A 57,399-nucleotide genomic window follows, 5' to 3' on the forward strand; every position below is an offset into this window, starting at 1 on the left:
TCAGACATCGCCATGCGCGGTACCTTGCCGATGCGTAGCAGCGTGGCGATCACTTCCGGCCACAGATCCTCGCGCGCGGCGGCGTGAATGATGGCCTCGCGTCGCTCGACGTCCAGATAGTCGATCACCTGGTCGAGCTGGTCGCTGTTCTCGACGAAGAAGCTGATCGCCAGCAGATCCGCCTCGCGGGTGATGGCGTCGGTGGCCGCGAACAGGGTGTCGCGCGGCAGCACGTCCACGAACCGGCCCATGGTGATCATCTCGCCGCGCTCGAGCAGCAGACGGGTGATGGCCACTGCGCGATCGACCGGAAAACCGGCGATGATCGGCTTGGCGCGAACCGGGTCGATGTGCAGGCAGGTATCGGCAAGAAACGTGTCGGAAAGCCGCTCGGAAAGCTCGATCGCCTTCTTCGGGGGCATTTCTCCGGCAATGCGGCCGGACAGCGTGGGGCCGAGTACGCGTTCGGAAATGCGTGCACTGATGCCCAGCGGCAGCATCGACGACAGGCGGGCGAAGCCGCTGAAGGTGGCGCGGAATTTTTCGAAAAGCGCCTCGGTGATGCCTTCGCGCAGGGTACGCAGGCGCTCGGCTTCGAGATAGCTCAGATGTTCGAGCGACTCGACGTCGGTTTCGAGGATTCGGGCGAGCTTGACGAGCTCGGCGCGGGTTGCCGGATTTCTCATCCCAAAAACAGCTTCTGTACGCGTTTGCGAAATGGCCCCGGCACCATGCTGATGGCTTCGTCCAGCGCCTTCTCGAGCATCGCCCGCTGGCTGCGGGCGGCCTGTTTCATCAATACCTGCAGGTGCTCGCGCTCGTCCGGTGGCAGACCGTCGATCACGGCCTGGGTGCGCGAGTCGAGCGGCAGGCGGTCTTCGTCAACGCTCATCGTTTCGGTCTCTCGCGCCGTGCGCCGGCGCCATGCGCGGACGTCGCGGCGTCCGAATAAACCCGTGCTGCACAGATGCTACATCAAGCGCGGTATGCGCGCAGATCCGGCTGAGGCCCGCGTGGCGAAGCCTGTCATGACAGGTCTGCGACGGGCTTATTCGCGGCCTGTTTGAGAAAATCGAGGGCCTTGCGCTTTGCTTTGACACGCAGGGCCCTTAAACTTAATCATGTTGCACTGCACGATGATCCGCACGCCGGGATCGTCACAACGCGTATCTCGAGGAGTAACAATGAGTGATTATCTAGTCCGTGCCGCGTCGAACCCGACGATCCGAAACGTGATCAAGTCCATCGGCCTGCCGACGCCGCAGCAGCTGGCGCGCGCCGAGGGGCCCTACCAGGCGCGTTTTCTCGACGGCGAGAAGATTCTTACCGGCGCCACGGCCAATGCCGCGGCCATTGCCGGTATCGCCACCACGCTTGAGGGCGCTGGCGCCACCGTGGAAAGCGCCAACACGCCCAAGCCCGGCGACGAGGACAAGTACGATGCGCTCGTGTTCGATGCCACCCAGATGGCGGATGTGGCCGAGCTGAAGGCGCTCTACGATTTCTTCCATCCGGTCGCCCGCAAGCTCAACAGGAATGCGCGCATCGTCGTGCTCGCCAGCCAGCCGGAGGCAATGGAAACCGTTGCCGCCGCGACCGCCGCGCGTGCTGTCGAAGGCTTCGTGCGTTCGCTGGCGAAGGAAATCGGGCAGCTGGGATCGACGGCCAACATGCTCTATGTGGAGCCGGGTGCCGAGGACCGGGTGGATGCGCCGCTGCGCTTTTTCCTGTCCGACTACAGCACTTTCGTCGACGGCCAGCCGTTGACCGTGACCAAGTCCGGCCTTATGCCGGAGGCCGTCCCCGACACGCAGCCGCTGCAGGACAAGGTCGCCCTGGTGACCGGCGGCGCGCGCGGTATCGGTGCGGCCACCGCACAGCGCCTGGCCCGCGAGGGCGCGACTGTCGTGTGCCTGGATATTCCGCAGGATCAGGAAACACTGGAGGAGACGGTCGCCGGGTTTGGTGGTACCGCGCTGCCGCTGGACATTACCGCCGAGGATGCGCCGCGCCAGATCGCCGATTTCTTCAAGGACAAGTTCGGCGGCGTCGATATCGTCGTCCACAACGCCGGCGTCACGCGGGACAAGACGATCGCCAATATGCCCGAGCACTACTGGGACATGGTCCAGAGCATCAACCTGCAGGCCATCCTCAACGTGGACGAAGTGCTCTCGAACGAGAACATCATCAACGAACATGGCCGCATCATCTGTCTGTGTTCGATCGGCGGTATTGCCGGTAACCGCGGGCAGACGAACTACGGTGCCACCAAGGCCGGCCTGATCGGCTTCGTCGAACGTCGCGGGGCGACCGATCGTGACCGCGGCGTGACCGTCAACGCTATCGCGCCCGGTTTCATCGAAACCCGCATGACCGCCGAAATGCCCTTCGGGGTTCGCGAGGGCGGTCGGCGTCTGTCGTCGCTGTCGCAGGGCGGCGAGCCGCGAGACGTGGCCGAGGCGATCACTTTTCTGGCCACGCCCGGTGCCGGTGGTATTAGCGGCAACGTGCTGCGTGTCTGCGGCCAGAGTCTAATCGGCGCCTGATCGCGCCTGCTGCCCGTCAAAAAAGCCGGTCGGAGCGATCCGACCGGCTTTTTTATGTCGGTATCCGAGAGCTGATGTCAGCGGCCGGCGCCGTGTTCGTCCAGCCAGCGCGCCACCCGCGGCCAGATCTCGCTCTGGGCTGCCTTGCTGATGACGATGCCGGGGTGATCGAAGTCGACCGAGTAGCCGCTGTCGCGCCCGGCGGTGACAAGGGTCACGTCCTGGCTCGAGAAATGGCCGACAAAGCGTTCGCAGCCGCGGCTGGGGTCCACGCGGTCGGCCGCGCCGGAGATCGCGAGCACCGGCGCGGTGATGTTCGCCAGGGATTCGCGCAGCGTGGGCTCGCGGCGTCCGCGTGCGACCCAGTCGGTGGCGTCGTGGATCGCGGCCCGGGTTTCGTTTTCCGGCCCCAGGCCGGCCGCGCGGGCCGGAAAATGCCCCACGACGCGCGCCAGCGCACGCGTGAGCAGTTGCCCTGGCCAGTCGAGCATTCGCTTGTCGACCTCGAACTGGCTGGCGAACAGCACCAGCCCGGCGATGCGTGCTGCCGCGATATGGTCCGCCGCCGCGCGCGCCGCCATCACGCCGCCGAAGGAGTGGCCGATCCAGAATGCCGGCATCGCGAACTGCTGTTCGATCGTTTGTGCGATTGCCGGCAGATCGAATTGCAGATGCTCGGCAAGCCCGGTTCGGGCGTTACAGGGCGGCGAATCCGAAAGCCCGCGCCGTTGTGCGATGGCGGCGGGGTAGCCGCGCCGGGCAAGATAGGCCGCCAGCCCGATCCGCTTGTCGGAGAGCCAGAAACGCCGGCCGGTGAACATGCCCGGCAGCATCACGAGGGGCGCACGTGTCGCGATGTCCGGTGCACGGACAAGGGTCAGCTGGCAGCAGCCGCCGTCAGCCGCATCAATGCGCGTGTCTTCGATGGAAAGCGCGGAATCAGCCACGCATGACTCGCCATGCGATGGCGGCCACGGACAGCGTGACGACCAGGGTGAGCGCACGGCGCAGCTGCAGGAAGCCGCGCGTCTGCCAGCCCTGGCGCGCGCCGTGCTCGTCGATGAGCCAGGCGAACAGCAGGGCGACGACGAGCAGCAGGCCGCGCCAGGGCGCCGCCGTGAGCAGGGCGGCCCAGGCAAGGATCGCCGGCAGGACGGCCAGCGTCATGTCGCGTGCCGACGCCTGGCCGCGGGCCAACATGCGGCCCCACTGGACGCCGCCGATGAACGCCACGATGGTCGCCAGATAAGGCAGCAGCCAGCGCATGGCCGTGCGCGCATCCAGCGAACTGCCGGCATGGGCATAGTAGACGCCGGCTGCAAAAGGCAGCAGGGCCATCAGGCCCAGTACCACGGCCACGGTCAGGGCAGAGCGTTTTCGAGGCATGGATTCGAATGCGTCGGGATTGAAAATGGAAGGCGATCTTACACAGACGTCGCCTGCCGGTTCACGATGCGCCGGCCCCTGCAAAATGGGTGACCAGCGAGCGCACCAGCGGTTTCATGAAATAGTTGCTCTCGGGCATGAGCGTGACCTCGATGCCCTGCGATTGCAGCCGCTCGGCCACCAGTGGCCCGACGGCCGCGACACATAGCGACTGCATGGCTTGTGTGAGGGCGTCGGCGCGCCCTGAAGCACGGGCGACCTTGTACAGCCGCTTGACCTGCGGCGAGCTCGTGAACGCCACCGCGTCGAGCGTGCCGCCGACGATACGGTCGATGAAATCGGCCACCTGGGGCTCTTCGGCCTCGTCGGCGTAGACATAGGGCGCGACCGGCAAGGCGACGGCCTGCTTGTCGGCAAGAAAGGCCATGAGCTTTTCGTTGGGGTCGGTGCCATAGAGCTGAACGCCGACCCGGTGACCGACGAGATCGATAGCCTGCAACGCCTCGATCACGCCGTCCGTGGTGGGCTGGGTGGCCGGCACATCGCTGCGCAATTGCAGCGCGCGCAGTTCGCGTACCGGCTTCGGCCCGCGGGTGATGGTGCGTGCCTCGCCCAGACGCTGGGCGAATTGCGCCATGCGGTCGCCACCGGCGCGTTCGCAGAAACCGCGCAGACGACGCAAGCCTTCGCCGGTCAGCCAGATCATGTCATCTAGACCTTGTTCGACCACGTCGTCGAGCCACTGCTCCACGTGTGGTGTATCCGGCGTGTCGCGGATGTCGACCAGCGGGCAGCGCAGCACCTCGGCGCCGCGGCGTTCGAGCATGTCGGCAAACAGGTCGAGCTGGCGGGACTCCGGCACGCCGATACGGCAGCCGGCTAGGGGTGTGGCATCGCGGGTTTCGCTCATGACTATTGGCCTGTCGCGCGGTATAAATTCGGTGTTGTCCAGTGTAGCGATGCGGCGGGGCGCGCGTGCAGTTGCGCACATTTGCTGCATCGCGGCACACTGCCATCGGATATTGTCACGGTCGGGAAACAGATCATGGCCCTTGCAGTCGGCATCAGCATTGCATTCGCGCTCGCACTGGCGGTCGCTGTCTATCTGCTCTGGCGGGCCTATCGCCGGCTGGACGCGCTGGATGCGCAACTGGCCCAGCTCGCCCATGATCTGGAAACCGCGAACGAGGAACTCGCCGCCGTGCTGACCGAGGTCAGCGGCAGTCGCATCATCGTCGAGGTCATCAACCCGATGACGCTGGCCCGCGCGCGTTCGCGCTGGGGCGCGGCGCTGGTGGGTGTCGCGCCCCGGCTGATTCGCCGGCGTGTGTACGAGATCGTGGCTCGCGAGATGAAGGAACAGCTCGCGCAGCAGGGCGTCGAGGCGCATCTCGATATCTTTCACCCCACCGGCTCATGATTGTCGTCGCCACCGTAACCGTGGGGTTCATCGCCGTGATCATCGCGGCGATTCGCCTGAACATCGCGATCGGCGATTCACGCGAGCGCCTGCGGGTGTTGGTCGGCGGCTACGGCGATGCCGGCCTGCTGATCGAGGCACGACAACGTTTTCGCCGGCGCCAGCAGAGCGTGGAGCAGGCCGTGGATACCGGCACGGTCGGTATCCAGGCGGCCCACCGCACCATATCCGGCCTGTTCGGCCAGGAACGGGCCAAGGGCGAGGGCGTGTACGACAGTCTGCGTGCGTTCAATCGCGGTATGGGGCGGGCGCTATCGGGCTGGTTTGCGCCCGGGCCGAAAAAGCACAGCGAAAGCCTCGATGAATGGCGCGAACGAAATGTCTCGCCGAACGCAGACGATGAGCGCGACTGACCGAGCGGCGCCGGCCTGCGCCTGCGGTTCAATCTTCGGGCGGCCTCGGCCGTTATCGTTGTCATGAACGCCTTGCTCGCACGTTACGGCTCTGTGATCGCCCTCGGCCTGCTGCTCGCGGCCGGCTCGTCGGCCGCGGCCGAGGCCCGGGACCATCGCGTAGAACGCCACGGCCACCGGGACAGGCCGCCGGTTTTCGATATTGACCCCGGCCGCGGTGGCTATGCCGGCTTTCCGGAGATCCAGGTGTTCGCCGATCCCGCGAGCGAGCACTGGCCGGCGAACTATCTGCCCGACAGTCATCGTCTTGACGGTTACGACGGTCAGTCGGACCGAATCACCGATTGCCGCGGCCCCTCGGGCCGCACGCTGTCCACGCGTGAACAGCCCTGCCCGACGGGCCAGAAACCCGCCACGCCGGCCCGCCGCTGGTCCACATCGCCTTGATTCGAGGCGCGATGCCGGATTTATGGCATCGGGTGTCAAAAAAATGGCGACGCGGCCGTTAAAGGATTAAAGTAATCGCGGCCAGGCGCCGATAGGCAACGCAATCGCGCTCGCAAGTGGCGGGCGATGGCCTTCAGGTGACGCATGTCTTCAATCACTTCTTCGCTGGGAATCGGCTCCGGTCTGGATCTGAGCTCGCTGCTCGACGGTCTGCAGTCCGCCGAACAGCAGCGCCTCGTGCCGCTGCAGACCCGTGCCAGCAGCTACAACACCAAGCTGTCTGCCTACGGCACGCTGCAGAGCACGCTGGCCGGTTTTCAGACGGCAGCGGAAAAGCTGGGCGATGCGGCGCTGTTCAGCGGCGTGAAGACCGCGAGCAGCAGCGAAGCCTTCAAGGCCAGCGCGGGCAACAACGCCGAACCGGGCAGCTACAGCCTCGAGGTATTCGAGCTGGCGCGCGCCCAGTCGCTGGTGACCGCCGGCCAGGCCAGTACGAGGGACACCATCGGCAACGGCGGCACGATCACCCTGTCGGTCGGCGATGCCGACGGTAACGTCTCCGAGAGCGTGGATATCGATATCGCTGCGCAAGACAGCAGCCTGTCCGGCATTCGCGACGCAATCAACGCCGCCGATATCGGCGTCAGCGCCTCGATCGTCAACGACGGCAGCGACACGCCGTACCGGCTGGTGCTCTCGTCCAACGCGACGGGGACCAATTCGCAGATCACGCTGTCGGTTGCCGAAGACAACGAAGGTGCTGGTGGCGGCCTGTTAGGCGGCGGCGATGCGCCCACCCCGCTCGCAGATCTGCTCGACTACGACAGCAGTACCGGCGAAGGGCAGATGACCCAGACCGTGGCTGCCCGGAACGCCCGCATCGCGGTCAACGGCATCGATATCCAGAGCCAGAGCAATACCGTCGAGGATGCAATCCAGGGCGTGACGCTGACGCTGTCGGGCACCACCGCCGAGCCGCAGACCCTGACGGCGACGCGCGATACCGATTCGGTCAAGGCGGCGCTTGAAGGTTTCGTCGCCGCCTACAACCGGGTGCATGCGCTGTCCGAGAAGCTCACCGCGTTCGACGGCGAGGACAAGGCTAACGGCATCCTGCTGGGCGATTCCACGGCCCGAGCCGTGGAAACCCGCGTACGCAGCGCGCTCAATACGCCGATCGCGGGCGGCATGTTCTCCGGTCTCGCCGAAATCGGGGTCTCGCTGCAGCGTGACGGCACGATGGAAATCGACGACGAGGCCCTCGACGACGCGCTTGCAAACAATCTCGGCGGCATCGGCGCGCTGCTGGCCAGCGAGGGCGGTGCGGTCGTCGGGCGCGCTGTCGCCGCAATGCAGGAGATCAACGAGTCCAGCCGCAAGATCAGCGAGATCGTCGGCCTGATCGACGACATCGCCTTCCAGACCAACCTGCTCGCTTTGAATGCCTCGGTCGAAGCCGCGCGGGCCGGCGAGCAGGGGCGCGGCTTTGCGGTCGTGGCCTCGGAAGTACGCAACCTGGCAAGCCGCAGTGCGGCCGCCGCGAAGGACATCAAGGCGCTGGTCGAGGACAGTGCGGCCAAGGTGGCCGGCGGCTCGGAACAGGTCGCGCTGTCTGGCAAGACGCTCGATGCGATCGTCGAGAACGTGCACAAGGTCGGCGACATCATTGCCGAAATTGCCGCCGCCAGCAGCGAGCAGTCCAGCGGTATCGAGCAGGTCAATCTGGCCGTGTCGCAGATGGACAGCATGACCCAGCAGAACGCCTCGCTGGTCGAGGAGTCGGCCGCGGCGAGCCGTTCGCTTGAGGAGCAGGCGCTCGCGCTCAAGCGTCAGGTCGCGTTCTTTCAGCTCGATGGCGACGGCGGGGCTGCCGCGAACCCGGCCCCGGTGGTTGCAGCCCAGCCCGAAAGCGCGTCGGGGCGGGCGGCCGCGCCGGCCACGACACAGGTGGCGGCACGCAACGAAGAAATGTTCATCGACGACAAGGAATGGGCCACGTTCTGATCTGAACGAGGACGTATCGATAGACGAGCCCCGCCACGCGCGGGGCTTTGTTTATTGCGGCCGCCCAGCGAACGCCACGATCGGCGCGAGCGCGCCACCTTGCATCGCGTGCCAGCTAGTCGTGCGTCGGCGCGTGCCAGACCAGGGGCATGCACACCAGATTGAATGCCAGCAGCACCACCAGTCCGGCATCGATCGTGCCGCTCATGTCGGTGGCCGCGCCGGCACCCAGCGGCACGAGGAATGCGAGCACATAGCCGATCGCGAACATGCCGGCGGCGAGCCGCCCGGCGGAATCGGGCGTGCGCACCAGCGCGGGCAATGTGGTCAGCGCGACCAGCTGGAACGCGGAGGCGGCGCTCACCATCACCGCGATACCAATGAGAACGCCGCCGGTGGCCAAAAGCAGACCGGCGACACCCACCACATGGACGACGATCATAAGCGCCAGCAGGCGCGGCAGACGCAACACGCGACGGGCTGCGATCATCATCACTACAGATGCGCCGATCTGGGCGAGGTTGAAACAGAACAGCGTGGTGTCGAGCGCATCGGCCATGCCGCGGCGCGCGAGTAGCGAGCCCATATAGGCGTTCAGCCCGAAGAACGTCGCGGCCGATGCGCCGAGCGCCGCGCCGTACTGCCACATATGTCGGTCGCGCCAGTCGGGCATCTTGCGCAGCTTGTGCGGCGGCGTGCGTTCGCCTTGCAGACGGGGTCCGAACAGCCAGGGCGCCAGCAGCAGCGCCGGTACGGTGAATACCAGCAACGCCGTGCGCCAGCTGTCGTCGACCGCAGGCAGCAGCACCGGCAGCGTGAGCCCGGCGCCGATGAACTCGCCGAGCATCATGCCGTTGATATAGACCGTGGAGCCGAGCGCAACGAAGCCGGGACACCAGCGACCCACAAGCGCCGGCAGGGCCGGCTGCATGGCCGCGATGCCGAGGCCCATCAGCGCGGTCAGCGCCAGAAGCGCGCCAAGGTTCGGCGCCACGCCGCGCAACAGCGAGGCGACCGCGGTGAGCAGCAAAGCGGCGACGAGCGTCGCGCGCGCGCCGAAGCGGCCGATCAGCCAGGCGGCCGGCAGCGCGCCGAGGCCGAGCATGAACACCGGTAACGTGGTGAGCGTGCCGAGGGCTGTCTGTGCGAAGCCCAGTTCCGCGCGGATGCGCTCGCCCAGCGGTGCCGCGATCATGATCGGCGCACGCATATATACCCCGGTGAGCCAGAGCAGGATCAGGACCCCGGCGCGTGCCAGGTACGAACGGGTTGCGAGCATGGCGAGGACCGGTGTTCGAAGAGCGGCGCGATTGTAGTGATTTGTGGCGGCGTGGGGTGCGGGCGTTGCGAAATAGTCGATTTTCCTTGCTTTTCACACCCGTGCACACGGCGCTGTGCTAGCGTCTGGACGCATGAATCGCAAAACCAAGATTGTCGCTACGCTGGGTCCGGCGTCGGATTCCCCGGACGTGCTTTCGCGTCTGCTGTCGGCCGGGGTGAATGTCGTGCGGATCAACTTTTCGCACGGAAGTGCCGAGGATCACCGCGAGCGTGTCGCCCGGGTGCGCGCGGCGGCCAGCGAGCTGGGCCTGCCCGTGGCCGTGCTGGCGGACCTGCAGGGGCCGAAGATTCGTATCGAGTCGTTCGCCGACGGGGCCGTCGAACTCGAAGCGGGCCAGCGTTTTACGCTCGATACCCAGCTCGCCGCCGACGCAGGCACGCGCGAGCAGGTCGCCATCCACTACGAACCGTTGCTCGCGGATGTGGCGCCCGGCGCCCAGCTACTGATCAACGACGGCGCGATCTCGCTCGCCGTGGACGAGGTCGACGACCACCGCATCGTCTGTACCGTGGAGGTCGGCGGCACGCTGTCCGGTCGCAAGGGCGTGAATCTGCGTGGCGGCGGGCTGTCCGCCGGCGGCCTGACGGAAAAGGATTTCGGCGATATTCGCGTGGCGGCCGAACTCGAAGCCGATTATCTGGCCGTGTCGTTCGTGCGCAGCGCCGCCGACATGCACGAGGCCCGACGCCTGCTGGAAGAGGCCGGCGGCAAGGCGCGGCTGTGCGCCAAGATCGAACGCGCCGAAGCGATCACTGCGCTGGATAAGATCATTCAAGCCAGCGATGCGGTCATGGTTGCGCGCGGCGACCTCGGCGTGGAGATCGGCGACCCGGAACTGCCGGGCGTGCAGAAGCGCATCATCGCGCAGGCCCGGGAGATGAACCGCCTCGTGATCACGGCGACCCAGATGATGGAGTCGATGATCGAAAACCCGATCCCGACCCGGGCGGAAGTTCTGGACGTCGCCAACGCAACGCTCGACGGTACCGATGCGGTGATGCTCTCGGCAGAGACCGCCGTGGGCCGGTATCCGGTCCAGACCGTGGCGGCCATGGGCCGAATCTGTATCGGCGCCGAACGCGAGGCCACCGCGGATCGCCCGATCAGCGGCCTGGCTGCGCATTTCGAACGCACCGACGAGGCGATCGCCATGGCGACGATGTACACCGCGCGCCACATGCACGCGGACGCCATCATTGCGCTCACCGAGTCCGGCACCACGGCGCTGCTGATGTCGCGCCAGGACACGCATATTCCCATTTTCGCGCTCACTCAGTATCCGACGTCCGAGCGTTACCTCGCGCTATGCCGCAACGTGTTCCCTGTGGCGTTTTCGCCTTCTGAGCTCAACGGCGTCGTGCCGGTCGACGAGGCCGTGGCCTGTCTGAAAACGCGCGGCGATCTCGAAAAAGGCGATCGCGTGCTGCTCACGAAGGGCGATTTCACCGGCCCCGGCGGCACCAATGCGATGAAGATAATCACGGTGGATTAGGCACTTCCGGTGATTGTTTGCTGACCGGTCGGTCAGTGCGCGCAACTCACTGACAAGCAAGTGTTAGTGGAGATCGTTAAAATGAGTGCACTGCTTTTATTTCGGTTTCCATGGCTTTCGAAGATGTCCTGACGATACGTGCGGGTCGTGCCGCATATGCTGCACTGCAAGATGGGGGGCTCGATCCGCGCCGTGTCGGCGCCATGGCGGGCGCGGCGGGCGGCCCGAAGTGGCTGATCCTGTCCGCGCTCGATCGCTACCTGTTCAGCGACTGGCTCAGGCGCGACGAGGCCGCGCAGCCGATCGAACTGGTGGGGTCGTCGATTGGCGCCTGGCGTTTCGCGGCAGCCTGTCATCCCACCGATCCGGGCGGTGCCATCGCGCGACTCGAGCAGGCCTATCTGGCCCAGCGCTATAGCGAAGGGGCGGGGCGCAACGAAATCAGCGGCACCATCCGCGGCATCCTCGATGCTTTTCTCAGCGATGAGGTGCTCGACGGTGTGCTCACCCACCCACGCTACCGCCTGCATGCCGTGACCGTGCGCTCGCGGGCGCTCACGCGCAGCGAAACCCGCGGCATGCTTGCCGCCGGTTCGGCGGTGAGCGCGCTCGGCAACGCGATGTCCCGGCGCACCCTGGGCTGGTTCTTCGAGCCGGTGGTGTTCTCGCGCAGCCAGGGCCAGGTGCGCTGGGCCGACGACGGCCTGAACCGCCGGATCGTCGGCCTCACCGCGGCCAACGTCCGCGACGCGGTCTATGCCAGTGGCAACGTGCCGCTCGTGATGCGCGGCGTGGTCGATCCGCCCGGCGCGCCGCGCGGTATCTACCGTGACGGCGGCATCGTCGACTATCATATCGACCAGCCACTGACTGCTGCCGACAGTGCGTCGCCGCTCGTACTCATGCCGCATTTCGACGACCGCATCGTGCCCGGCTGGTTCGACAAGAGCCTGCGCTGGCGCCGCCCGCGCCACGCCGAGAACACTCTGATGATCGGCCCCGGGCCGGCGCTGCGCGCCCATCTGGTAGACGGCCGCGTGCCGGATCGCAAGGATTTCTATCGCTATGCCGGCCATGACGAGGCGCGACTCGCGGCCTGGCAACAGGCGATCGATGCCGGCAAGCGCATGCGCGATGCCTTTATCGAATTCGCGGATTCCGCCGACCCCGTGCAGTACGTCCGGCCGCTGTGATGCGCGGCGCGCCTAAACCGATCGTGCTGGCATCGTCCTCGCCCCAACGGGCGCGGCTGCTGGCCCAGCTCGCCATCGTGCACGAGACCGCCCCCGCCGATATCGACGAGACGCCGCGGCCGGGCGAGCCTGCCGAGGCGCTCGCCGAGCGCCTGGCGCGCGGCAAGGCCGATGCCATCGCGCCGGGGCGCCCGGACGCGCTCGTTATCGGCTCGGATACGGTCGTCGCGCTGGGCGATCGGCTTTATGGCAAGCCGGTCGACGATGCGGACGCCGACCGCATGCTGGCTTCATTGTCCGGGCAAACGCATCGGGTCGTCAGCGGCGTGGCGATCGCGTTTAACGGGCGAACGGTCAGCTGCACGGCGACCAGTCACGTGACGCTGCGGACGCTGGCCGACGCCGAGCGCGCGGCCTATATCGCCAGCGGCGAACCGACCGGCAAGGCCGGCGCCTATGCGATTCAGGGGCTGGGTGCGGTTTTCATCGCGCGTCTGGACGGCAGTTATTCCAGTGTCATGGGGTTGCCGCTGTTCGAAACCGCACGGCTGCTGAAAGCGGCCGGCGTCGACCTGCTATCGGCCTCGTGAGCATGCTCCAGCCGGCACGTATCGCCATCGTGTTTCCGCTCTGGGCGGGGGCGCTCGCGCTGTTGGCCTATCTCATGCCCGCGCTGTTCACGCCCGCGGCCGGCGCGATCGTGCCGCTGCTGGTGGTGATCATGTTCGGTATGGGGCTGACGCTGCTGCCCGCGGACTTCGCGCGCGCACTCGCGCGTTGGCCGGTGGTATTGCTCGGCCTGGGGCTGCAGTTCGGGCTCATGCCGCTGGCGGCCTGGGCGATCGCAGGCCTGTTCGATCTCGACGCGCCGCTTACGCTCGGCATGATTCTGGTCGGCAGCGTTGCCGGCGGCACGGCCTCGAACGTGATCTGTTTTCTCGCCGGCGGTGACGTCGCGCTGTCGATCACGCTCACCAGCGTGGCGACCCTGGCGAGTGTGGTCGCCACGCCGGTGCTGACCTGGCTGTATGCCGGCGCCGAAGTGCCGGTGCCCGTGTCGTCGATGCTCGTGAGCATTGCCGAGATCGTGGTGCTGCCGGTGGTGGCCGGCATGGTCGTCAACCGGCTGATCGGCAATCGCTGGCCGAGCCGTGACGGCTGGTGCGCGCTGGGCTCGTCGGTTGCGATCGGAATCGTGATCGCGATCATCGTCGCGCTCAATGCGGCGTCCATCGCGCGGCTCGGGCTGCTGGTGCTCGGCGCGGTGGTGCTGCACAACGGGCTCGGGCTCGCGGCAGGCTATGGCCTGGGTTTCGCGGCGACGCGCGACGCCCGTACGGCCAGAACGCTGGCCATCGAAGTCGGCATGCAGAACTCGGGGTTGGCGGTGGCGCTCGCCCAGCAGTATTTCTCGGCCACCGCCGCGCTGCCGGGCGCGTTGTTTTCGGTCTGGCACAACGTCAGCGGCGCGGTTCTGGCCGCGGTCTGTGCGCGCGCCGACGCCGCGCGCGAGCGGGACGGGGCGCCGGTTCGAAGTCGAGGCTAGTCCGAGCGCTCGGCCAGCCAGTCGGCGGCGATACGCCAGGTATGGGCCGGCGCGTCGCGGCCGGCGAACACCCCGGCATGGCCGCCCGGGGCGAGTTCGAAGCGCCGGTCGGGGCTGGTCACCAGATCCATGATGCGACGCACGCTGGCGATACCCATGAGCTGGTCGGACTCACCGGCGATCGCCAGCAGCGGGCTGTCGATACTGGCCAGATCGGACTCCACCTCGCCGAGCCGCACCGTGCCGCTGGCCAGCGCGTTGTCGATCCATAGCTTGACCAGAAAGTCCTGAACCAGCGTGCCCGGGTAGTCGAGCATGTCGCCCATCCAGCGGCTCGTGGTCACGTGCGCGGCGACGAAATCCCGATCGCCCAAGCGCCGGAGCAGATCGACATACGTGGTGACGCTGCCCACCGGGTTGGTGAGTTTGAACGCGAGGCCGTTGAGCCACCCGGGGACGTGCATCAGGCGCGGATCGATCTGATGGACACGCCATGGCGTATGGCGGCGGATCAGCCGCGCCGGGCCGTTGAGGGCACGCAGTACCCGCGCGGCGATCGTGGCGTCGTGCATGTCGACCGGGCTGGCGATGGTCACGATGTTGCGCACGCCGGCATTGCGGTCGGCGCCGGCATGGATGAGCGTGAACAGCCCGCCCATGCAGTAGGCAACCAGTGACACGTCCGGGCTGCCGCTGTGCTGGCGCACGGCGGTGAGGCCGTCCGGCAGCAGTCGAAGAGCATAGTCGCGCACGCCCAGATAGGCATCGTCGCGTCCGGGCTCGCCCCAGTCGAGCAGATAGACGGCGAAGCCGCGGGCGCGCAGGTAGCGGACCAGGCTACGCTGCGGGAGCAGATCGAATATGAGAGTGCTCGCCGCCAGCGGCGGCACCAGCACGATCGGTGTTGCGTGCTCGTGATCGGCCACGGGCATTGTCTCGGCGCCGACTTCGATCGACGCTGTGCCCAGCGGCGGGTAGTAACGTACCGCCATCAGTCCCAGTCGATGGATGACCTCGTAAGGGGTCTGGTCGGCCTGATAGAGCGCGCTGTCGTTGAACAGCCAGTCGCGACCGTTGGTCAGTGTGCGGCGCGCGCCATCACGCGCGCTGTCTAAGCGCCGTCGAATCCCGTTGAGCATTCCACCATTATCGCACGCGTCCGGTGGCGCGCCGGCATGGTGAAACGGGCGGACTCAGTGCCCGCCCGCGGCTTCGCCCCAGCGCTTTTCCAGGGTCGCGTCGCGGCGACAGGAGTTGCGATAGAACTTGTAGCGCAGGGAATTCTTCTCGTAGTAGTTCTGGTGGTATTCCTCGGCGGCGTAGAAGGTCGTGGCCGGTGTGATTTCGGTCACGATCGGCGAGGGCGCGTCGGGGTCGTCCTGGAGCGTCTTCTTCGAGGCCTTGGCCGTGGCTTCCTGTTCCGGTGTGACGGCAAATATCTCGCTGCGGTAGGAGTCGCCGCGATCGCAGAACTGGCCGCCGGCGTCCGTGGGGTCGATGTTGTGCCAGAACACGTCGAGCAGATGCGCGTAGGTCACGGTGTCGGGCTTGTAGACCACTTTCACCGCTTCCGCGTGGCCGCTGGTTTCGGCGGTGACGTCCTTGTAGCTCGGATCGGCCAAATGGCCGCCGGTATAGCCGGATGTGGTGGATACCACCCCGTCGACCTGATCGAACGCTTCCTCGACACACCAGAAACAGCCACCGGCGAAGATGGCGACGGCTTCATCAGGGCCCACGTCCGGCTGGAAAGCGGCCTCGGGCGCCGGATTCTCGGCGGCGCCCGCGCCGGTCGCCATGCCGCTGCATATCACGAGAGCGGCGAATAGACAGGCAGCGGTCCTTTGAAGCGAAAGCTGTGGCATGGCGGCGGTCTGGTTTGCAGGTATGACTGTGTTGTACGCGACGGCGGGCGGCCGCGATGCGTCACTCGGTTTCCGGAAGGCCCGCGGCCAGTGCCGCGGCTGCGAGTGCGGGTATCGTCAGTGCCGCGACGGCGACCGCGGCGCCAAGGCTGCCGACGAGCGCGATCAGGCCGCCACCGACGAGCAGGATCACGCCGATCGTCGTATTCGCGACCGCGGTGAGCTGCGCGCGGTCCTCGGCGTTGCCGAGATCGGTGAGGTAGGTCTTGCGCCCGAGACGCACTCCCGCGTGGACCCCGGCGAGCAGGAAATAGCCCACCGCGAACGGCCAGACGCCAAGGGTCTCGCCCAGGCCGAAGAGCGCGCTCGCGGCCACCAGCAGGTTGAGAACGGCCGCCAGCACGCCCGTAAGCATGAGCACCTGCCGCGACGAGCGATCGGAAAATCGCCCCCAGACCGGCGCGGCGATCAGCGAGGCAAGGCCCGAAAGCGCCAGCAGCACCGCGAGATTGCCGATCGCATCGCCGCCGCTGGAGCGGGCCAGTTCGGCATAATAAGGCGCGGCCAGGGCGGTGGCGATCAAGAGTCCGCGTACGGCGATGAAGCGGGCGAAACCGGGTTTGCTGCGAATGATGCCCAGGCTCTGCCAGGCCGTCTTGAGCGCATTCCCGCCGCCCTCGGTGGCGCCCGCGTATTCGCGCAGGCTCGAAAAGATCACCGCGGCAAACAGCCAGGCCGCACCGGCCAAAGCGAGCAACACGAGAATCGGCGTGAGTTGGGCGTTGGCGGCCGGCGTGAGCCACAAGGCGAGCCCGAGCACTACCGCGACGCCGCCGGCGGCACTGGCGGCATAGCCGGACACGGTGCCGCGACGCGTCTTCGCGATCGTCTTGCCTTGTACATCCTTGTAGGAGACGGAGCACACGCCGCGGCCGAGCGAGAACAACGCCAGGAGCGTCAGCACTGCCAAGCCGGCTGCGCCGGCGTCGAGCGCGAGTGCGGCCGCGATCATGGCCACCACGCTGGCGCCCTGGATCGCCGCGCCCGCGACCCAGAACCATTTGCGTCGCGGCTTCGATCGCATCCAGCCGGCCACGGCCAGTTGCGGCAGCAGCGCCAGCGATTCGCGAATCGGCACGAGCAGGCCGGTCATCCACACCGGCGCGCCGATCGCCCCCAGCAGCCAGGGCAGCACAAGCTTCGGGCTGGCGATGAGGTCGCCGGTCTTGTTCGCGAACAGCGCGACCAGATGGATGAAGAAATTCGTGGGTTGCTCGCGGCAGGCGTCGTCGGAAATATCGCGGCAGACGCGCGCGTTCTCGTCGCCGGTCACCAGGTCGTAGAGATCGCGGATCGGGCCTTGTTCGGGCGTGGTGGTCTCGTTCAAGTTGCTCGTGCCTCGTGCGTGTACGAATCAGCCGGCGTTTTCGACATGCCGGCACCAGTCGCCGTGTTGGATGACCGGCCAGGCCGGATCGCGTGCCGCGATCCATAGATAGATCCATGCCTGCCCGTGATCGGTATCGATCTGGCGTCGCGTGTAGTGGATCGGGTAGTCCTCGAGCCGGTCGAGTGCCGCAAAGCTGTCCTCGTCCACCTCGAACACGTCGCCGACCAGTGCCGTTTCGCCGGCGTCGAGCGCGGCCGGATAGGGGCCGGTGTCGAGCAGCGTGAAACAGGCCGGCGTCGTATACGCGCCAGCGTGCGTGGCGGTTGCCATGTAGTGATGGTTGCGCTGGCCAGGGCGCAGCGTGCCGTAGACGAAAACGCGTCTCATGGAGTCGTTCGATTCGGGGTCATGCAGGTATGCTAGCCGACATGAAAAAGCTGACAACTGGCGCAACGTGAGCGGCGCGGTCGCCGTGCGGGACGCCGCGACCACGGTGCTGTTGCGTGATGCCGACCCGGGCGGGACGGATGGCCTGGAAGTGCTCTTGCTGCGGCGCCATGGCAGTCATGTGTTCGGCGCCAATGCCTATGTCTTTCCGGGGGGCGCGATCGACGCGGCCGACAGCGATCCAGCGCTGGCGGCACGCTGTATCAGCGGCGCCGAGCAGGCCGCCACCGAGGGCGGGGCCGTTGGTCTGGCCGCCGCGATGGCGGCGATCCGCGAATGCTTCGAGGAGGCCGGATTGCTGGTCGGTTGTGCGGCGCGCGGCAACGAAAGCCAACGCGACGCGCTGCGCGCGGCGCTCAACGACCAGAGTCGCGTATGGCGCGATGTCGCCGAGGTGCTGGATCTGCGGTTCACCCTGGATGACCTGCGTTATTTCGCGCACTGGACCACCCCGGCCGGTGCGCCCAAACGCTATTCCACACGCTTTTTCGCGGCCGCGGCGCCCGACGGCGAAGCCCGCTGCGATGGCCACGAAACCACGCATGTCTGGTGGGCGCCGCCCGCCGAGGCCGTGGCCGCGCATGACCGCGGCGAGATCACGTTGATGACGCCGACGCGCGCCACCCTGGAGACGCTGCGCGCATACGGCAATACAGCCGATGCGCTGGCCGGGCTGGTGGAAACCGCGGCGGTGCTGCGGGCATGAGCGCCGTGCGCCGCGGTGCCGAAACCATCGCCCCCGGCGTGGTCCGGCTGATCGCCCCCAATCCCGGCCCGATGACCGGGCCCGGCACGAACAGTTATGTGGTCGGCACGGGCCCCTGCGCGATCATCGACCCGGGGGTGAACGACGACGATCATCTCGACGCGCTCGTTGCCGCGGCGCCCGGTGAAATCGTCGCCGTGCTCGTGACCCACGCGCACCCCGACCACACGGGAGGCGCACGCCGGTTGGCCGAGCGGCTGGGCGTGGCCGTGCATGCGCATGCGACGCAGCTGCGGGGCGTGCGCGACAAGGCGTTCCACGCCGATCGTTTTATGGCCGACGGCGATCGTGTGGCGCTGGGCGATATCACCCTGGAAGCCATCCATACACCCGGCCATGCGGCCGATCATCTGTGTTTTCTCTGGCGCGAGACCGGGCTGCTGTTTGCGGGCGACACGGTCATGGCCGATGTCACCGTGGTGATCCTGCCGCCCGACGGCGGCATGACTGCCTATCTCGAGAGTCTGACCCGTCTTCGCGCGTTGCCGATCAAACAGATCGCACCGGGCCATGGCCGAATGCTCGACGACGCGCTCGTCGTGCTTGCCCAGATCGTCGAACACCGGCTTGCACGCGAGGCCCAGGTGCGCGAAGCGCTGGCCGACAGTGACGATGCGACAACGGCAGACGCCATCGCCGCGCGGCTGTATCCCGACCTGGATCCGCGCCTGCGCGGCATGGCCGCCGCGCAGGTCGAATCCCATCTGCTGCGCCTGGCCGAACTCGGCCAGGCGCAGGCTGCGGGCGACGGCTGGGCGCCGGACTAGTCGTCGGGCTGGTCGGTGCCGGTTTCGCCACCGGCGAGCTTGTCGGCGAGAAACGTCTGAGTGTGCGCCCAGGCGCGCTTGGCCGCGACGGCGTCGTAGGACACGCCGTCGATGCCGTAATCGTCGGCGGCGGGGTTGGTGAAGGCATGCTCGGCGTCGCCGTACATCGTCAGATGCCAGTCGACGTTTTCGCGGGCGTCGAGGGTTTTGGCGAGCTGGGTCACGTCGCTCATCTTGACCATCGGGTCGGCCGCGCCATGCAGCACGAGAATCGCGGCGTTCACGTCATCCGATGTGGCCGGCGGCGGCAGATGGCCGTGCAGGCTGACCACGGCGTCCACCGGCGCGCCGGAATACGCCAGCTCGAGGGCGCTGGTGCCGCCGAAACAGAAACCGATCGCACCCAGATGCGCGTCGTCGACCCGCGGCGCCTCCGCCAGCTGTGACAGTGCCGCCTGTCCGAGCCCGCGCAGATTCGCCTTGGCGGCAGTCGACCAGCTCTTGGCTTCCTGAGGGCTTTGCGTGGTCTTTCCCTCGCCGTACATGTCGGCGGCAAAGGCCACGTAACCGGCGGCGGCAAGCTCGCGGGCACGCTGCTTGGCGTAGTCGTTGAGGCCCCACCATTCCGGGATCACGAGCACGCCCGGACGCGCGGTGTCGTCGCTGTCGTCGTAGGCGAGATAGCCGACGTGCGTCGTGCCGCCGACATCGTATTCGATGCTTTGTGTTTGTACCGCAGCCGCGGCCGGCAGAGCGAGCAGGCCGAGCATGAGTCCGGCAATCTGGTGTTTCATGGCGCGTATCCGAAAAATGGGCGATGTCGGGCAAGCCTAGCGCAGCTTGGCCGACGCCTTCATGAATGGGGCTCAGTCGTCGAGTGGTATTCCGGCGCGCTCGATCAGGGCCGCACAGTCGAGTTCCGCCGCGACGGTGCCATACGCCATGCCGCGATCGCCGCTCAGGCGGGCTTCGCAGAATGCCTTGCCCACCCAGGCGGATTCGCCGGTGAGCAGAATACTGGCCTGGAGTGCGCGCGCGACGCCTTCCGCGACCCGCCGCGCCTGGGCAGGCTGATCGGCCACGGTGGCCAGCGTTTTTTCGAGGGCATTGCAATGGGCGTCGTAGGCTGGATGCAGCCCGGAGGCCCGGCCGAGTTCCGCGCGCAGGGCGTCCACGGCGGCCGGGCTTCGGGCCATTGCCCGCAGCATGTCGAGACACTGGACATTGCCCGAGCCTTCCCAGATCGAGTTCAAGGGCGACTGGCGGAACAGGCGCGGCAGAATCGACTCCTCGACATAGCCCGCGCCGCCGAGACATTCCTGGGCCTCGTTCACCAGCGGCGGGGCCGCCTTGCAGATCAGATACTTGCCCACGGGCGTGGCGATACGCGCGAGCAGCTGCTCGTGGTCGTCGTCCGACTCGAATGCGCGCGCAAGGCGCATCGAAAGCGCCATGGCCGCTTCGGATTCGAGCGCCATGTCGGCAAGCACCTGCTGCATGAGGGGCTGGTCGACCAGGCGCGCACCGAAGGCCTCGCGATAACGACAGTGATGAATCGCCTGCACCAGCGCCTGGCGCATCAGACCGGCCGAGCCGAGCATGCAGTCGAGACGTGTCTGCGAAACCATCTCGATGATCGTCGGCACGCCGCGCCCGGCGTTGCCGACCCGGTACGCCTCGGCATCGAAGAATTCGACCTCCGACGATGCATTGGAACGGTCGCCGAGCTTGTGCTTCAGACGCTGGATCTCGATTGCATTGCGCTGGCCGTCGCGCGTCCAGCGCGGCAGCAAAAAGCAGGACAGGCCCGCGTCTTCCTGGGCGAGCACCAGAAATGCATCGCACATGGGCGCCGAGAAAAACCATTTATGGCCGGTCAGCGTGTAGCCGCCGTCGGCGCGCGGCGTGGCCCGCGTGGTATTCGCGCGCACGTCCGAGCCGCCCTGTTTCTCGGTCATGCCCATGCCGATGGTCAGGCCGGTCTTTTCGGCGTGCGGCGTGAAGCTGGGGTCGTAGCTGTTGGCCAGAATGCCGGGCAGCCAGGCTTCGGCGAGCTCCGGTGCGTGACGCAGGGCGGGCACGGCGGCATGCGTCATGGTGATCGGGCACATCGTGCCGGCTTCCATCTGGTTGTGCATGTAGACCAGACCGGAGCGCACCACCTGGGCGCCTTCGCGCTGGGCGGTCCAGGTCAGCCCGTGCAGGCCGTGTTCCTTGGCCAGCGCCATGCTGCGGTGATAGGCCGGGTGAAAACGGACCTCGTCGATACGATGCCCGTAGCGATCATGGGTCTTGAGTTCGGGCGGGTTCTCGTTGGCTTCGAATCCGATCTCGATCAGTTCGGTGCCGGCGATCGCGCCATAGGTGCGCAGCCGGTCCTGGCCCCAGTCGCCGCCTTCACGATGGATGGCCTCGACCAGCGCGGTATCCGCTGTGAAGGCGTTGTAGTCCACCAGCGGCGGCGGCTGATTGGTTACATCGTGGGTACGCAGATTATGGCGGGGGCGCAGCGGGATATCGGTCATGATGTCGGGCAGTTGCAAACCGAACTGCCGATTGTGCCTCATCCCCGCCAGGCCGGCCGATAAGCGCGATTATCCGCGCGTGCCGGCGAGCGCGCACAAAAAAAAGGCCGACCCGCAGGTCGGCCCCCGTGGCACGGGGCATACCCCCGAAACCACCCGATACCGGTTGGGCGAAGATCAGCCGTGGCTGCCCTTGAGCGATGCCTCGGTCACCTTCTCCTTGTTCTTCCAGTTGTCGCGAATCTGCTCGAGATCTTCAGGCGGCAGCGAGATCAGGCCGAGCTTCTTGAGCGCGCCGCGATCGCTGGCCATCTGATCGGACAGGAACAGCGTGACGTATTCGTTCATGCCGCCGATCTTGTCGACATGCGCGTTCTTGGTATAGAAGAACAGCGAGCGCGAGATCGGGTACTCGCCCGAAGAAATCAGTGCCCGCTGGGGTTCGACGCCGTCGATCTTCGCGGCCTGGATCTTGTCGCGGTTCTCCTCGAGGAAGGAGTAGCCGAAGATGCCGATCGCGTTGGCATTCTGGGCAAGCTTCTGCACGATGAGGTTGTCGTTCTCGCCCGAGGGCACGAACTTGCCGTCCTGACGGATAGCCGGCTTCTCGCCGTTGTAGCCGTCGATGTTCTCGGCGCCGTGCTCGATCACCAGCTCCTCGAACGCGTCACGGGTGCCCGACGAGGTGGGCGGGCCGTATACGAGAATCTCGGTGTCCGGCAGCGAGGCGTCGATATCGCTCCACTTGATATAGGGGTTATCGACGAGCTGGCCGTCCTGCGGCACCTGGGCGGCCACCGCCTTGGTCAGCTGTTCGCGCGACAGGTCCAGCGCCGGCTCGCCGGCCTTGCGGCCTACCACGATGCCGTCATAACCGACCATGATCTGGGTCACGTCCTCGACACCGTTGTCCTGGCACATCTTGAGTTCGGATGCCTTCATCGGACGCGATGCGTTGGTCATGTCCGGGGTGTCCTCGGCCACGCCGCTGCAGAACAGCTTGAAGCCGCCGCCCGAGCCGGTCGATTCGACCACCGGGGTGCGGAAATCCGTGGTTGCGCCCATTTCCTCGGCCACATACGAGGAAAACGGGTAGACCGTGGACGAACCCACGATGCGCAGCTGCGAACGGCTGTACTGTTCGCCCGACTGCGCTTGGCTGTCGGTGCCGCTGCTGGCGGTTTCGCTTTGGCCGGCGTCCTGGCCCTGGCCGCATGCGGCCATCAGGGTGGTCGCCGCGGCGAGCGCCAGCAGTGATTTCGATCGTTTGTTCAACAGCGTCGTCAGCATGGAAGATCCTTTGCGGTATTGCGGCCTCGCGGCGCGATTGAGCGCAAGGCTGTCAGCTCGAGATGACAGTTTTATGACGTCGCGGTGCGGCCTGTCGAGCCGCGCGCGTCGGCGGGTAGCCGGGTCACCGGCGCGAAGTCGCCGATGAACGAGATTTCCGGCGTGAGCCAGTAGCCGGTCGCGGCCTGCACGGTACGCTGGGCATGCATGATGAGCGCGCAGACATCGGCGGCGCGTGCCCTGCCGTGATTGACGATGATGTTGGCGTGGCGCGGCGAGATCTGTGCATCGCCGCAGGACAGCCCCTTGAGTCCGCATTCGTCGATCAGCCGCCCGGCGCCGATGCCCTCGATCTTGCGGAAGATGGAGCCGGCCGACGGCTCGCTGTCCAGCGGCGGGTGCCGCTCGGCGCGCCAGCGCAGGTTCTCGTCCATGATGCGGGTCAGCGTTTCGGCGGGCGCGGGCTCCAGTTCGAAGGTCGCCGAGAGCACGATATCGTCGCGCGAGTGCAGCACCGACTGGTCGTAGCCGAACTCGAAATAATCCACGTCGACACGCTTGCGTTCGTTGTCGGCGGTGAGCAGTTCCGCGGATTCCAGCACCTCGCCGATGAACATGGTGCGTTCGCGTTCCGGCGCCGGCGACAGGAAATGCAGGTTCTGCCACAGCGCGCCGCCTACCGTCGACGGAATGCCCACGTAGTGTTCCAGCCCGGACAGGCCATGGTCGACCGCGGCATCGATGAGGTCGGGATAGACCAGCGCGCCGCTGGCCGCCGTCACGCAGGTGCCGTGGATGTCGATCGCCTGGGCGTGGTTGGCGATGACCAGCCCCGCGTAGCCGCGGTCGCCGATCAGGATGTTGGCGCCGCGGCCCAGCAGGAAATAGTCGACATCCAGATCGCGGGCCACGCGTACCGCGGTGGCCAGGGCTTCAGGCGTCCGGGCCTCGACATAGAAGGCTGCGGGTCCGCCGATCTGGAAGCTGGTGCGAGCGGCCAGGGGCACATCGCGCTGCAAAGCGCGGCCCAGGCGCCGGGCCAGACCGCGCTGCTGCGCGGGTGTGGGAGTGCGGGGTTTTCGCATGAGGGGCGCTGAAACCGGGTAACGGCCCCAGATAGTCGGCGCGCAACCGAGCAAATACAAGGCCCGGCGCCGCGCGGCGGGCACGGATGTCGGCAGGCGCCGGGTTTCGCGTAAGCTGACACGAAACCGGGTTTATCAGAGGTTGCCTTGTCACAGTCGCAGCGCATCGTCGTATTCGATCTCGACGTCACGCTCACCCGCTACGACACGTTTCTGCCCTTCGTGATCGGCTATCTGCGCTATCAGCGCAAGCGCCGCAGCCTGTCGCTCTGGCGCCTGGCCACGCTGCTGAAATTCTGGCGCTGGGGAAACCGTACCTGGGTCAAGACCCAGGTGCTGCGGGCGTTCATTGGCGGCCAGCCGCGCGAGCGAGTCGAGGCTTGGGCCGATCGCTTCGTCGAGGAACTGCTCGAGGACGCTATGCGCGACCAGGGGCTCGACCAGCTGCGACGGCATCAGCAGGAGGGCGCGCGTGTGGTGCTGGCCTCGGCCAGTTTCGATATTTATGTCGCCCGGTTGGCGAAACGTCTTGATATCGAGGAAGTGCTCGCCACCCGTGCCGCCTGGAACGCCCGCGGCCGCCTGGTGGGCATGGACGGCGAGAATTGTCGCGACGACGAGAAGCTGCGCCGCGTCAAGGCCATGGACGACATGCCGGCAGACGGGCGCGGCGTCACAGCCTATTCCGACTCGCACGCCGATCTGCCACTGCTGTCCTGGGCGGAGAACGGCGTTGCGGTCTGCCCGTCGAAGCGACTGTTTCACCAGGTCGGCGGGCTGGGCCTCGAAGTCGCGCGCTGGTGACTGTTTCCGAGGTCTTTCTCGTGCTCGCCGTGGGGTTGGCGAGCCTGGCTCAAATCCTGCTCAAGCACGGCATGAATCGCGCCGCGGACGCGGACGCCGGGCATATCTGGCTGCGGCCGTTGCGCCAGCCTTTGGTGCTGGCCGGCATGAGCACGCAGGTGCTGCTGACCTGTCTATGGCTGGTCGTGCTATCACATATCGATGTCAGTCTGGCGTTTCCGGTGCTCGCGCTGAGTTATGTCGTGGTGGTGGCCTACTCGGCGCTCTCGATGGACGAAGTCGTGGGCAAGCGCCGGTGGTGCGGGGTCGTGCTCATTGTGCTGGGTGTAGGCGTGCTGGCTTATGCGGCTTGAGACGCGTTCACTGAACAGCGCCGGTCTGCTGGTGCTGACCGTGTCGCTCATGGCGGCCGGCCAGCTGTGCATGCGCCGGGGCATGCTGGCTTTCGGCCCGATCGAGTCGGCCGCGGCGTTCGGCAACCTGGTCTGGGGCGGCATCATCTCGCCGGGGGCCATTCCTTTCGTCTGGCTGGGGATGAGCGTCTACGCGCTCGCCATCATGGTCTGGCTGCAGGTGCTCTCGCGCATGGACTTGAGCATCGCCTTTCCGATGATGAGCCTGAGCTATGTGCTGGTCTATCTCGGCGCGGCCCTGTGGCCGGCGCTCGACGAAGCGATTACCGTCGGCCGCCTGGCCGGCACCGGCTTGATCATGTGCGGGGTGGCGCTGGTGGCGCAGTCGCGGTAGTGAGGCGATGCCTCGGACTTGTGTTCACCGTGTCGGCGTTGCAGATGAATATCTTTGGCTGATCGGTCTGAACCGCAAAAACAGATGCCTGGCTCGCGTGACCGACAGACCGAGCTGGGAGAAAACGGTGACTCCAGCAGCGCCGCTCGGCAAAACGTTCCCGAGTAGGGAATTCAGCAGCGGAACCACCGCGGCAACCGGCGGTCTGTTCGTGTCCGATTTTTTTTTCGGACCTCTATGACCTAGAAATTAGCCGTTTTCCGGAGCATCGGTGAAACCGCAGGCGTCGCGCGACGTGCAAAACAGTTGGGGCTGATCGGCAACGACACCGTTCACCGATACATCGGCGGTGCCAACCGACAGGCCCAGCAGGTTGAACAACGGTTGCAAGAGCAGCGTTCCGAGCAGATCCAGCACTGGCCGAAGCAATGCCACGACGGTTGCCACGACCGGCGCGAGCAGGGCGGATGTCAACTCGCACAGGATCGGTATGCACGTACCCAGAACGCGAACTTCGATCGCGCCAGGTTCGAAAAGCTGTGACGACAGCCGGGTTAAGCCGCAATTGAGCGCATCCGTGAGTGGTACACCGACGCGGTCAGTCTGTGGCTCGGCACCGGCCTGAGGCGGAAACGGACCATCGAACATTAGATTTTCGGTGCCGTAGTCGGCGCAGCCTGCCGAGCCCAGGTTCACGGTCAGGCCATCGGTAACTACCTGGGCGACGCCCGCGGCGTTTACCAGTGTTACTTCGCCGGCAGGCTCGGGATCTATGCGGTCGATATCGTCGAATTCGCCGACGCCGATCGTGGCAACCGCGGTATCGGTTTCCAGTTCGACGGTATGTTCGTCTTGCGGTGGGAAAGGTTTCGACGGGCCGGCACAGATGATGTCTTCCAGACGCGCTTCGGCACTCGCGGCCTTGATGAAAATCGGTAAATGTATAAGAGCCCCTCCAAGTGCTTTATCCAGTGCGCCGAGTACTTCGATATCAAGCTGAATATTGGCCTGACCCGTGCTCGCAACTGTCCGGTAGTCGTTGTTCGCGTTTCGTCCGGCCCGCCCCGCGTCGATCTGGCGCGGCTCGATGATGTTGATTTCCGCTGCGACCTTCGCGAGACCGCCGAGATCGATGCTCGCCGGCAGGGAAATCGGGCTACCGGTGTTGGCTGTCTGTGCAAGTCCGGTGAGCAGGTCGGCCACATTGACTGGTAAGGCATCGAGCGTGTTCTCCAGACCCGTCTCGATATTGAGGATGTCGCCAAACAACACCTTGCGGTTCGGATCGGCCACGTCTGCAAGCGCGCCAAGCGCTCCACCGGCCAAGTCATCCACGCTGCTGATGGTCGCATTGACCGCACCGGCCAGTAAGTCCAGTGCCGCGGGTAGGCTCAATTCCGTGTCAAGCAGTTCATCGAGGCTCGCGATACGCGCGTCGACATCGAGCAGATCGGCAATGGTGATATCGCTCTCCGCCAAGCCTTTGTAGGAAGCGGCATCAAGACTGACTGGGCCGCCGAGCAAGGCCGAAAGCAGGCCGTTCGTACCATCGACACCGCCGATGTCTAGGAGCGTGCTTCCGGCACTGATGCTGGCCATCGGTTCGCTGATCGCGGCCGCCGTCGCACTCAGTTCAACGGTTTCGTCGTCGAATGCACCGAGCAAGCGTCTCGGAGCTGGTCGCGAAAGCGTGATGCGTGCCGAATCCGCTGAATCATTGTCGGCGGATTGAAAATGATAAAGACCGCCCTCGGTGGTTCGCATGCCGAGATTCGTCGTGGAAGTGACGCTGTCGCTGTTCGTGAAGTTGCGGCTTAGCGAGTTTTCGACCGCCGTCTCGGCCGCGGTTTGCCGATTTTCGGGTTCGCCGACGCCGCAAGCGCTGATTGCGCGTGCCGCGTCCAATGCGGCTAGGTTCGTGGCGCTTTGCAACTTCGCCTGCGCCGCATAAAGCCGTCCCGTATCCACTGCCAGCGCCAGCAGCGCCACGGCCGCGACGATGAACGCGGCGGTCATGATGAGGATGGCGCCGCGCTGGCGGCTGGGGCGCTTGGGCATGCCGCGCTTGTTCACCTGTGCTTGTTCCCCGGTCGATGCGTCGGTCGGGCGACGCCTGGCGTAGACTGTGTCATATCACGCTATCGGCCGGTGTCGCTCCGGCTGAAGACGGGCCCATGGGCAGGCTTCGGCCGAGCGCGTAGACTTGCGCGCCCTTGAGCGGAGACAGCCACGGACCGCATGACGATGCTGGAATATATCGTGACGCCGGTCGATGCGGCCGCGCATCGCTATCGTGTCGAGATGCGGGCGCGGGTGCGCGCCGGCCGGCCGTTGCGTCTGAATCTCGCGACCTGGATACCGGGCAGCTACGTGATCCGCGACTTCGCGCGGCACCTGCTGTCGATCGCGGCGAGCAGCGACGGCGAGACCGTGGCCGTGCGCTCGATCACGCGCCACGCCTGGGAATGCACGCCAGGCGGCAGCGAGCTGACGGTCGTCTGCGAGTTCTACGCGCGCGATGAATCGGTGCGCGCGGCATTTCTCGACGATACCCGCGCTTTCTTCAACTTCACCTCGCTGGCCCTGCGCCCGGCCGGGCGCGAAGACGCAGGGTGCCGTGTCACGCTCGAGCCGCCAAGCGGGATCGGCGACTGGGAGGTCGCCACCACGCTGCCTGCGGTCGAGATCGACAGCCGGGGCTACGGCGTCTACGAGACCGACAGCTACTGGGCGCTGATCGATCAGCCGGTCGCCATGGGTACCGCGATCGAGCACGTGCGCTTCGAGGTGCGCGGCGTACCGCACGCCTTCGTGCTGCTGGGCAGTCACGATGCCGATACCCAGCGTCTGGCCGCCGATCTGGCCGCGGTGTGCGAAGCCCAGGCGGCGGTCTTCGACGAGTTGCCGGCCCGCGAGTACCTGTTCCTGGCCCAGATCACCGCCAACGGTTTCGGCGGGCTGGAGCATCGCGAGTCGAGCGTGCTGCAGGTGCCGCGATCGGCGCTGCCTTCGCGCGTGCCGGCGGCCAACGGCGAGTCGGTACGCAGCGAGGCCTACGAAACCCTGCTGGGGCTGTGCAGCCACGAGTACTTTCATCTCTGGAACGTCAAGCGCATCCGTCCGCAGGCGGTGGCCGAGAACGATCTGCAGTCGGAAGCCTATTTTCGCGACCTCTGGGCCTACGAGGGCGTGACCTCCTATTTCGACGATCTCGGCCTCGTGCGTGCCGGGCTGATTTCGGAACAGGGCTATCTCGATCGGCTGGCGACGCTTGCCACGCGCATCGATCGCACGCCGGGGCGCCATCGTCAGAGCCTGTCGCAGTCCAGCTTCGATGCCTGGCTGAAGTTCTATCGGCCCGACGAGAACACGCCGAATGCGGTGATCAGCTACTACGGCAAGGGCGCGCAGTTCGCGCTCGGGCTGGATCTCAAGCTGCGCGTGGAAACCGACGGCGCGGTCTCGCTGGACGACGTCATGCGCCGCGCCTGGCAGACGCACGGGCGCGATGATCGGCCGGTGCCCGAACACGGCCTGGCCCGAATTGCGGCCGATCTCAGCGGTCTCGACCTGGATGTCTTCGTCGAATCCCATCTGGAAACGATCATCGACGCGCCCTGGGCGGACTGGCTCGGCTATTTCGGCATCGACGCCATGTTCGCGCCCGGCAAGGACGACGAGGCCGTGCTGCGCGGGCGGCTGGGCGTTCGCATAGCCGGCGGCGTGCAGCCGCGGATCAGCCACGTGTTCGACGACACGCCGGCCCAGGCCGCCGGGCTGTCCCCGCAGGACCGGCTGGTCGCGATCGACGGCATCGAGATCGGCGCGAACCTCGCCGGTCAGTTGCGCCGCTACCCCGCCGGTGCGGTCGTGGCCGTGCATCTGTTTCGTAGCGACGAACTGCTGCTGCGCCATGTGACGCTCGGCGCAGCCGCGGCAGGTGAATGGAAATTGCGAATCGACGAGAATGCGGATTCCGCCGCTCATGCGCGCCGTGCATCGTGGTTGAATGATGTCCGCCCGACCTGAAACCTGGATCGATCGCAACGAGGCCGACACCCTCTGTGATCTGTTCGCAGCGCGCGTCGCCCGCACGCCGGATGCGCTGGCCTATCGCTTCTACAGCCCGCGCCGCCATCAATGGATCGAGCTGAGCTGGGCCGAAGCGGCCGCGCGCGTGCAGCGCTGGCAGGCGGTGCTGGCCGAAGCCGGCGTGCAGCCGGGCGATCGGGTCGCGATCATGTTGCGCAACAGCCCCGAGTGGCTGCTCGTCGATCAGGCGGTCATGGGTTTGGGGGCGGTCACGGTCGGTCTGTTCTGTGCCGATACACCGGCCAGCAACGCGCATCTCATCGACGACAGTGGCGCGCGCGTACTGGTCGCGGTCAAGGCCGGTTGGGCGCAGCGCATCTTCGAGGCCGGCGAGTGTCCGCAACTGCACGCCGCATTCGTGTTCACCGGCGATATCGGAGCCGGTGAACGCATCCGCTGCGCCGACGCCGCGCTGGCGCGCGCTCCGGAAGATCATCGCGCCGCCGTATCGGCACGTGCCGATGATCTGGCTAGTCTGGTCTATACCTCGGGTTCCACCGGCCGCGCCCGCGGCGCGATGCTCAGCCACGCCAATCTGCTGTTCAATGCCCACGCGGTCGCCGATGCGCTGCCCAGGGTGGAGGACGAGCACGCGCTGTCCTATGTGCCCCTGCCGCATTCCTACGAACGTGTGGTCAACGCCTATCGGGCGATGATCACGGGCGCGGTCATCACGTTCTGCCGGCATCCGCGGTTTCTCGGCCTCACACTGGCCCGGGCGCCGGTGACCACTTTGGTGGGCGTGCCGCGGGTCTATGAACGTTTTTACATCGAGCTCAATCGCTGGCTGTCGCGGCGGCCGCGCTATGTACAGCGCCTGGTAGCGTTCACGATCAAGCTGGGCGAGTCGGTTTTCGAGCGCGAGCAGGGACGCAGCCGTCGACACGTCCGGCATTTGCTGTGGCCATTGCTGCGCCGTTTGGTCGCCCGGCGCTGCCTGCGTCTGTTTGGCGCGGACATGCAATATGCGGTGTCCGGCGCGGCAGCGTTGCCGTATCCGGTGGCGCGCACGCTGGTTGGCCTTGGGGTGCCGGTGTTGCAAGGCTATGGGCTGACCGAAGCCGGGCCGGTGGTCAGCGTGAACCGGCTGCACGACAACGCCCTCGACAGCGTCGGCATCGTGCTCGACGGCATCGAGACCAAGATCGGGCCGGACAACGAGTTGCTGGTGCGCTCCCCTGGCGTGATGCGCGGCTACTGGAACGACGAAATCGCGACACGCCGCACGGTCTCGGCCGGCGGCTGGCTGCATACCGGCGACAAGGTCAGCCGGCTCGACAAGAATCGTCTCTATCTCACCGGGCGCATGAAGGAGGTCATCGTGATGACCACGGGCGAGAAAGCCTCGCCCGAACCCATCGAAGAGGCGCTGCGCCTGGATGAGCTCGTCGAACGCGCCGTGGTGGTCGGCGAGGCACGCCCGGTGCTCGCGGCGATCGTGAGCTGCCCGGCGGATGTGCTGGTGCCGGTCATGCAGCGTCTGAATCTCGATCCGGCATCGCCGGCGAGTCTGGCCAGCTCGCGGCTGGAAAATTTCTTCATCGAGCGTTTCGCGCGGCTGCTCGTGGGCTATCCGGCTCATGCCCAGATTCGACGCGTCGCGGTCACTACCGATCGCTGGAGCCAGGTCAACGGGCTCGTGACATCGACAGACAAGACACGCCGGCGCCGGGTCGCGCGCTGCTATGCTCGCGACATCGCGCGTCTGTATGGCCGGCGGGCGCCGGGCGAGAAGGCGGACGTGTCGCAGAACACGAATCTGGGCTAGGGGAGACAGGCTTTGGGCACGGTATTGCTCGTAGGGGTCGCGCTGATCGCGGCGTATCTGATCGGTTCGCTGTCGGGCAGCCTCCTGCTCGCCCGCGCGTTCGGGCGCGCCGATCCGCGCGCCAGCGGCAGCGGCAACGCCGGGGCGACCAACGCGCTACGCACCGGTGGCCGCGGCTACGGCGCTGCCGTGCTCGTCTTCGATCTGGTCAAGGGTGTCGTTGCCGCGCTGCTGTTGCCGGCGCTGTTCGGGCTCGGGTTCGCGGCTGCGCTCGCCTGCGGCGCCGCGGCGGTCATCGGGCACGTCTATCCCGTGTTTTTCGGTTTTCGCGGCGGCAAGGGCGCGGCCACGCTGATTGGCGTGCTGCTGGCGCTGCTGCCCGGCGCCCTGCTGCTGGGCGTAGCCGTCTGGATCGCGACGCTGGTGGCGACCGGCTATGTGGGGCTGGCGACACTGCTCGGCATGGTCGGCGTCGCGCTGGCGACGCTGTTTGCCCCGGCCGCGGGCGCGGCCGCCAAGCTGTTCGTGATCGCGATGACGGCGCTGATTTTCTATACCCACCGTGAAAACATACGGCGCCTGCGCGCAGGCAACGAGAACCGTTTCGAGCGCGTGATGCTGCGGCGCAAGCGCTGATGGCCGCGCCCTCGCTGATCTCGCTGCTGGCCGACGGCGCCTGGCATCGCGGGCCCGCGCTGGCGCAGGCACTGGGCGTGAGCCGTGCGGCGGTCTCGAGCCGGGTGGGCGAACTGCGGGGGCTGGGCCTGGCGGTGCACGCGGTGGCCGGGCGTGGCTATCGGTTGGCCGCGCCGCTCGATCTCCTCGACGAGGCCGAGATCCGCAGCGCGCTCGGCCCCGGCGCCGCGCGTCTGGATGAGCTCATGGTTCTCGAGCGTACGGATTCCACCAACGCCGAACTCGCGCGTCGCGGCGGCGAAGGCATGCGCGCATGTCTAGCGGAATATCAGTCGGCGGGTCGGGGCCGCGCGCAGCGGCCTTGGGCTTCGCCGTTCGGTGCCAATCTCTATGTCTCGCTGGGCTGCGATCTCACCGGGCAGCGTGCACCGTTGGGCGCGCTCAGTCTCGCGGTCGGCGTCTGCGTGGTGGAAGCGCTGGCAGCCCGGGACGCGCAGTCGCTGGCGCTGAAATGGCCCAACGATATCTGGGCGGGCGCGCAGAAGCTCGGCGGTATTCTGATCGAGCACCGCGGTGAAATTGGCGGCCGCGCACGGTTGATCGTGGGCGTGGGCCTGAACGTGACTATGCAGCGCGATCAGGCACAGGCGGTGGATCAGCCGTGGACACGCCTGGCCGATCACATGGCCACGCTCCCCGGTCGCAATGTACTCGCGGCCGCCGTGGTGGCGGCGCTCATGGAAGCGGTCACCGGCTTCGAGCAGACCGGTTTCGACGCCTTTCGGGATCGCTGGGCGCGTTTCGACGCCGTGCGTGACCAGCCGGTGCGGATCATCGAATCCGACGGTGAGCGTATCGGGTTCGCGCGCGGCATCGCCGAGGACGGCGCGTTGCGGGTCGAGATCAACGGTCAGACGCGATCGGTTTATTCCGGCGATGTGAGCCTGCGGCTGGCGCCATGAATTTGTTGGTGGATATCGGCAACACACGCTGCAAGTGGGCGCTCGGCGTTGCCGGGCAGTTGCGCGAAACGGGTGTGATGGTTCGTGCCGACACGCCGGACTGGACCGAACATCTGCCCGGCGCGGCAGTGGCGTCGATCGTGGTATCCAGCGTGGCCCAGCCGCAGGCGCTGGATGCGCTGCGCGCCCATGCCGAACGCCGTGGGGTCGCGATGCGCGTGCTGGAAAGCACGGCCCGGGCGGGTGCGCTGGTCAATGCCTACGCCGATCCCGCGCGTCTCGGGGTGGATCGCTGGATGGCCTGTATTGCCGCCGAGGCGGATGGCGACGGCTCGGTATTGGTCGCCGACGCCGGCACAGCGCTCACGCTGGATTTTGTCGACGGCGCGTCGCGGCATCGCGGCGGGTTGATCACCCCGGGCGTGGCGACCATGCGCGGCGCCCTGCGTCGTCAGACCCAGCTGCGCCCGCGTAGTGAAGATGCCGCGCCCTCATGGCTGAACACCGACACCGACAGCGCGATTGCTGCCGGCACGCTCCGCAGCGCCATCAGCCTGCTCGACGCCGCGGTCGGCGATCTGGCGCCGGGGCGCCTGCTGCTCACCGGCGGCGATGCCGCGCTGCTCGCGCCGCACTTGGCACATGCCTGGCAGCTGCGCCCGCACCTCGTGATGGAGGGGCTTGCCCTGCAGGCCGCGCGCGAAACGGGGTAGCCAGGCCGGGTGTCAGGCGTCAGAATACGGGTGTTGGCGGCGTCCGCCGCCCGTCTTGCGCCCAGCCGGCGTAGCTCAGTTGGCAGAGCAGCTGTTTTGTAAACAGCAGGTCATCGGTTCGAACCCGGTCGCCGGCTCCATCGCGCCGCGTGCTCGGTTTCGGCGATATCGGTATCAACGGCCACCCCGAACCGTCGGTGACGACGGCGTGTCCGCCGTGTCCGTCAGACGCTTCATGCTTGGCCTCGTATTCCAGCCCGCGCCCGGTGGCGCCACCTCTGAAGCGACTGTCGAAGCGACTGTTTTCACACGCGGCGTTGCGCAAACCGCCCGCCCGTCGCGTTTGCGCGTATTACCCATTCGTCGGTCGTCGTGAAGCGCCTGCGCGGCCGCATACGTGGCCAGGCGTTGTCTGGCCGGTGGCGCTGCGCTGCACCATAGGTAATGTCGATAACACCATCGGCGCGCGCGATTTGACAGGTTTTCGGCGAAGTGTATTGCTGTAGCGAAGGCGTTCTGAAGTAAAACGCCACAAGAAATACGAACACCGAGAACAAAGGTCGAAAAAGATGGCGAGGAGTAACGGCAAGGCCGATCCCGAGGTCGTCGCGATCTGTGCCCGTCACCAGGCCAGCGATGGCCCGCTGCTGCCGATTCTGCACGATGTGCAGGCGCATCATGGTTATGTGTCGGACGAGGCCATCCAGCAGATCGCCGACGAACTGAACCTGTCCCGTGCCGAGGTATTCGGCGTGGTGACGTTCTATCACGACTTTCATCGCGAGCCGCAACGTGCGCACAGCCTGAAAGTCTGTCGTGCCGAGGCCTGCCAATCCGTGGGTGGGCGTGATGTATGGGCCGCGGCCAGTACGGCTGCAGAACGCGGCCAGGGCGATGTGCAGCTCGAAGCCGTCTACTGTCTGGGCAACTGTGCCTGCGCACCCTCGGTCCAGCTGGACGGTAGAACGATCGGCCGCATGAACCCGGAACGCGTCAGCGCGCTGTTTTCCGCGGGCAGCGGCGCGGGGGTGGCTTCATGAAGATCTATATCCCGATCGACAGCGCCGCGGTATCCATCGGCGCCAACGAAACCGCCGACGCCTTCACCCGGCAGGACGCGATCGCCGACGCCGAGATCGTACGTACCGGTTCGCGCGGCTTCTACTGGCTCGAGCCGATGGTGGAGATCGAGCACGAGAACCGGCGCGTCGGCTTCGGCCCGGTCGAGGCAGCGGACGTGCCGGAACTGGCCCGGGCTATTGCGGATGGCGGCTTCGAATCCCACCCGCATTATCTCGGTGATATCGATCACATGTTGCGCGCGCAGGGCCAGCGGCGCATGACCTTTGCCCGCTGCGGCGTGATCGAGCCCACCGACTGGTCGGCTTTCGTGGCTCGCGGCGGCAGCGCCGGACTGCGTGCGGCACTCGACAACAGCGGTCAGGCGATCGTCGACGCGGTCAAGGAATCGGGGCTGCGCGGTCGCGGCGGTGCGGGTTTTCCGACCGGCATCAAGTGGCAGACCGTGCACGACACCGCCTCCGAGACGAAATATGTCGTCTGCAATGCCGACGAAGGCGATTCCGGCACCTATGCCGATCGCATGCTCATGGAAGGCGATCCGTTCACGCTCTTCGAGGGCATGGCGATCGCCGGTGTGGCGGTGGGCGCCGAGCACGGGCTGATCTATCTGCGCTCCGAGTATCCAGATGCAGAGCGTGTGCTCAAGCGTGCGCTGGATGTCGCCCGCGCCGAAGGCATGCTGGGCGACAGCGTGCTGGGTTCGGGCAAGCGCTTCGACATCCAGGTGCGGATGGGCGCGGGCGCCTATATCTGCGGCGAGGAAACCTCGCTACTGGAAAGTCTGGAAGGCAAGCGCGGGCTGGTGCGCTTCAAGCCGCCGCTGCCGGCGATCCAAGGGTTCATGGGCAAGCCGACCGTGATCAACAACGTGATCACGCTGGCCAGCGTGCCGGCGATCATGGCCCAGGGGGCGCCGATGTATGCCGACCTGGGCATCAATCGCTCGCGCGGCACGCTCACCATCCAGCTGTGCGGCAATGTTGCGCGCCCGGGTCTCTACGAAATGCCGTTTGGCGTGACGTTGGATCATCTGATCAACGAAATCGGCGGCGGCTCGGCCTCCGGCCGGCCCGTGCGCACCGCCCAGGTCGGCGGGCCGCTGGGTGCCTATGTGCCCGCCGCGCATTTCGATACGCCGCTCGGTTACGAGGAGATGGCCGACAAGAAAGCGATGATCGGCCACGGCGGCGTGGTGGTCTTCGACGACACCGTCGACATGATGCAGCAGGCCCGGTTCGCGATGGAGTTCTGCGATATCGAATCCTGTGGCAAGTGCACGCCGTGCCGGGTCGGCTCGGTACGCGCGCAGGAGGTCATCGACCGGATCATCGCTGACGACGAGCGTGAAGCGAACATCGAACTGCTGCGCGAACTCTGCGACACGATGATCAACGGCTCGCTCTGTGCCCACGGCGGCATGGCACCGTTTCCGGTGCTCTCGGCCCTGAATCATTTCTCCGAGGATTTCGGCGTCCGCCGCGAGGCGGCCGTCACCAGCTAGCGCGTCGCGCTGGCGACAAGAACAAAACGAGAGGAGGTAGCCATGGCATCTCTCAACCCGATCAACTACGGCACGCCCCGGCGGGAGTCCGATACCCAGATCACGCTCGAGATCGACGGCCAGTCGGTGACCGTGCCCGAAGGCACGTCGGTAATGCGTGCGGCCATCGAATCCGGCATCGACGTGCCCAAGCTGTGCGCGTCGGACATGCTGGAGCCGTTCGGTTCCTGCCGGCTGTGTCTGGTCGAGATCGAGGGTCGCAAGGGCTACCCGGCCTCCTGCACGACGCAAGTGTCGGAAGGCATGCAGGTCAGCACCCGGACCGACAAGCTCGATCAACTGCGCCGCGGTGTTGTCGAGTTGTATCTGTCCGATCACCCGGGCGAGAGCCTCACGCCGGACGGGCACGGGGACGACGAGTTGCTGGAGCTGGCAGAAAAGCTCGACGTCACGCAGGTGCGCTACGGCAAGGGCCGCAACCATCAGATAGCGGCGGTCGATGACTCTAACCCGTACTTCGATTTCGACGCCTCGCGCTGCATCGTCTGCTCGCGCTGCGTGCGCGCCTGTAACGAAACGCAGGGCACCTTCGCGCTGACCGTGGATGGCCGCGGCTTCGCGTCGATGATCAGTGCCGGTACCGACGACGACAACTTTCTCGATTCGGAATGTGTCTCCTGTGGCGCCTGTGTGCAGGCCTGCCCGACCGAGGCCCTGATCGAGAAGGACGTGGTCGAAAAGGGCATGCCCGAGCGTTCGGTGACCACGACCTGCGCCTACTGCGGCGTGGGCTGCTCGTTCAACGCCGAACTCAAGGGCGACGAAGTCATCCGCATGGTGCCGACCAAGGAAGGCAAGGCCAACCAGGGCCATTCCTGTGTGAAGGGGCGCTTCGCCTGGGGTTACACGAACCATCCGGATCGCATCACCAAGCCGATGGTGCGCGACAAGATCACCGATCCCTGGCGCGAGGTTAGCTGGGACGAGGCGATCCGGTTTTCGGTCGACAAGATCAATGCCATACGCGATGAGCACGGCAGCGGTGCGCTCGGCGCGATCACGTCCTCGCGCTGCACCAACGAGGAAACCTTCCTCGTGCAGAAGCTCGCGCGCGCGGTATTCAACACCAACAACGTCGATACCTGCGCGCGCGTGTGTCACTCGCCGACCGGTTATGGCCTGAACTCGACGTTCGGCACCTCGGCCGGTACGCAGGATTTCGTGTCGGTCGAGCAGTGCGACGTGATTCTCGTGATCGGCGCGAACCCGACCGATGCGCATCCGGTGTTCGGCTCCCAGATGAAGCGACGGCTGCGCCAGGGCGCGCGCCTGATCGTGGTCGATCCACGCGCGATCGATCTCGTGCGGTCACCGCATGTCGAAGCCGACTACCATCTGCAGCTCAGGCCCGGTACGAACGTGGCGCTGGTGAATGCCATGGCGCATACCGTACTCAGCGAGGGCCTCGAAAACCGGGCGTTCGTCGAAGAGCGCTGCGACCTGGACGAGTACGACGGCTGGCGGGATTTCATCCTGCGCGAAGAAAACAGCCCCGAGAACACCGAGCAGTACACCGGCGTGCCGGCGGCCATGGTGCGCGAAGCGGCACGGCTCTACGCCACGGGCGGGAATGGCGCCATCTACTATGGGCTCGGCGTGACCGAGCATAGCCAGGGCTCGACCATGGTCATGGGCATGGCGAATATCGCCATGGCCACCGGCAACATCGGCCGGCCGGGCATGGGCGTGAACCCGCTGCGCGGCCAGAACAACGTGCAGGGCTCCTGCGACATGGGCTCGTTCCCGCACGAGCTGCCGGGCTATCGCCACGTTTCCGACAAGAGCGTGCGCGACATCTTCGAGAAGGAATGGGGCGTGACCATCGGTGAGGAGCCGGGTCTGCGTATTCCCAACATGATCGACGCGGCCACTGCCGGCACCTTCAAGGGCCTGTATGTGCAGGGCGAGGACATTCTCCAGTCCGACCCCAACATCAAGCATATCGCCGCGGGTCTCGCCGCGATGGACTGTGTGATCATCCAGGACATCTTCCTGAACGAGACGGCGAGCTACGCCCATGTCTTCCTGCCGGGGTCGACCTTCCTGGAAAAGGACGGCACGTTCACCAACGCCGAGCGGCGCATCAACCGGGTGCGCAAGATCCAGACCGCGCCCGCCGGCTATGCGGACTGGGAGATCACCCAGATGCTGGCGCAGGCGCTGGGTTACAACATGAACTACAGCCATCCGTCCGAGATCATGGACGAGATCGCACGCACCACGCCCACCTTCAAGGGCGTGAGTTTCGACAAGATCGACGCGCTGGGCAGCGTGCAGTGGCCCTGCAACGACGAGCACCCGGAAGGCACGCCGGTCATGCACGTGGACAACTTCGTGCGCGGCAAGGGCAAGTTCATGCTCACCCCGTTCGTGCCCACCGAGGAGCGTGCGAACCGCAAGTTCCCGCTGCTGCTCACCACCGGGCGCATCCTGTCGCAATACAACGTCGGGGCCCAGACCCGGCGTACGGCCAATCGCCTGTGGCATGCCGAGGACTGGCTCGAGGTGCACCCCTCCGACGCCGAGGTGCGCGGCATCAAGGACGGCACGCTCGTGGCCGTGGCCTCGCGCATGGGCGAAACCACCTTGCGTGCAAAGGTCAGCGAGCGGATGACACCGGGCGTGGTCTATACCACCTTCCATTTTCCGGAGACGGCCGCGAACGTGGTCACCACCGAGTTCTCCGACTGGGCCACCGAATGCCCCGAATACAAGGTCACCGCGGTCGAGGTGCGGCCGTGCAACACCATGTCCGAATGGCAGCGTCGTTATATCGACACGCGCGAGAAGCAGCAGCAGATCGCCGGTGATCAGTCGGTACGCGATCCGGAGAGCGTGGCGGCCGGTTTCGATGCCGGCGACAAGGAATGGGAGCCGGCTGAATGAGCCGATGGCCCGCCATCGCGGCGGGCCATTGCTTTGATTTCGCGTGACATAGCGTCCGGTGGCAACCCGCGATACCGCCGGGCGATCGGGAGACAGGAATGGATAGCGACAAGATGGTGCGTCAGGCGAACCAGATCGCACAGTATTTCAGCGCCTATCCGCAGGCGCGCGCGGAAGAGGGCGTGCGCGGCCATATCCGCAAGTTCTGGGAGCCGCGCATGCGCGCCCAGCTGATCGAATACCACGAGGGCGGCGGCGAAGGCCTGCACCCGCTGGTCAGCACGGCTGTGGCCGCGATCAAGGCCGAGACGCGCGAGAGCGCTTAACCGGGCGCCGGGTCGGCATCGAGCGGGAAGAAACGGCTGTTTCGGCACGTTTCGAAAAGTGCCGAGACCAGCGGCGACAGAGGGTCGCGCTCCAGCGTGATGAGGCCCACGCGATAGGACGGGCGCGTGTCGTCGAGCGCGATCGTCGCGATGCGTGTGTCCGATGCCAGCAGGTCGCGAAAATATTCCGGCAGCACGCTGCTCAGGCCGGCGTACTTGATGTGCGCCCACAGGTTGATGATCGAGTCGGTTTCCATCTGGATGACGGGCGTCTGGCCGACGCGCTCGAACGCCTGGTCGATGATGCGGCGGTTCTGCATGTTCGGCGTGAGCAGGCATAGCGGCTCGTCGGCCGCTTCTCGCCAGGTCACGCTTTTGCGACGGGCCCAGGGGTGCGCGCGCGGCACAAAAAGCCGATAGCGCTCGGTATAGAGGTCCAGGGTCGTCATGTGTCGCACCGGCTCGTTGTCGAGGTAGGTGATGCCCGCGTCGAGCTGGAATTCCTGGATTTCCCTGAGGATTTCATCGGAGGTGCGTGAATAAACCGCGAAGCGGACCTCGGGATAGTGATCGCGCATGGTCCGCGTGAGTGCGACCACCATGGGCAGGGCAGAGGGCACGACCCCCAGCGCTACCTGGCCGGCCAGGCCGCCCTTGAGCGCGGTGAGTTCCTCGTCCATGGCGGCGCAATCGCGCAGGATGGCCTGGGCCCATTGCAGTACGCGCCGGCCTTCCGGCGTCAGGTCGTGGTAGCGCTGGCCGCGCTCCACGATCGGCACGCCGAGTTCCTGCTCGAGCTGCCGGATTCGTCCGGACAACGTGGGCTGCGTGACGTGACAGCGTTCGGCGGCGCGCGTGAAGTGGCGTTCCTCGGCGAGCGCGACGAGGTATTGCAGCTGTTTTATATCCATCCCTGCCTCTCGAGAAGCCGTGGCGGCGCGGGTAGCGCCGCTCGTGCCATCATACGTTCACGGCGGCGCGAAAATGCTGCACGCCAGCGGTTGACAATCCAGGTCCGATTCCCAACAATGCGCGGCTTGTTCGTGGAGGGATACCCAAGCGGTCAAAGGGAACAGACTGTAAATCTGTCGGCTCAGCCTTCGGAGGTTCGAATCCTCCTCCCTCCACCACTTGAATAGCGGAAAATCTGAAAACGACTGGCGATATGCGGTTGCGCATGAGCCGGACCGAGGAGGGTTCGAACCGTAAAGTTCGGCGAGGCGGCGCAGCCGCCGAGAGCAGTATCGCGCAGCGATGCTGGCCCGAAGGGCGAGCCGCGAAGCGGCGAGTAATCCTCCTCCCGGGTATAGCCGTTTCATTGGCTACGAAGGATGTCCGGATTGGGTCAAGCCCGGTTTCAGGTTTGAATCGCCGCCCAGGCAGCGCCCTTGCAGGCGGCGCCGGGATTGGCGAGAGTCGGAAGGTTGGCGGCGCGGGCGTAGTTCAATGGTAGAACCTCAGCCTTCCAAGCTGATGATGCCGGTTCGATCCCGGTCGCCCGCTCCATAAGATATCGCACAGGCGATATCGACAGTTTTGTGGCCCATGTAGCTCAGCGGTAGAGCACTTCCTTGGTAAGGAAGAGGTCACCGGTTCAAGTCCGGTCATGGGCTCCAGTTTGCCGGCGATGCAGTGGCGTGGTCGGCGCGCGATGCGTTTTGGGCATCGTGGCTACGACGAGTTGAACTCACGGCAACAACGACGAAAGGCGAGCAATGTCCAAATCAAAATTCGAGCGTAACAAGCCGCACGTAAACGTCGGCACGATTGGTCACGTGGACCATGGCAAGACCACGTTGACGGCGGCGCTGACGGTGGTGTCGAACCGCCTGTTCGGCAGCCAGCTGTCGGCGTTTGACATGATCGACAAGGCGCCGGAAGAAAAGGCTCGTGGCATCACGATTTCGACCTCGCACGTCGAATACGAAAGTGAGGCGCGCCACTACGCCCACGTCGACTGCCCCGGTCACGCCGACTACGTCAAGAACATGATCACCGGTGCCGCCCAGATGGACGGCGCGATCCTGGTCGTGTCCGCTGCCGACGGCCCCATGCCCCAGACCCGTGAGCACATCCTGCTCTCGCGTCAGGTCGGCGTGCCGCATATCGTCGTGTTCCTCAACAAGGCCGACATGGTCGACGACGAAGAGCTGCTCGAGCTCGTCGAAATGGAAGTGCGCGAACTGCTCGACGCCTACGACTTCCCAGGTGACGACACCCCGGTCGTGGTCGGCAGTGCCCTCAAGGCGCTCGACGGCGACGAAGGCGAGCACGGCATCGAAGCCATCGCCAAGCTCGTGCGCGCCATGGACGACTTCATTCCCGAGCCCGAGCGCGCCGTCGACGGCACGTTCCTGATGCCGGTTGAAGACGTCTTCTCGATTTCCGGTCGCGGCACCGTCGCCACCGGTCGTGTCGAGCGCGGCATCGTCAACGTCGGCGACGACATCGAAATCGTCGGCATCACCGCCACCGCCAAGACCACCGTCACCGGCGTCGAAATGTTCCGTCGCCTGCTCGACCAGGGTCAGGCCGGCGACAACGTCGGCGTGCTGCTGCGTGGCACCAAGCGTGAAGACATCCAGCGTGGTCAGGTGCTGGCCAAGCCGGGTTCGATCACCCCGCACACCAAGTTCGAGTGCGAAGTCTACGTGCTGAAGAAAGAAGAAGGCGGTCGTCACACCCCCTTCTTCAAGGGCTATCGCCCGCAGTTCTACTTCCGCACCACGGACGTCACCGGCGCCTGCGAGCTGCCGGCCGACACCGAGATGGTGATGCCGGGCGACAACGTCACGATGAACGTCGAGCTGATCCACCCGATCGCGATGGAAGAAGGCCTGCGCTTCGCCATTCGTGAAGGCGGCCGCACCGTGGGTGCCGGCGTCGTGACCAAGATTACGGAATAGTGGAATAGCGCGATTCGCGACATGCCGCCGATCATCGGAAGGTGGTCGGCGGCATGTCGCTTTCGTGTCTCTATGCCGCGAGCGTGGCGGAGCAGTTGCCAAACGTGGAAACTGTGATAACATCCGCCGTCTTTTTCGCGGGCGATGAGTTTACGCGCATAGGCCAGTAGCTCAATTGGCAGAGCAGCGGTCTCCAAAACCGCAGGTTGGGGGTTCGAGTCCCTCCTGGCCTGCCACGTAAAGCGCATCACCCACTTTTCGGTCGAGTCGTCGATGGCAACCCAAGAAAAACGTACGAGCTCCCTGCTCGACACCGCGCTGCTATGGCTTGCCATAGGTGTGCTGTTGGCGAGCATGGTCGGCTACTACTATTTCACGGCGCACACCGATCTCGTTCGCGTGGTCGGGCTGCTCGGCGGTGCTGTGGTCGCGGTTCTGATCGCGCTGCAGACGGCGATCGGCAAGACGGCCTGGTCCTATATCCAAGGCTCGCGCACGGAGTTGCGCCGCATGGTCTGGCCGACGCGGCGCGAGACGGTGCAGACCACGCTGATGGTGGTCGTGGTAGTGCTGATCCTCGCCATCTTCATCTGGGCGCTGGATATCGTGCTCGCCTGGGCTGTGCAACTTCTGACCGGCCGCTAGGCGCAAGGCGAATTCTTATGGCCAAGCATTGGTACGTGGTTCATGCCTTCTCGCAATACGAGAAGAAGGTGCGCGACGCCCTCAAGGAGCACGCGGCGCGCCACGGCATGGAAGATTACTTCGGCGATATCCTGGTGCCGACCGAGGAAGTGGTCGAGATCAAAGACGGCCAGCGCCGCACCACCGAGCGCAAGTTCTTTCCGGGTTACGTGCTCGTGCACATGGAAATGAACGACGACACCTGGCATCTCGTCAAGAGCGTGCCGCGCGTGCTTGGATTCATCGGCGGCACGGCCGATCGTCCGGCGCCGATTTCCGACGCCGAGGCTGATCAGATCCTCAATCGCGTCGAGGAGTCGGTCGAGAAGCCGCGGCCGAAGACGGTCTTCGAGCCGGGTCAGGAAGTGCGCGTCATCGACGGCCCCTTTGCCGATTTCAACGGCGTGGTCGAGGAAGTCAATTACGACAAGAACCGCCTGCGTGTGGCGGTCACGATCTTCGGGCGTTCGACCCCCGTGGATCTCGAATTCGATCAGGTCGAAAAGAGCTGATTTTTTGCCGCGGCGCGAGGCGCGCCGCATCCATCGTCACAGGGAGCCCGGGACAGGCCCGCGGCGCATGCACCTGAAGGAGTAGTTCAATGGCCAAGAAGATTGCAGGCTATATCAAGCTGCAGATTCCGGCCGGCAAGGCCAACCCGAGTCCCCCCGTGGGTCCGGCGCTGGGCCAGCACGGCGTAAACATCATGGAGTTCTGCAAGGCGTTCAACGCCGAAACGCAGGACATCGAGCCGGGTCTTCCGATCCCGGTGGTCATCACGGTGTTCTCGGATCGCAGTTTCTCGTTCGTCAAGAAGACGCCGCCGGCGTCGATTCTGCTGAAGAAGGCCGCGAAGATCACGAGCGGCGCCGCCGATCCGCTGCGCGAAAAGGTGGGTGTCGTGACCCGTGCGCAGGTCGAGGAGATCGCCGAAACCAAGTGGGCCGATCTCAACGCGGCCGACATGGACGCCGCGGTTCGCATCATTTCCGGTAGTGCTCGTTCGATGGGCATCAAGGTGGAGGGCTAGGTCATGGCGAAGATCTCCAAGCGCAAGGCAGCCATCCGCGAACAGATCGACCCGGTCAAGGTGTACCCGGTCGACGAGGCGCTCGAGCTGCTCAAGAAGCTGGCCAGTGCCAAGTTCACCGAGTCCGTCGAAGTGTCGGTGAATCTGGGCGTCAACGCCCGCAAGTCCGACCAGAACGTGCGCGGCTCGACCGTCATGCCCAACGGCACCGGCAAGAGCGTGCGCGTGGCCGTGTTTACACAGGGCGAGAACGCCGAGAAGGCCAAGGCGGCTGGCGCCGACGTGGTGGGTCTCAACGATCTGGCCGAGCAGGTTCAGGCGGGTGAGATCAATTTCGACATGGTCGTCGCCACGCCGGACGCTATGCCGGTGGTCGGTCGTCTTGGCCAGATTCTCGGTCCGAAGGGGCTGATGCCGAATCCGAAGACGGGGACGGTGACGGCCGATGTCGAGACGGCGGTCAAGAACGCCAAGGCGGGTCAGGTGCAGTACCGCACCGACAAGGCCGGCATTATCCATTGCGCCATCGGTAAAGTGGACTTTGGTAACGACGCCCTCAAGGAAAACCTGGCGGCCCTTATTGCGGATCTGCGCAAGGCCAAGCCGGCGAACGCCAAGGGCGTGTATTTCAAGAAGGTTTCGCTGTCGACCACGATGGGTCCCGGTCTAGCCGTGGACGCCACCGGTACGGCGGCATAAGTGACGTGGGTGACCCGGCGGCTCTGCTGCCGGGTGCCGACGCCGTAGTTCTTTGTAGCGTAGCCCGCTCTTCGATGGCTGCGTTGTCAAAGACCGTGAGGCGAACCGAAGGTCTCGGTTCTTAAAGGCGACGACGCCAGCCTACGCAGATGACGTGTGTCGTGAAGGCGCCAGCAGCGCCAAAGCGGCAGTCGTCGACGGGCATGCCCTCGGGCATGGCCGATCAATCATCCGGCGGCATGTGCCGTCGGTTTGCTCAAGGAGTGATGACTATGGCCATGAGTTTTCAAGCCAAGCAGGCCATGGTGGCAGAAGTCAGCGACGTGGCGACCCGCGCGCATTCCGCAGTGCTTGCGGAATATCGGGGTCTCACGGCTGGCCAGATGGACACGCTTCGCGTGAACGCCCGTGAGGGTGGTGCGTACCTGAAGGTGATCAAGAACAATCTGGCCAAGCTGGCGCTGAAGGGCACCGAATACGAATGCATGAGCGATGCATTCGTGGGGCCGGTGATCCTGGGTTTCTCGCTGGAGGATCCGGGTTCGGCGGCTCGCGTTGTAAGCGATTTCCGCAAGAGCAACGATGCCCTGAAGGTGACGGCGATCTCGTTCAACGGGCAGCTGCTGCCCGGCGAACAGCTGGATCGTCTGGCCAAGCTGCCGACCCGTGACGAGGCTCTGTCCCAGCTGATGCGTGCCATGACGGCACCGGTCGAGAAGCTGGCTCGAGCCACGCGCGAGCCGGTTGCCCAGCTCTCCCGCACCGTGGCCGCAGTCCGCGACGAAAAGCAGGCTGCTTGAATCAATTGAATCGGGTCCACCGACCCCAAACGTATTAGGAGCGAAAAATGGCTGCTACGAAGGAAGAAGTACTCGAAGCGATCTCCGAGATGTCCGTCATGGACGTCGTCGAGCTCGTCGAGATGATGGAAGAGAAGTTCGGTGTTTCCGCTGCAGCGCCGGTCGCGATGGCCGCCGCTGGCGGTGGTGGCGGCGAAGCCGCGGCCGCCGAAGAGCAGACCGAGTTCGATGTGGTGCTCGCCAGCTTTGGCGACAACAAGGTCGGCGCCATTAAGGCCGTCCGCGCCATCACCGGCCTGGGTCTGAAGGAAGCCAAGGAAATGGTCGAATCCGCGCCTGCCACTCTGAAGGAAGGCGTCGAGAAGGCGGAAGCCGAAGAAATGAAGACCAAGCTTGAAGAAGCCGGCGCCAAGGTCGAGCTTAAGTAAAGCAGGACGCGTCAAAGGAATTGTTCGACACGATAATTTGACGCTTTCGCGGAATTGGCTGGTAGCGGTGACGCTGCCGGCCTTTTCCCGTTGCCCCCGACCGAACGCGCGCGCTATACCGGGTCGCGAAACACTCACGGTTTCGCGGCAAGTCCAACCAGAGGGTTGAGTGACATGGCCTACTCGTTTACCGAGAAAAAACGCATCCGCAAGGACTTTGCGAAACAGCCTTCAGTGCTGGAGATGCCGTTCCTGCTGGCGACCCAGCTGGATTCCTATCGGCAGTTCCTGCAGAAGGATCTCAATCCCGAAAATCGTGCCGGCGTCGGTCTGCATGCGGCGTTTTCGTCGGTGTTTCCGATGGCGAGCCATTCGGGCAGCGCCGCGCTCGAATACGTCAGCTACCGTCTCGGTCAGCCCGTGTTCGACGAGAAGGAATGCCGTGTTCGCGGCATGATCTATTCCGCCCCGCTGCGGGTGACCGTGCGCCTTATCATCTACGACAAGGACAGCAAGGCCAACCCGAAGCCGGTCAAGGACATCAAGGAGCAGGAAGTCTACATGGGCGAATTGCCGCTCATGACGGACACCGGCACCTTCATCATCAACGGTACCGAGCGGGTCATCGTGAACCAGCTCCACCGTAGTCCGGGCGTGTTCTTCGACCACGATCGTGGCAAGACGCATTCGTCCGGCAAGTATCTGTATTCCGCGCGCGTGATTCCGTACCGCGGTTCGTGGCTCGATTTCGAGTTCGATCCGAAGGACAACGTCTACGTGCGCATCGATCGTCGCCGCAAGCTGCCGGCGACGGTGCTCCTGCGCGCGCTCGGCTATGACACCGAGCAGATGCTGGAGATCTTCCACGAGACGAACATGTTCCACCTGTCCGACAAGGGCGTGGAAATGGAGCTCGTGCCCGAGCGTCTGCGTGGCGAGACCGCGACGTTCGATATCAAGGCGGGCGATGAGGTCATTGTCGAAGAAGGTCGGCGCATCACCGTGCGTCATATCCGCAAGCTCGAAGAGGCGGGCATCGATCGCCTCGAGGTGCCGGAAAGCTATCTCATCGGCAAGGTGCTGGGTCGCGGCATCGTCGATACCGACACCGGCGAAGAGCTCGCCGCCGCCAACACCGAGCTCACCGAAGAGCTGGTCGAGGCGCTGCGCATGGCGGGTATCCAGGATATCCCCACGCTGTATATCAACGATCTCGATCACGGCCCGTACATCTCGAACACGCTGATGGTCGATCCGAGCACCACGCAGCTCGAGGCGCTGGTCGAGATCTATCGCATGATGCGTCCCGGCGAGCCGCCGACCAAGGACGCCGCCGAGAACCTGTTCGGCAACCTGTTCTTCAACGAGGACCGTTACGACCTGTCGGCCGTGGGTCGTATGAAGTTCAACCGCCGTCTGGGTCGCGAGGATGCGACTGGCGAATCGGTGCTCTCCAACGACGACATCATCGATGTGCTCAAGGAGCTGGTCTCGATCCGCAACGGTATCGGTACCACCGACGACATCGATCACCTCGGCAACCGCCGTGTGCGCAGTGTCGGCGAGATGGCCGAAAACGCCTTCCGTACCGGTCTGGTGCGCGTCGAGCGTGCGGTCCGCGAGCGTTTGTCGATCGCCGAGTCCGAGGGGCTGATGCCGCAGGACTTGATCAACGCCAAGCCGGTGGCGGCCGCGGTGAAGGAGTTCTTCGGCTCCTCGCAGCTGTCGCAGTTCATGGACCAGAACAATCCGCTGTCGGAAGTCACGCACAAGCGCCGCGTGTCCGCGCTCGGCCCGGGCGGTCTGACCCGTGAGCGCGCCGGCTTCGAAGTGCGCGACGTGCACCCGACGCACTACGGCCGTATCTGCCCGATCGAAACGCCGGAAGGCCCGAACATCGGTCTGATCAACTCGCTGTCGGTCTATTCGCGTACCAACGAGTACGGTTTCCTGGAAACGCCGTATCGCAAGGTCGAAAACGGCCGCGCGACCGAAGAGGTCGAGTATCTGTCGGCGATCGAGGAAGGCCGCTACATCATCGCCCAGGCCAACGCGCGCGTGGACGATAACGGCGATCTGGTCGACGAGCTGGTCTCCTGCCGTTACCAGAACGAGTTCACCATGGCTTCGCCGGATCGCGTCCAGTTCATGGACGTCTCGCCGAAGCAGATCATGTCGGTCGCCGCATCGCTGGTTCCGTTCTTGGAGCACGACGACGCCAACCGCGCGCTCATGGGCTCGAACATGCAGCGTCAGGCCGTGCCCTGTCTGCGTGCGGACAAGCCGCTGGTCGGTACCGGTATCGAGCGCAAGGTTGCGATCGACTCCGGCAATGCCGTGACCGCGCGCCGCGGCGGTGTCGTCGAGAAGGTGGACGCATCGCGCGTGGTGGTGCGTGTCTACGACGACGAGACCTCGGCCGAGGAAGCCGGCGTCGACATCTACAACATGGTCAAGTACACGCGTTCCAACCAGAACACGTGCTTGAACCAGAAGCCGCTGGTCAAACCCGGCGACCGTATCGAGCGTGGCGACGTGCTGGCTGACGGCCCGTCCACCGACATGGGCGAGCTGGCGCTGGGCCAGAACCTGCTGGTCGCGTTCATGCCGTGGCACGGCTACAACTTCGAGGACTCGATCCTGATCTCGGAGCGCGTGGTCGAGGAAGACCGCTTCACCTCGGTGCATATCGAGGAGCTGACCTGTGTCGCCCGCGAGACCAAGCTCGGCCCGGAAGAGATCACTTCGGACATCCCGAACGTGAACGAGTCCGCGCTGCAGAAGCTGGATGAATCGGGCATTGCCTATATCGGCGCCGAAGTGAAGGCCGGCGATATCCTCGTCGGCAAGGTCACGCCCAAGGGCGAGACCCAGCTCACGCCGGAAGAGAAGCTGCTGCGGGCCATCTTCGGCGAGAAGGCATCCGACGTGAAGGACTCTTCGCAGCGGGTGCCGCCGGGCATGGACGGCACGGTGATCGACGTGCGCGTGTTCACGCGCGACGGCGTCGAGAAGGACGCGCGTGCCCTGTCGATCGAGGAAGACGAACTGGCCGAGGTGCGCAAGGACCTCAACGACCAGCAGCGTATCTTCGAGGACGACCTGTTCGATCGCCTGCGCAGCATGCTGCTGGGCAAGGTTGCCGATGGCGGCCCGAACAAGCTCAAGGCCGACGCCAAGATCACCGCGAGCTATCTCGACGGCCTGGATCGCGGCAAGTGGTTCGATATCCGTCTGCAGAGCGAAGAGCTGCAGTCGCAGCTTGAGTCCGTCGCCCAGCGCCTGAAGGACCAGAAGGCCGACTTTGAGCGCCGCTTCACCTCCAAGAAGGAGAAGATCACCCAGGGCGACGAACTGGCACCGGGCGTGCTCAAGATGGTCAAGGTCTATCTCGCGGTGAAGCGCCGTGTGCAGCCGGGCGATAAGATGGCCGGGCGTCACGGTAACAAGGGCGTGATCTCGCAGATTGTGCCGGTCGAGGACATGCCGTATCTCGAAGACGGCACGCCGGCCGACATCGTGCTCAACCCGCTGGGCGTGCCCTCGCGCATGAACATCGGTCAGGTGCTGGAAACGCATCTGGGCTGGGCCGCGCGCGGCGTCGGTCTGCGCGTGGGCGAGATGCTCGAGCAGCAGCAGGCCATCGGCGAGATTCGCGAGTTCCTGAAGAAGGCCTACTACACGGAAGGCGGTACCCAGGAAGACATCGACAGTCTCACCGACGACGAGATGATGACCATGGCGCAGAATCTGGTCGGCGGCATGCCGACCGCGACGCCGGTCTTCGACGGTGCCGACGAGGATGAGATCCGTCGTCTGCTCAAGCTGTCGGGGCTGCCGGAGTCCGGCCAGGCCACGCTCATCGACGGACGCACGGGCGAGACCTTCTCGCGGCCGGTGACCGTGGGCTATATGTACATGCTCAAGCTCAACCATCTGGTCGACGACAAGATGCATGCGCGTTCGACCGGCCCGTACTCGCTGGTGACCCAGCAGCCGCTGGGCGGCAAGGCGCAGTTCGGCGGCCAGCGCTTCGGCGAGATGGAAGTCTGGGCGCTGCAGGCCTACGGTGCGGCGTACACGCTGCAGGAGATGCTCACGGTCAAGTCCGACGACGTGACCGGGCGTACCCGCATGTACAAGAACATCGTCGACGGCGATCACCAGATGCATGCCGGCATGCCGGAGTCGTTCAACGTGCTGACCAAGGAAATCCGTTCCCTGGGCCTGAATATCGAACTCGAGGAAGACGATTAGTGACGGGTAGCGGCGGCCCGGCGATGCCGGGCCGCTCGCGACGGTTGCCCATCGTCGTGTGACGTGCCGATGCCCCTCACGATCCGGAGTAGGACATGAAAGATCTGCTGAATCTGTTCAAGAGCCAGGACGACGTCGAAGAGTTCGACGCCATCAGAATTGGTCTTGCTTCGCCGGAAACGATCCGCTCGTGGTCGTTCGGCGAGGTCAAGAAACCCGAAACCATCAACTACCGCACGTTCAAGCCGGAACGTGACGGCCTGTTCTGTGCCCGGATCTTCGGTCCGGTCAAGGACTACGAGTGCCTGTGCGGCAAGTACAAGCGCATGAAGCACCGCGGTGTGATCTGCGAGAAGTGCGGCGTCGAGGTCACGCAGACCAAGGTGCGCCGCGAGCGCATGGGCCATATCGACCTGGCGTCGCCGGTCGCCCATATCTGGTTCCTCAAGAGTCTGCCGTCCCGTATCGGCCTGCTGCTCGACATGCCGCTGCGCGCCATCGAGCGGGTGCTGTATTTCGAAGCCTATGTCGTGACCGATCCGGGCATGACGCCGCTCGAGCCGTATTCGCTGCTCACGGAAGAGGAATATCTCGACACGGTCGAGCAGTACGGCGACGAGTTCGCGGCCAAGATGGGTGCCGAGGCCGTCCTCGACATTCTCAAGAACATGGACATGGGCGCGGAAGCCGCGCGCATGCGCGAGGAACTCAACGCCACCGGTTCGGCCACCAAGATCAAGCGTCTCGGCAAGCGCCTGAAGCTGCTGGAGTATTTCCAGCAGTCGGGGAACAAGGCCGAGTGGATGATCATGCGCGTGCTGCCGGTGCTGCCGCCGGACCTGCGCCCGCTGGTGCCGCTGGACGGCGGCCGCTTCGCGACGTCCGATCTCAACGATCTCTACCGTCGCGTTATCAACCGCAACAATCGTCTGCGTCGCCTGCTGGAGCTCAACGCGCCGGACATCATCGTGCGCAACGAAAAGCGCATGTTGCAGGAATCGGTGGACGCGCTGATCGACAACGGTCGTCGTGGCCGCGCGATCACCGGCTCCAACCGCCGCCCGCTCAAGTCGCTCGCCGACATGATCAAGGGCAAGCAGGGCCGCTTCCGCCAGAACCTGCTCGGCAAGCGTGTCGACTACTCGGGCCGCTCGGTCATCGTGGTCGGCCCGACGCTCAAGCTGCACCAGTGCGGTCTGCCCAAGAAGATGGCGCTGGAGCTGTTCAAGCCGTTCATCTATTCGCGCCTGCAGCGTCTGGAGCTGGCCTCCACGATCAAGGCGGCCAAGAAGATGGTCGAGCGTGAAGAGCCGGAAGTCTGGGACATGCTCGAGGAAGTCATCCGCGAGCACCCGGTCATGCTCAACCGCGCGCCGACCCTGCATCGCCTGGGGATCCAGGCGTTCGAGCCGGTGCTCATCGAAGGCAAGGCCATCCAGCTGCATCCGCTGGTCTGCACCGCTTTCAACGCCGACTTCGACGGCGACCAGATGGCCGTGCACGTGCCGCTGTCCATCGAGGCACAGCTGGAAGCCCGCGTGCTGATGATGGCGTCGAACAACATCCTGTCACCGGCGAGCGGCGCGCCGATCATCGTGCCGACCCAGGACGTCGTCCTCGGCCTGTACTGGATGACGCGTTCGCGCGTGAACTCCAAGGGCGAGGGCATGACCTTTGCCGACATCAGCGAGGTCTACCGCGCCTACGACGCACAGATGGTCGACCTGCAGGCGCATATCAAGGTCCGAGTCAACGACGTCGACGTCGATGAGGACAACAATCAGACGCCGGTCACGCGCATCGTGGATACCACGGTCGGCCGCGCGCTGTTGTCCGAGATCCTGCCGGCCGGTCTGCCGTTCAAGCTCATCAACCGCGAGCTCGACAAGAAGGCCGTCGGCGACGTCATCAACTCCAGCTATCGCGACGTCGGCCTCAAGGAAACGGTCGTCTTCGCCGACCAGCTGATGTACACCGGCTTCCGGATGTCCACCAAGGCGGGCATCTCGATCGCGGTCGGCGACATGGAAGTGCCGTCCGAGAAGGCCACGGTGCTGGCGCGTGCCGAGGACGAGGTCAAGGAGATCGAGGAGCAGTACACCTCCGGTCTCGTGACCCAGGGCGAGCGTTACAACAAGGTCATCGACATCTGGTCGCGTGCCAACGAGCAGATCGCGTCCGCGATGATGGACAAGCTCGGCACCGACGAGGTCACCGACGCCGAGGGCAACCCGGTGGACCAGACCTCGTTCAACTCGATCTTCATGATGGCCGACTCGGGCGCGCGTGGTAGTGCGGCCCAGATCCGTCAGCTGGCGGGCATGCGTGGCCTGATGGCCAAGCCGGACGGTTCGATCATCGAGACGCCCATTACCGCGAACTTCCGTGAGGGTCTGAACGTACTTCAGTACTTCATCTCCACGCACGGTGCGCGTAAGGGTCTGGCTGATACGGCGCTCAAGACCGCGAACTCGGGTTATCTCACCCGTCGTCTCGTGGACGTGTCCCAGGACGTGGTCATCACCGATCGCGACTGCGGCACCGACAACGGCATCATGATGTACCCGATCGTCGAAGGCGGCGACGTGGTCGAGCCGCTGCGCGAGCGGGTGCTTGGCCGTGTTCTGGCCTCCGATGTGGTCGATCCGGCCACCAACCACACGTTGCTGGATGCCGGTACGCTGCTCTCCGAGAAGGAAGTGGATCTGCTCGAGACCAACTCCATCGACGAGGTGCACGTTCGCAGCCCGATCACCTGTGAGGCGCCGTTCGGCGTGTGCTCGCAGTGCTACGGCCGTGATCTGGCCCGCGGCGAGCAGGTCTCCATCGGCGAGTCCGTGGGCGTGATCGCCGCGCAGTCGATCGGCGAGCCCGGCACGCAGCTGACCATGCGTACCTTCCACGTGGGTGGTGCGGCATCGCGTGCGGTGTCGGCCGACGGTGTCGAGGTCAAGACCGACGGCACGGTCAAGCTGCACAACATCAAGACCGTCGAGCACGCCGAAGGCGGTCATCTCGTGGCCGTGTCCCGCTCCGGCGAGATCGGCGTCATGGACGAGAACTACCGCGAGAAGGAACGCTACAAGATCCCCTACGGCGCGCGTCTGCACGTCGGCGAGGGCGAAGCGGTCCAGGCCGGCGCCCGTCTGGCCGACTGGGATCCGCACACCCATCCGATCATCTCGGAAGTCGCCGGTAAGGTGAAGTTCGAGGAGTTCATGGAAGGTGTGACCGTCCAGCGCGAGATCGACGAGATCACCGGCGTGTCCACGCTCGTGGTCACGGAACCGAAATCGCGCGGCTCCGCCAACAAGGATCTGCGGCCGGTCATCAAGCTGCTGGACAACGACGGCAACGAGCTGAACTTCCCCGGGACCGAGATCCCGGCGGCATACAGCCTGCCGCCGAAGGCCATTGTGGTCGTCGAGGACGGCCAGGAAGTGGTCGTCGGCGACGTCTGCGCCCGCATCCCGCAGGAATCCTCGAAGACGCGCGACATCACCGGCGGTCTGCCGCGTGTCGCCGATCTGTTCGAGGCGCGCAAGCCCAAGATTCCGGCGATTCTTGCCGAGGCCGCGGGTACCGTGCGCTTTGGCGAGGGCACGAAGGGCAAGCAGCGTCTCAAGATCGTCGACAGCGACGGTTACGAGAACGAGCTGCTGATCCCCAAGTGGCGCCAGATCAACGTGTTCGAAGGCGAGCACGTCGAGAAGGGCGAAATCGTCTCCGACGGCGAGCCGATGCCCCACGATATCCTGCGTTTGCAGGGTATTCCGAAGCTGGCCGACTACCTGGTCAAGGAAATTCAGGACGTCTACCGGCTCCAGGGCGTGCGGATCAACGACAAGCACATCGAGGTGATCATTCGCCAGATGCTGCGTCGGGTCGAGATCGTGGATGCCGGCGATACCAGCTTCCTGCAGGGCGAGCAGGCCGAGTATCAGTCCGTACTCGACGAGAACCGCCGTGTCGAGGCGAAGGGCGAGGCTCCGGCCACGTTCGATCGTCTGCTGCTGGGTATCACCAAGGCCAGCCTGTCGACCGAGTCGTTCATCTCGGCGGCGTCGTTCCAGGAGACGACGCGCGTGCTCACGGAAGCCGCGGTCCGCGGTGCCCGCGACGAGCTGCGTGGTCTCAAGGAGAACGTCATCGTCGGCCGGCTTATCCCGGCAGGTACCGGCCTCGCGTACCACGAACAGCGGCGTCGAGAGCGTCTCGGCCCGTTGGACCTCCAGGGCGCGCTGCCGCGTGATGAGGAGATCCCGGGTGGCGACGACGAAACGGCTACCGAAGAGCAGACGAACGAAGACTCGGCATAATGCGAGGGTGCCGGCGTTTCTGCTTGACAGAAAACGCCGGCACCATTAGTATCCGCCGTCCTTTAACGGCAGCTCGATCCCGGTCGGGCTGCCTTTATATTTTTCATCGATCGAGCAGGGTGACGACGTGTCTACGGTCAACCAACTGGTCCGCAAGGGCCGCAAAGACAAGCCCCAGAAGAACGACGTCCCCGCGCTGCAGGGGTGTCCGCAGCGTCGCGGGGTCTGCACGCGCGTGTACACCACGACGCCGAAGAAGCCGAACTCCGCGCTGCGTAAAGTTGCGCGTGTTCGCCTGACCAACGGCTACGAAGTTGCCAGCTACATTGGTGGTGAAGGCCACAACCTGCAGGAACACTCGGTCGTGCTGATTCGCGGCGGTCGTGTGAAGGACTTGCCGGGTGTGCGCTATCACACGGTGCGTGGTGCGCTCGACGCCTCCGGTGTCGAAGCGCGTCGCCAGGGCCGTTCCAAGTACGGCGCCAAGAAGCCGAAGTCCTAGTCCGAACGCACTAGTTCAACGAATACCTAAAGGTTCACTATGTCCCGTCGTGCATCCGCGCCGCGTCGCGAAATCCTGCCCGATCCGCGCTACCACAGCGAGCTGCTTGCGAAGTTCATGAACATGATCATGGAAGACGGCAAGAAGTCGAAGGCCGAGGCCATCGTCTACGGCGCGCTGACCCAGATCGGCACCAAGAAGGGTACCGACGAGCCGCTCGAGATTCTCGAGGAAGCGCTGGATAACATCCGCCCCGCGGTCGAGGTGAAATCCCGTCGTGTCGGTGGTGCCACCTATCAGGTGCCGGTGGAAGTTCGTGCGGTGCGTCGCACGACGCTGGCCATGCGCTGGGTGATCGATGCAGCCCGCAAGCGCGGCGAGCACTCCATGGCGCAGCGTCTGGCCGGTGAACTGCTGGATGCTTCCGAGCATCGCGGCGCCGCCGTCAAGAAGCGCGAAGACACGCATCGCATGGCGGACGCCAACAAGGCGTTCTCGCACTTCCGCTGGTAAGCGGCGCGCGGCCCATTTTCGAGATTCGAAAAGAGAACTAATTCATGTCCCGCAAGCATCCTCTCGAGCGTTATCGCAACATCGGCATCATGGCCCACATTGATGCCGGCAAGACGACGACGACCGAACGTGTCCTCTACTACACCGGTATTTCGCACAAGATGGGCGAAGTGCACGACGGTGCGGCCGTGATGGACTGGATGGCGCAGGAGCAGGAGCGCGGCATCACCATCACGTCAGCCGCGACGACCTGCTTCTGGCAGGGCATGGAACAGCAGTTCCCCGAGCAGTACCGCATCAACATCATCGATACGCCGGGGCACGTGGACTTCACGATCGAAGTCGAGCGCTCGCTTCGTGTACTCGACGGTGCCGTCTGTGTGCTGGACGCCAACGCGGGTGTCGAACCGCAGACCGAAACGGTCTGGCGTCAGGCCAACAAGTACCATGTTCCGCGGCTGGTGTTCGTCAACAAGATGGACAAGCTGGGTGCGGACTATTACCGCTGTGTGCAGATGATGCGCGATCGTCTGGCCACGCACCCCGTCTCGATCCAGCTGCCGATCGGCGCCGAGGACGACTTTGAGGGCGTGGTCGATCTGCTGCGCATGCAGGCGATCTACTGGAACCAGGAAGACGCCGGTCGTACCTTCGAGGCGCGCGAGATTCCCGATCATCTCAAGGCCGACGCCGAGAAGTATCGCGAAGAGATGGTCGAGGCCGCCGCGGAAGCCGACGAAGAGTTGATGGATCGCTATCTCGAGAACGGCGAGTTGTCCGACGAGGACATCAAGTCGGGTCTTCGTGCGCGCACCATCGCCAATGAGATCTGCCTGTGCCTGTGTGGCACGGCATTCAAGAATAAGGGCGTTCAGGCCATGCTCGACGCTGTCGTCGACTATCTGCCTGCGCCGACCGAAGTGCCGCCGATCAAGGGCCAGGACGCCAACGATCCCGATACCAAGATCGAGCGTCGCGCGAGCGACGAAGAGCCGTTCGCGGCGCTGGTGTTCAAGATCGCGACCGACCCGTTCGTGGGCTCGCTGTCGTTCATCCGGGTTTACTCGGGCGTGCTCTCTTCGGGCGATTCGGTCTACAACCCGATCGAGAACAAGAAGGAGCGTGTGGGTCGCATCCTGCAGATGCACTCCAACTCGCGCGAAGAGATCAAGGAAGTCCGCGCCGGCGATATCGCCGCGGTGGTTGGTCTGAAGAACGTGACCACTGGCTACACGCTGTGCGCGCCGGACTCCCAGGTGATTCTCGAGCGCATGGAGTTCCCGGATCCGGTTATTGCCGTTGCCGTGGAACCCAAGTCCCGCGCCGATCAGGAAAAGATGGGCGTCGCGTTGTCGAAGCTGGCCCAGGAGGATCCGTCCTTCCAGGTGCGCACCGACGAGGAAACGGCGCAGACCATTATCTCCGGCATGGGTGAGCTCCACCTCGAGATCATTGTCGATCGCATGAAGCGTGAGTTCGGCGTCGAGGCGAATGTCGGTGCGCCGCAGGTCGCGTATCGCGAGACCATTCGCAAGGAAGTCGAGCAGGAAGGCAAGTTCGTGCGCCAGTCGGGTGGTCGTGGCCAGTACGGTCATGTCTATCTGCGGCTCGAGCCGCAGGAAGAGGCCGGCACCGGCTACGAGTTCGTCAACGCCATCACCGGTGGCGTGGTGCCGAAGGAATACATCAACTCCGTGGACAAGGGTGTCCAGGAAGCGATGGCCAACGGTGTGGTCGCGGGTTACCCGATGGTCGA

The 57,399-nt window shown here is 65.3% G+C and carries 51 protein-coding genes and 5 tRNA genes (2 of these 56 running past the window's edge); 40 read left to right on the forward strand and 16 right to left on the reverse strand.

Going from position 1 to position 57,399, the window contains the following annotated elements:
- Both J7355_RS04575 and J7355_RS04580 read right to left on the reverse strand, forming a co-directional pair.
- Positions 1-686 carry the 5' portion of a hypothetical protein gene (locus J7355_RS04575; RefSeq protein WP_209060343.1) on the reverse strand. Its footprint begins 439 nt before the window's first position, so 686 of the gene's 1,125 nt are visible here — the first part of the coding sequence; it begins with the start codon at positions 684-686; the stop codon falls past the left edge of the window.
- Positions 683-892 carry a hypothetical protein gene (locus J7355_RS04580; RefSeq protein ID WP_209060344.1) on the reverse strand — a complete coding sequence of 70 codons (210 nt, stop codon included), beginning with the start codon at positions 890-892 and terminating at the stop codon, positions 683-685. Before J7355_RS04580 ends, J7355_RS04575 begins: the two co-directional genes overlap by 4 nt.
- A gap of 292 nt (positions 893-1,184) precedes the next feature.
- Here J7355_RS04580 and J7355_RS04585 point away from each other — a divergent pair, with 292 nt between their 5' ends.
- The gene (locus J7355_RS04585) at positions 1,185-2,549 is read left to right on the forward strand and encodes a 3-oxoacyl-ACP reductase (protein WP_209060345.1); all 1,365 of its coding nucleotides are present in this window, start codon (positions 1,185-1,187) and stop codon (positions 2,547-2,549) included.
- A gap of 77 nt (positions 2,550-2,626) precedes the next feature.
- Here J7355_RS04585 and J7355_RS04590 read toward each other — a convergent pair whose 3' ends face one another.
- From J7355_RS04590 to J7355_RS04600, 3 genes are all read right to left on the reverse strand, one after another.
- Entirely contained in the window at positions 2,627-3,496 is an 870-nt protein-coding gene (locus J7355_RS04590; protein WP_209060346.1) for an alpha/beta fold hydrolase, read from the reverse strand.
- Entirely contained in the window at positions 3,489-3,935 is a 447-nt protein-coding gene (locus tag J7355_RS04595) for a DUF3429 domain-containing protein (protein WP_209060347.1), read from the reverse strand. Before J7355_RS04595 ends, J7355_RS04590 begins: the two co-directional genes overlap by 8 nt.
- A 61-nt stretch (positions 3,936-3,996) precedes the next feature.
- The gene (locus J7355_RS04600) at positions 3,997-4,845 is read right to left on the reverse strand and encodes a uroporphyrinogen-III synthase (RefSeq protein WP_209060348.1); all 849 of its coding nucleotides are present in this window, start codon (positions 4,843-4,845) and stop codon (positions 3,997-3,999) included.
- A gap of 135 nt (positions 4,846-4,980) precedes the next feature.
- Between J7355_RS04600 and J7355_RS04605 the strand changes: the two genes are divergently transcribed.
- The 4 genes from J7355_RS04605 to fliD all read left to right on the forward strand — a co-directional run bounded on the left by J7355_RS04605 (position 4,981) and on the right by fliD (position 8,219).
- Positions 4,981-5,355, forward strand: coding sequence for a hypothetical protein (locus tag J7355_RS04605; RefSeq protein WP_209060349.1), 375 nt, complete (start codon positions 4,981-4,983; stop codon positions 5,353-5,355).
- Positions 5,352-5,768, forward strand: coding sequence for a hypothetical protein (locus J7355_RS04610; protein WP_209060351.1), 417 nt, complete (start codon positions 5,352-5,354; stop codon positions 5,766-5,768). The genes J7355_RS04605 and J7355_RS04610 overlap by 4 nt, the downstream gene beginning before the upstream one ends.
- Positions 5,769-5,831: 63 nt before the next feature.
- Positions 5,832-6,215: a hypothetical protein gene (locus J7355_RS04615; RefSeq protein ID WP_209060352.1), complete on the forward strand. Its 384-nt coding sequence runs from the start codon at positions 5,832-5,834 to the stop codon at positions 6,213-6,215.
- Positions 6,216-6,359: 144 nt separating this feature from the next.
- Positions 6,360-8,219: a flagellar filament capping protein FliD gene (gene fliD / locus J7355_RS04620; RefSeq protein ID WP_209060354.1), complete on the forward strand. Its 1,860-nt coding sequence runs from the start codon at positions 6,360-6,362 to the stop codon at positions 8,217-8,219.
- 115 nt (positions 8,220-8,334) lie between these two features.
- Here fliD and J7355_RS04625 read toward each other — a convergent pair whose 3' ends face one another.
- Positions 8,335-9,498 (reverse strand): MFS transporter, encoded by a 1,164-nt coding sequence (locus J7355_RS04625; protein WP_209060360.1) that lies wholly within the window; start codon positions 9,496-9,498, stop codon positions 8,335-8,337.
- A 133-nt stretch (positions 9,499-9,631) separates the two neighbouring features.
- On the opposite strand from J7355_RS04625, the gene pyk reads away from it, so the two are divergent.
- The 4 genes from pyk (at position 9,632) to J7355_RS04645 (ending at position 13,792) form a co-directional block, all read left to right on the forward strand.
- Entirely contained in the window at positions 9,632-11,053 is a 1,422-nt protein-coding gene (pyk, locus tag J7355_RS04630; protein WP_209060361.1) for a pyruvate kinase, read from the forward strand.
- 110 nt (positions 11,054-11,163) lie between these two features.
- Entirely contained in the window at positions 11,164-12,246 is a 1,083-nt protein-coding gene (locus tag J7355_RS04635; RefSeq protein ID WP_209060362.1) for a patatin-like phospholipase family protein, read from the forward strand.
- A 23-nt stretch (positions 12,247-12,269) separates the two neighbouring features.
- Positions 12,270-12,836: a Maf family protein gene (locus J7355_RS04640; RefSeq protein WP_348522998.1), complete on the forward strand. Its 567-nt coding sequence runs from the start codon at positions 12,270-12,272 to the stop codon at positions 12,834-12,836.
- Between the two features lie 2 nt (positions 12,837-12,838).
- Positions 12,839-13,792 (forward strand): bile acid:sodium symporter family protein, encoded by a 954-nt coding sequence (locus J7355_RS04645; protein ID WP_209060772.1) that lies wholly within the window; start codon positions 12,839-12,841, stop codon positions 13,790-13,792.
- Here J7355_RS04645 and J7355_RS04650 read toward each other — a convergent pair.
- From J7355_RS04650 to J7355_RS04665, 4 genes are all read right to left on the reverse strand, one after another.
- Positions 13,789-14,931, reverse strand: coding sequence for an alpha/beta fold hydrolase (locus tag J7355_RS04650; RefSeq protein WP_209060365.1), 1,143 nt, complete (start codon positions 14,929-14,931; stop codon positions 13,789-13,791). The genes J7355_RS04645 and J7355_RS04650 overlap by 4 nt on opposite strands.
- Before the next feature lie 54 nt (positions 14,932-14,985).
- Positions 14,986-15,591 (reverse strand): peptide-methionine (S)-S-oxide reductase MsrA, encoded by a 606-nt coding sequence (gene msrA / locus J7355_RS04655; RefSeq protein ID WP_247739778.1) that lies wholly within the window; start codon positions 15,589-15,591, stop codon positions 14,986-14,988.
- Positions 15,592-15,718: 127 nt separating this feature from the next.
- The gene (locus tag J7355_RS04660; RefSeq protein WP_209060370.1) at positions 15,719-17,044 is read right to left on the reverse strand and encodes an MFS transporter; all 1,326 of its coding nucleotides are present in this window, start codon (positions 17,042-17,044) and stop codon (positions 15,719-15,721) included.
- 27 nt (positions 17,045-17,071) lie between these two features.
- Positions 17,072-17,434 carry a gamma-glutamylcyclotransferase family protein gene (locus J7355_RS04665; RefSeq protein WP_209060371.1) on the reverse strand — a complete coding sequence of 121 codons (363 nt, stop codon included), beginning with the start codon at positions 17,432-17,434 and terminating at the stop codon, positions 17,072-17,074.
- A 67-nt stretch (positions 17,435-17,501) separates the two neighbouring features.
- On the opposite strand from J7355_RS04665, the gene J7355_RS04670 reads away from it, so the two are divergent.
- The gene (locus J7355_RS04670) at positions 17,502-18,200 is read left to right on the forward strand and encodes a hypothetical protein (RefSeq protein WP_209060372.1); all 699 of its coding nucleotides are present in this window, start codon (positions 17,502-17,504) and stop codon (positions 18,198-18,200) included.
- Positions 18,197-19,027, forward strand: a complete 831-nt coding sequence (locus J7355_RS04675; RefSeq protein ID WP_209060374.1) for an MBL fold metallo-hydrolase — start codon at positions 18,197-18,199, stop codon at positions 19,025-19,027. Before J7355_RS04670 ends, J7355_RS04675 begins: the two co-directional genes overlap by 4 nt.
- Here the strand turns inward: J7355_RS04675 and J7355_RS04680 are convergent.
- The 4 genes from J7355_RS04680 to murB form a co-directional block, all read right to left on the reverse strand.
- Positions 19,024-19,821 (reverse strand): dienelactone hydrolase family protein, encoded by a 798-nt coding sequence (locus tag J7355_RS04680; RefSeq protein WP_209060376.1) that lies wholly within the window; start codon positions 19,819-19,821, stop codon positions 19,024-19,026. The genes J7355_RS04675 and J7355_RS04680 overlap by 4 nt on opposite strands.
- Before the next feature lie 72 nt (positions 19,822-19,893).
- Positions 19,894-21,552 carry an isovaleryl-CoA dehydrogenase gene (locus J7355_RS04685; protein ID WP_209060378.1) on the reverse strand — a complete coding sequence of 553 codons (1,659 nt, stop codon included), beginning with the start codon at positions 21,550-21,552 and terminating at the stop codon, positions 19,894-19,896.
- 177 nt (positions 21,553-21,729) lie between these two features.
- Positions 21,730-22,842 (reverse strand): PstS family phosphate ABC transporter substrate-binding protein, encoded by a 1,113-nt coding sequence (locus J7355_RS04690; RefSeq protein ID WP_247739779.1) that lies wholly within the window; start codon positions 22,840-22,842, stop codon positions 21,730-21,732.
- 71 nt (positions 22,843-22,913) lie between these two features.
- Complete coding sequence (gene murB / locus J7355_RS04695; RefSeq protein WP_209060380.1) at positions 22,914-23,927, reverse strand: UDP-N-acetylmuramate dehydrogenase; 1,014 nt, start codon at positions 23,925-23,927, stop codon at positions 22,914-22,916.
- Between the two features lie 147 nt (positions 23,928-24,074).
- On the opposite strand from murB, the gene J7355_RS04700 reads away from it, so the two are divergent.
- The 3 genes from J7355_RS04700 to J7355_RS04710 are packed head-to-tail and all read left to right on the forward strand — an operon-like array spanning position 24,075 to position 25,478.
- The gene (locus J7355_RS04700) at positions 24,075-24,731 is read left to right on the forward strand and encodes an HAD-IB family hydrolase (RefSeq protein WP_209060381.1); all 657 of its coding nucleotides are present in this window, start codon (positions 24,075-24,077) and stop codon (positions 24,729-24,731) included.
- Complete coding sequence (locus J7355_RS17655) at positions 24,728-25,084, forward strand: EamA family transporter (RefSeq protein ID WP_209060383.1); 357 nt, start codon at positions 24,728-24,730, stop codon at positions 25,082-25,084. The genes J7355_RS04700 and J7355_RS17655 overlap by 4 nt, the downstream gene beginning before the upstream one ends.
- Positions 25,074-25,478, forward strand: coding sequence for a hypothetical protein (locus J7355_RS04710; protein ID WP_209060385.1), 405 nt, complete (start codon positions 25,074-25,076; stop codon positions 25,476-25,478). Before J7355_RS17655 ends, J7355_RS04710 begins: the two co-directional genes overlap by 11 nt.
- Before the next feature lie 249 nt (positions 25,479-25,727).
- Here J7355_RS04710 and J7355_RS04715 read toward each other — a convergent pair whose 3' ends face one another.
- The gene (locus J7355_RS04715) at positions 25,728-27,551 is read right to left on the reverse strand and encodes a pilus assembly protein TadG-related protein (protein WP_209060387.1); all 1,824 of its coding nucleotides are present in this window, start codon (positions 27,549-27,551) and stop codon (positions 25,728-25,730) included.
- Positions 27,552-27,716: 165 nt separating this feature from the next.
- Between J7355_RS04715 and J7355_RS04720 the strand changes: the two genes are divergently transcribed.
- The 10 genes from J7355_RS04720 to J7355_RS04765 all read left to right on the forward strand — a co-directional run bounded on the left by J7355_RS04720 (position 27,717) and on the right by J7355_RS04765 (position 39,505).
- On the forward strand, positions 27,717-29,507 hold the full coding sequence (locus tag J7355_RS04720; protein ID WP_209060390.1) for a PDZ domain-containing protein: 1,791 nt from the start codon (positions 27,717-27,719) through the stop codon (positions 29,505-29,507).
- Positions 29,491-31,338 carry an AMP-binding protein gene (locus J7355_RS04725; protein ID WP_209060392.1) on the forward strand — a complete coding sequence of 616 codons (1,848 nt, stop codon included), beginning with the start codon at positions 29,491-29,493 and terminating at the stop codon, positions 31,336-31,338. Before J7355_RS04720 ends, J7355_RS04725 begins: the two co-directional genes overlap by 17 nt.
- Before the next feature lie 12 nt (positions 31,339-31,350).
- Positions 31,351-31,974, forward strand: a complete 624-nt coding sequence (plsY, locus tag J7355_RS04730; RefSeq protein ID WP_209060394.1) for a glycerol-3-phosphate 1-O-acyltransferase PlsY — start codon at positions 31,351-31,353, stop codon at positions 31,972-31,974.
- Complete coding sequence (locus tag J7355_RS04735) at positions 31,974-32,936, forward strand: biotin--[acetyl-CoA-carboxylase] ligase (protein WP_209060396.1); 963 nt, start codon at positions 31,974-31,976, stop codon at positions 32,934-32,936. Before plsY ends, J7355_RS04735 begins: the two co-directional genes overlap by 1 nt.
- On the forward strand, positions 32,933-33,649 hold the full coding sequence (locus J7355_RS04740) for a type III pantothenate kinase (RefSeq protein WP_209060398.1): 717 nt from the start codon (positions 32,933-32,935) through the stop codon (positions 33,647-33,649). The genes J7355_RS04735 and J7355_RS04740 overlap by 4 nt, the downstream gene beginning before the upstream one ends.
- 64 nt (positions 33,650-33,713) lie before the next feature.
- A tRNA-Thr gene (locus J7355_RS04745) sits at positions 33,714-33,789 on the forward strand.
- Positions 33,790-34,218: 429 nt separating this feature from the next.
- A complete protein-coding gene (locus J7355_RS04750; protein ID WP_209060407.1) occupies positions 34,219-34,689 on the forward strand; it encodes an NAD(P)H-dependent oxidoreductase subunit E in 471 nt (156 codons plus the stop codon).
- Positions 34,686-36,233: a formate dehydrogenase beta subunit gene (locus J7355_RS04755; protein ID WP_209060408.1), complete on the forward strand. Its 1,548-nt coding sequence runs from the start codon at positions 34,686-34,688 to the stop codon at positions 36,231-36,233. The genes J7355_RS04750 and J7355_RS04755 overlap by 4 nt, the downstream gene beginning before the upstream one ends.
- 42 nt (positions 36,234-36,275) lie before the next feature.
- Entirely contained in the window at positions 36,276-39,179 is a 2,904-nt protein-coding gene (fdhF, locus tag J7355_RS04760; RefSeq protein WP_209060410.1) for a formate dehydrogenase subunit alpha, read from the forward strand.
- Between the two features lie 98 nt (positions 39,180-39,277).
- Positions 39,278-39,505 (forward strand): formate dehydrogenase subunit delta, encoded by a 228-nt coding sequence (locus tag J7355_RS04765; protein WP_209060411.1) that lies wholly within the window; start codon positions 39,278-39,280, stop codon positions 39,503-39,505.
- On the opposite strand, the gene J7355_RS04770 is transcribed toward J7355_RS04765, so the two are convergent.
- Positions 39,502-40,416 (reverse strand): LysR family transcriptional regulator, encoded by a 915-nt coding sequence (locus J7355_RS04770; RefSeq protein ID WP_209060413.1) that lies wholly within the window; start codon positions 40,414-40,416, stop codon positions 39,502-39,504. The genes J7355_RS04765 and J7355_RS04770 overlap by 4 nt on opposite strands.
- A gap of 134 nt (positions 40,417-40,550) precedes the next feature.
- Here J7355_RS04770 and J7355_RS04775 point away from each other — a divergent pair.
- From J7355_RS04775 to fusA, 16 genes are all read left to right on the forward strand, one after another.
- Positions 40,551-40,635: transfer RNA gene (locus tag J7355_RS04775), tRNA-Tyr, on the forward strand.
- A 302-nt stretch (positions 40,636-40,937) separates the two neighbouring features.
- A tRNA-Gly gene (locus J7355_RS04780) sits at positions 40,938-41,011 on the forward strand.
- Between the two features lie 35 nt (positions 41,012-41,046).
- Positions 41,047-41,121 (forward strand) — tRNA-Thr (locus J7355_RS04785).
- A 99-nt stretch (positions 41,122-41,220) separates the two neighbouring features.
- On the forward strand, positions 41,221-42,411 hold the full coding sequence (tuf, locus tag J7355_RS04790) for an elongation factor Tu (protein ID WP_209060414.1): 1,191 nt from the start codon (positions 41,221-41,223) through the stop codon (positions 42,409-42,411).
- A gap of 160 nt (positions 42,412-42,571) precedes the next feature.
- A tRNA-Trp gene (locus J7355_RS04795) sits at positions 42,572-42,647 on the forward strand.
- Between the two features lie 37 nt (positions 42,648-42,684).
- Positions 42,685-43,056 (forward strand): preprotein translocase subunit SecE, encoded by a 372-nt coding sequence (gene secE / locus J7355_RS04800; RefSeq protein WP_209060415.1) that lies wholly within the window; start codon positions 42,685-42,687, stop codon positions 43,054-43,056.
- Positions 43,057-43,073: 17 nt separating this feature from the next.
- Complete coding sequence (gene nusG / locus J7355_RS04805) at positions 43,074-43,607, forward strand: transcription termination/antitermination protein NusG (protein WP_209060417.1); 534 nt, start codon at positions 43,074-43,076, stop codon at positions 43,605-43,607.
- 89 nt (positions 43,608-43,696) lie between these two features.
- On the forward strand, positions 43,697-44,125 hold the full coding sequence (gene rplK / locus J7355_RS04810) for a 50S ribosomal protein L11 (protein WP_209060418.1): 429 nt from the start codon (positions 43,697-43,699) through the stop codon (positions 44,123-44,125).
- A gap of 3 nt (positions 44,126-44,128) precedes the next feature.
- The gene (rplA, locus tag J7355_RS04815; RefSeq protein WP_209060420.1) at positions 44,129-44,824 is read left to right on the forward strand and encodes a 50S ribosomal protein L1; all 696 of its coding nucleotides are present in this window, start codon (positions 44,129-44,131) and stop codon (positions 44,822-44,824) included.
- Between the two features lie 272 nt (positions 44,825-45,096).
- Complete coding sequence (gene rplJ / locus J7355_RS04820) at positions 45,097-45,624, forward strand: 50S ribosomal protein L10 (RefSeq protein ID WP_209060421.1); 528 nt, start codon at positions 45,097-45,099, stop codon at positions 45,622-45,624.
- Between the two features lie 47 nt (positions 45,625-45,671).
- Entirely contained in the window at positions 45,672-46,052 is a 381-nt protein-coding gene (gene rplL, locus J7355_RS04825) for a 50S ribosomal protein L7/L12 (RefSeq protein ID WP_209060423.1), read from the forward strand.
- Between the two features lie 174 nt (positions 46,053-46,226).
- A complete protein-coding gene (gene rpoB, locus J7355_RS04830; protein WP_209060424.1) occupies positions 46,227-50,309 on the forward strand; it encodes a DNA-directed RNA polymerase subunit beta in 4,083 nt (1,360 codons plus the stop codon).
- 95 nt (positions 50,310-50,404) lie between these two features.
- The gene (gene rpoC / locus J7355_RS04835; RefSeq protein ID WP_209060425.1) at positions 50,405-54,628 is read left to right on the forward strand and encodes a DNA-directed RNA polymerase subunit beta'; all 4,224 of its coding nucleotides are present in this window, start codon (positions 50,405-50,407) and stop codon (positions 54,626-54,628) included.
- 127 nt (positions 54,629-54,755) lie between these two features.
- Complete coding sequence (gene rpsL, locus J7355_RS04840; protein WP_209060427.1) at positions 54,756-55,130, forward strand: 30S ribosomal protein S12; 375 nt, start codon at positions 54,756-54,758, stop codon at positions 55,128-55,130.
- 39 nt (positions 55,131-55,169) lie between these two features.
- Positions 55,170-55,643 carry a 30S ribosomal protein S7 gene (gene rpsG, locus J7355_RS04845; RefSeq protein ID WP_006913625.1) on the forward strand — a complete coding sequence of 158 codons (474 nt, stop codon included), beginning with the start codon at positions 55,170-55,172 and terminating at the stop codon, positions 55,641-55,643.
- Positions 55,644-55,687: 44 nt separating this feature from the next.
- Positions 55,688-57,399 carry the 5' portion of an elongation factor G gene (fusA, locus tag J7355_RS04850; protein WP_209060428.1) on the forward strand. It continues 403 nt past the right edge of the window, so only the first 1,712 of its 2,115 coding nucleotides appear in the window; the start codon lies at positions 55,688-55,690; its stop codon lies beyond the right edge, outside the window.

This window comes from Endozoicomonas sp. G2_2 (assembly GCF_017744135.1).
In the GTDB taxonomy this organism is placed as follows: Bacteria; Pseudomonadota; Gammaproteobacteria; order Nevskiales; family Salinisphaeraceae; genus Salinisphaera.

Bases quoted from the DNA above. Each gene is read 5' to 3' on its own strand.
- J7355_RS04680 (WP_209060376.1), bottom strand. From the start codon at position 19,821: ATGAAACACCAGATTGCCGGACTCATGCTCGGCCTGCTCGCTCTGCCG.
- rplA (WP_209060420.1), top strand. From the start codon at position 44,129: ATGGCGAAGATCTCCAAGCGCAAGGCAGCCATCCGCGAACAGATCGAC.
- nusG (WP_209060417.1), top strand. From the start codon at position 43,074: ATGGCCAAGCATTGGTACGTGGTTCATGCCTTCTCGCAATACGAGAAG.
- J7355_RS04650 (WP_209060365.1), bottom strand. From the start codon at position 14,931: ATGCTCAACGGGATTCGACGGCGCTTAGACAGCGCGCGTGATGGCGCG.
- J7355_RS04690 (WP_247739779.1), bottom strand. From the start codon at position 22,842: ATGCTGACGACGCTGTTGAACAAACGATCGAAATCACTGCTGGCGCTC.
- J7355_RS04665 (WP_209060371.1), bottom strand. From the start codon at position 17,434: ATGAGACGCGTTTTCGTCTACGGCACGCTGCGCCCTGGCCAGCGCAAC.
- rpoC (WP_209060425.1), top strand. From the start codon at position 50,405: ATGAAAGATCTGCTGAATCTGTTCAAGAGCCAGGACGACGTCGAAGAG.
- J7355_RS04675 (WP_209060374.1), top strand. From the start codon at position 18,197: ATGAGCGCCGTGCGCCGCGGTGCCGAAACCATCGCCCCCGGCGTGGTC.
- murB (WP_209060380.1), bottom strand. From the start codon at position 23,927: ATGCGAAAACCCCGCACTCCCACACCCGCGCAGCAGCGCGGTCTGGCC.
- J7355_RS04685 (WP_209060378.1), bottom strand. From the start codon at position 21,552: ATGACCGATATCCCGCTGCGCCCCCGCCATAATCTGCGTACCCACGAT.
- J7355_RS04740 (WP_209060398.1), top strand. From the start codon at position 32,933: ATGAATTTGTTGGTGGATATCGGCAACACACGCTGCAAGTGGGCGCTC.
- J7355_RS04725 (WP_209060392.1), top strand. From the start codon at position 29,491: ATGTCCGCCCGACCTGAAACCTGGATCGATCGCAACGAGGCCGACACC.
- J7355_RS04600 (WP_209060348.1), bottom strand. From the start codon at position 4,845: ATGAGCGAAACCCGCGATGCCACACCCCTAGCCGGCTGCCGTATCGGC.
- J7355_RS04755 (WP_209060408.1), top strand. From the start codon at position 34,686: ATGAAGATCTATATCCCGATCGACAGCGCCGCGGTATCCATCGGCGCC.
- J7355_RS04615 (WP_209060352.1), top strand. From the start codon at position 5,832: ATGAACGCCTTGCTCGCACGTTACGGCTCTGTGATCGCCCTCGGCCTG.
- J7355_RS04595 (WP_209060347.1), bottom strand. From the start codon at position 3,935: ATGCCTCGAAAACGCTCTGCCCTGACCGTGGCCGTGGTACTGGGCCTG.
- fliD (WP_209060354.1), top strand. From the start codon at position 6,360: ATGTCTTCAATCACTTCTTCGCTGGGAATCGGCTCCGGTCTGGATCTG.
- J7355_RS04710 (WP_209060385.1), top strand. From the start codon at position 25,074: ATGCGGCTTGAGACGCGTTCACTGAACAGCGCCGGTCTGCTGGTGCTG.
- J7355_RS04580 (WP_209060344.1), bottom strand. From the start codon at position 892: ATGAGCGTTGACGAAGACCGCCTGCCGCTCGACTCGCGCACCCAGGCC.
- fdhF (WP_209060410.1), top strand. From the start codon at position 36,276: ATGGCATCTCTCAACCCGATCAACTACGGCACGCCCCGGCGGGAGTCC.
- J7355_RS04770 (WP_209060413.1), bottom strand. From the start codon at position 40,416: ATGGATATAAAACAGCTGCAATACCTCGTCGCGCTCGCCGAGGAACGC.
- J7355_RS04585 (WP_209060345.1), top strand. From the start codon at position 1,185: ATGAGTGATTATCTAGTCCGTGCCGCGTCGAACCCGACGATCCGAAAC.
- tuf (WP_209060414.1), top strand. From the start codon at position 41,221: ATGTCCAAATCAAAATTCGAGCGTAACAAGCCGCACGTAAACGTCGGC.
- rplL (WP_209060423.1), top strand. From the start codon at position 45,672: ATGGCTGCTACGAAGGAAGAAGTACTCGAAGCGATCTCCGAGATGTCC.
- pyk (WP_209060361.1), top strand. From the start codon at position 9,632: ATGAATCGCAAAACCAAGATTGTCGCTACGCTGGGTCCGGCGTCGGAT.
- J7355_RS04720 (WP_209060390.1), top strand. From the start codon at position 27,717: ATGACGATGCTGGAATATATCGTGACGCCGGTCGATGCGGCCGCGCAT.
- J7355_RS04610 (WP_209060351.1), top strand. From the start codon at position 5,352: ATGATTGTCGTCGCCACCGTAACCGTGGGGTTCATCGCCGTGATCATC.
- rplK (WP_209060418.1), top strand. From the start codon at position 43,697: ATGGCCAAGAAGATTGCAGGCTATATCAAGCTGCAGATTCCGGCCGGC.
- J7355_RS04750 (WP_209060407.1), top strand. From the start codon at position 34,219: ATGGCGAGGAGTAACGGCAAGGCCGATCCCGAGGTCGTCGCGATCTGT.
- rpsG (WP_006913625.1), top strand. From the start codon at position 55,170: ATGTCCCGTCGTGCATCCGCGCCGCGTCGCGAAATCCTGCCCGATCCG.
- J7355_RS04765 (WP_209060411.1), top strand. From the start codon at position 39,278: ATGGATAGCGACAAGATGGTGCGTCAGGCGAACCAGATCGCACAGTAT.
- rpoB (WP_209060424.1), top strand. From the start codon at position 46,227: ATGGCCTACTCGTTTACCGAGAAAAAACGCATCCGCAAGGACTTTGCG.
- secE (WP_209060415.1), top strand. From the start codon at position 42,685: ATGGCAACCCAAGAAAAACGTACGAGCTCCCTGCTCGACACCGCGCTG.
- J7355_RS04605 (WP_209060349.1), top strand. From the start codon at position 4,981: ATGGCCCTTGCAGTCGGCATCAGCATTGCATTCGCGCTCGCACTGGCG.
- msrA (WP_247739778.1), bottom strand. From the start codon at position 15,591: ATGGCGACCGGCGCGGGCGCCGCCGAGAATCCGGCGCCCGAGGCCGCT.
- J7355_RS04735 (WP_209060396.1), top strand. From the start codon at position 31,974: ATGGCCGCGCCCTCGCTGATCTCGCTGCTGGCCGACGGCGCCTGGCAT.
- J7355_RS04625 (WP_209060360.1), bottom strand. From the start codon at position 9,498: ATGCTCGCAACCCGTTCGTACCTGGCACGCGCCGGGGTCCTGATCCTG.
- J7355_RS04645 (WP_209060772.1), top strand. From the start codon at position 12,839: ATGCTCCAGCCGGCACGTATCGCCATCGTGTTTCCGCTCTGGGCGGGG.
- J7355_RS04635 (WP_209060362.1), top strand. From the start codon at position 11,164: ATGGCTTTCGAAGATGTCCTGACGATACGTGCGGGTCGTGCCGCATAT.
- rplJ (WP_209060421.1), top strand. From the start codon at position 45,097: ATGGCCATGAGTTTTCAAGCCAAGCAGGCCATGGTGGCAGAAGTCAGC.